At 67.2% G+C, this 56890-nt stretch carries 47 protein-coding genes, 1 tRNA gene, 3 pseudogenes and 1 riboswitch (1 of these 52 cut by a window edge); of the genes and pseudogenes, 20 read left to right on the forward strand and 31 right to left on the reverse strand.

Annotated elements, in window-relative coordinates:
- Nucleotides 1–210: 210 nt before the first annotated feature.
- Together glmU and ACK4SG_RS12095 are read left to right on the forward strand one after the other, a co-directional pair.
- Nucleotides 211–1593 carry a bifunctional UDP-N-acetylglucosamine diphosphorylase/glucosamine-1-phosphate N-acetyltransferase GlmU gene (glmU, locus tag ACK4SG_RS12090; RefSeq protein WP_409602087.1) on the forward strand — a complete coding sequence of 461 codons (1383 nt, stop codon included), beginning with the start codon at nucleotides 211–213 and terminating at the stop codon, nucleotides 1591–1593.
- A complete protein-coding gene (locus tag ACK4SG_RS12095; protein ID WP_409602089.1) occupies nucleotides 1590–1880 on the forward strand; it encodes a helix-hairpin-helix domain-containing protein in 291 nt (96 codons plus the stop codon). Before glmU ends, ACK4SG_RS12095 begins: the two co-directional genes overlap by 4 nt.
- An 18-nt stretch (nucleotides 1881–1898) precedes the next feature.
- Here the strand turns inward: ACK4SG_RS12095 and ACK4SG_RS12100 are convergent, their stop codons facing one another.
- The 8 genes from ACK4SG_RS12100 to ACK4SG_RS12135 are packed head-to-tail and all read right to left on the reverse strand — an operon-like array spanning nucleotide 1899 to nucleotide 9952.
- Nucleotides 1899–3209, reverse strand: coding sequence for a sensor histidine kinase (locus tag ACK4SG_RS12100; protein ID WP_409602091.1), 1311 nt, complete (start codon nucleotides 3207–3209; stop codon nucleotides 1899–1901).
- Nucleotides 3209–4546, reverse strand: a complete 1338-nt coding sequence (locus ACK4SG_RS12105; protein WP_409602093.1) for a sigma-54-dependent transcriptional regulator — start codon at nucleotides 4544–4546, stop codon at nucleotides 3209–3211. The genes ACK4SG_RS12100 and ACK4SG_RS12105 overlap by 1 nt, the downstream gene beginning before the upstream one ends.
- A gap of 30 nt (nucleotides 4547–4576) precedes the next feature.
- A complete protein-coding gene (locus ACK4SG_RS12110; RefSeq protein WP_409602095.1) occupies nucleotides 4577–5062 on the reverse strand; it encodes a nuclear transport factor 2 family protein in 486 nt (161 codons plus the stop codon).
- 26 nt (nucleotides 5063–5088) lie between these two features.
- Nucleotides 5089–6312 (reverse strand): ABC transporter permease, encoded by a 1224-nt coding sequence (locus tag ACK4SG_RS12115; protein ID WP_409602097.1) that lies wholly within the window; start codon nucleotides 6310–6312, stop codon nucleotides 5089–5091.
- A gap of 44 nt (nucleotides 6313–6356) precedes the next feature.
- The gene (locus ACK4SG_RS12120) at nucleotides 6357–7661 is read right to left on the reverse strand and encodes an ABC transporter permease (protein WP_409602099.1); all 1305 of its coding nucleotides are present in this window, start codon (nucleotides 7659–7661) and stop codon (nucleotides 6357–6359) included.
- A gap of 10 nt (nucleotides 7662–7671) precedes the next feature.
- The gene (locus ACK4SG_RS12125; RefSeq protein ID WP_409602101.1) at nucleotides 7672–8379 is read right to left on the reverse strand and encodes an ABC transporter ATP-binding protein; all 708 of its coding nucleotides are present in this window, start codon (nucleotides 8377–8379) and stop codon (nucleotides 7672–7674) included.
- Nucleotides 8380–8405: 26 nt separating this feature from the next.
- Complete coding sequence (locus ACK4SG_RS12130; RefSeq protein WP_409602103.1) at nucleotides 8406–8615, reverse strand: hypothetical protein; 210 nt, start codon at nucleotides 8613–8615, stop codon at nucleotides 8406–8408.
- 17 nt (nucleotides 8616–8632) lie between these two features.
- Nucleotides 8633–9952 carry an efflux RND transporter periplasmic adaptor subunit gene (locus ACK4SG_RS12135; RefSeq protein WP_409602105.1) on the reverse strand — a complete coding sequence of 440 codons (1320 nt, stop codon included), beginning with the start codon at nucleotides 9950–9952 and terminating at the stop codon, nucleotides 8633–8635.
- A gap of 158 nt (nucleotides 9953–10110) precedes the next feature.
- Here ACK4SG_RS12135 and glmS point away from each other — a divergent pair, with 158 nt between their 5' ends.
- Nucleotides 10111–11943 carry a glutamine--fructose-6-phosphate transaminase (isomerizing) gene (gene glmS, locus ACK4SG_RS12140; protein ID WP_409602107.1) on the forward strand — a complete coding sequence of 611 codons (1833 nt, stop codon included), beginning with the start codon at nucleotides 10111–10113 and terminating at the stop codon, nucleotides 11941–11943.
- 156 nt (nucleotides 11944–12099) lie between these two features.
- On the opposite strand, the gene ACK4SG_RS12145 is transcribed toward glmS, so the two are convergent.
- The 7 genes from ACK4SG_RS12145 to ACK4SG_RS12175 all read right to left on the reverse strand — a co-directional run bounded on the left by ACK4SG_RS12145 (nucleotide 12100) and on the right by ACK4SG_RS12175 (nucleotide 19090).
- Nucleotides 12100–12810 carry an ABC transporter ATP-binding protein gene (locus tag ACK4SG_RS12145; RefSeq protein ID WP_409602109.1) on the reverse strand — a complete coding sequence of 237 codons (711 nt, stop codon included), beginning with the start codon at nucleotides 12808–12810 and terminating at the stop codon, nucleotides 12100–12102.
- Between the two features lie 2 nt (nucleotides 12811–12812).
- Nucleotides 12813–14015 (reverse strand): ABC transporter permease, encoded by a 1203-nt coding sequence (locus ACK4SG_RS12150; RefSeq protein WP_409602111.1) that lies wholly within the window; start codon nucleotides 14013–14015, stop codon nucleotides 12813–12815.
- Nucleotides 14012–15163, reverse strand: coding sequence for an efflux RND transporter periplasmic adaptor subunit (locus tag ACK4SG_RS12155; RefSeq protein ID WP_409602113.1), 1152 nt, complete (start codon nucleotides 15161–15163; stop codon nucleotides 14012–14014). Before ACK4SG_RS12155 ends, ACK4SG_RS12150 begins: the two co-directional genes overlap by 4 nt.
- Nucleotides 15160–15768 carry a TetR/AcrR family transcriptional regulator gene (locus ACK4SG_RS12160; protein WP_409602115.1) on the reverse strand — a complete coding sequence of 203 codons (609 nt, stop codon included), beginning with the start codon at nucleotides 15766–15768 and terminating at the stop codon, nucleotides 15160–15162. Before ACK4SG_RS12160 ends, ACK4SG_RS12155 begins: the two co-directional genes overlap by 4 nt.
- A gap of 169 nt (nucleotides 15769–15937) precedes the next feature.
- A complete protein-coding gene (locus ACK4SG_RS12165) occupies nucleotides 15938–17821 on the reverse strand; it encodes a TonB-dependent receptor domain-containing protein (protein ID WP_409602117.1) in 1884 nt (627 codons plus the stop codon).
- A gap of 128 nt (nucleotides 17822–17949) precedes the next feature.
- Nucleotides 17950–18176, reverse strand: a riboswitch (cobalamin riboswitch).
- 57 nt (nucleotides 18177–18233) lie between these two features.
- Complete coding sequence (locus tag ACK4SG_RS12170; RefSeq protein ID WP_409602120.1) at nucleotides 18234–18608, reverse strand: TfoX/Sxy family protein; 375 nt, start codon at nucleotides 18606–18608, stop codon at nucleotides 18234–18236.
- On the reverse strand, nucleotides 18605–19090 hold the full coding sequence (locus ACK4SG_RS12175) for a GAF domain-containing protein (RefSeq protein WP_409602122.1): 486 nt from the start codon (nucleotides 19088–19090) through the stop codon (nucleotides 18605–18607). The genes ACK4SG_RS12170 and ACK4SG_RS12175 overlap by 4 nt, the downstream gene beginning before the upstream one ends.
- Nucleotides 19091–19271: 181 nt before the next feature.
- Here ACK4SG_RS12175 and bioD point away from each other — a divergent pair, with 181 nt between their 5' ends.
- Nucleotides 19272–19949, forward strand: a complete 678-nt coding sequence (bioD, locus tag ACK4SG_RS12180) for a dethiobiotin synthase (RefSeq protein WP_409602124.1) — start codon at nucleotides 19272–19274, stop codon at nucleotides 19947–19949.
- A gap of 91 nt (nucleotides 19950–20040) precedes the next feature.
- On the opposite strand, the gene ACK4SG_RS12185 is transcribed toward bioD, so the two are convergent.
- Entirely contained in the window at nucleotides 20041–23214 is a 3174-nt protein-coding gene (locus ACK4SG_RS12185; protein ID WP_409602126.1) for an efflux RND transporter permease subunit, read from the reverse strand.
- Nucleotides 23215–23256: 42 nt separating this feature from the next.
- Nucleotides 23257–24450, reverse strand: coding sequence for an efflux RND transporter periplasmic adaptor subunit (locus ACK4SG_RS12190; protein WP_409602128.1), 1194 nt, complete (start codon nucleotides 24448–24450; stop codon nucleotides 23257–23259).
- Between the two features lie 258 nt (nucleotides 24451–24708).
- Between ACK4SG_RS12190 and ACK4SG_RS12195 the strand changes: the two genes are divergently transcribed.
- Nucleotides 24709–26925: a patatin-like phospholipase family protein gene (locus ACK4SG_RS12195; protein ID WP_409602130.1), complete on the forward strand. Its 2217-nt coding sequence runs from the start codon at nucleotides 24709–24711 to the stop codon at nucleotides 26923–26925.
- A 102-nt stretch (nucleotides 26926–27027) separates the two neighbouring features.
- On the opposite strand, the gene ACK4SG_RS12200 is transcribed toward ACK4SG_RS12195, so the two are convergent.
- Together ACK4SG_RS12200 and ACK4SG_RS12205 are read right to left on the reverse strand one after the other, a co-directional pair.
- Nucleotides 27028–27423, reverse strand: a complete 396-nt coding sequence (locus tag ACK4SG_RS12200) for a phasin family protein (protein WP_409602132.1) — start codon at nucleotides 27421–27423, stop codon at nucleotides 27028–27030.
- A gap of 150 nt (nucleotides 27424–27573) precedes the next feature.
- Nucleotides 27574–28116: an RNA pyrophosphohydrolase gene (locus ACK4SG_RS12205; RefSeq protein ID WP_409602134.1), complete on the reverse strand. Its 543-nt coding sequence runs from the start codon at nucleotides 28114–28116 to the stop codon at nucleotides 27574–27576.
- A 191-nt stretch (nucleotides 28117–28307) separates the two neighbouring features.
- On the opposite strand from ACK4SG_RS12205, the gene ACK4SG_RS12210 reads away from it, so the two are divergent.
- Together ACK4SG_RS12210 and ACK4SG_RS12215 are read left to right on the forward strand one after the other, a co-directional pair.
- A tRNA-Met gene (locus ACK4SG_RS12210) sits at nucleotides 28308–28384 on the forward strand.
- A gap of 331 nt (nucleotides 28385–28715) precedes the next feature.
- On the forward strand, nucleotides 28716–31844 hold the full coding sequence (locus tag ACK4SG_RS12215; protein ID WP_409602136.1) for a type I restriction endonuclease subunit R: 3129 nt from the start codon (nucleotides 28716–28718) through the stop codon (nucleotides 31842–31844).
- 352 nt (nucleotides 31845–32196) lie between these two features.
- On the opposite strand, the gene ACK4SG_RS12220 is transcribed toward ACK4SG_RS12215, so the two are convergent.
- The gene (locus tag ACK4SG_RS12220) at nucleotides 32197–32811 is read right to left on the reverse strand and encodes a cation transporter (protein ID WP_409602138.1); all 615 of its coding nucleotides are present in this window, start codon (nucleotides 32809–32811) and stop codon (nucleotides 32197–32199) included.
- A 59-nt stretch (nucleotides 32812–32870) separates the two neighbouring features.
- On the opposite strand from ACK4SG_RS12220, the gene ACK4SG_RS12225 reads away from it, so the two are divergent.
- The gene (locus ACK4SG_RS12225) at nucleotides 32871–33272 is read left to right on the forward strand and encodes a MerR family transcriptional regulator (protein WP_112927834.1); all 402 of its coding nucleotides are present in this window, start codon (nucleotides 32871–32873) and stop codon (nucleotides 33270–33272) included.
- Between the two features lie 152 nt (nucleotides 33273–33424).
- Here the strand turns inward: ACK4SG_RS12225 and ACK4SG_RS12230 are convergent, their stop codons facing one another.
- Nucleotides 33425–33856, reverse strand: coding sequence for a MerR family transcriptional regulator (locus tag ACK4SG_RS12230; RefSeq protein WP_024867893.1), 432 nt, complete (start codon nucleotides 33854–33856; stop codon nucleotides 33425–33427).
- Nucleotides 33857–33946: 90 nt separating this feature from the next.
- Between ACK4SG_RS12230 and ACK4SG_RS12235 the strand changes: the two genes are divergently transcribed.
- The 8 genes and pseudogenes from ACK4SG_RS12235 to ACK4SG_RS12270 form a co-directional block, all read left to right on the forward strand.
- Nucleotides 33947–34564 (forward strand): cation transporter, encoded by a 618-nt coding sequence (locus ACK4SG_RS12235; RefSeq protein WP_024867892.1) that lies wholly within the window; start codon nucleotides 33947–33949, stop codon nucleotides 34562–34564.
- Nucleotides 34561–34920, forward strand: a complete 360-nt coding sequence (locus ACK4SG_RS12240) for a DUF2946 family protein (RefSeq protein ID WP_028917135.1) — start codon at nucleotides 34561–34563, stop codon at nucleotides 34918–34920. Before ACK4SG_RS12235 ends, ACK4SG_RS12240 begins: the two co-directional genes overlap by 4 nt.
- Before the next feature lie 40 nt (nucleotides 34921–34960).
- Complete coding sequence (locus ACK4SG_RS12245; protein ID WP_043689475.1) at nucleotides 34961–36238, forward strand: TolC family protein; 1278 nt, start codon at nucleotides 34961–34963, stop codon at nucleotides 36236–36238.
- Nucleotides 36235–37200 carry an efflux RND transporter periplasmic adaptor subunit gene (locus tag ACK4SG_RS12250; protein ID WP_081770103.1) on the forward strand — a complete coding sequence of 322 codons (966 nt, stop codon included), beginning with the start codon at nucleotides 36235–36237 and terminating at the stop codon, nucleotides 37198–37200. Before ACK4SG_RS12245 ends, ACK4SG_RS12250 begins: the two co-directional genes overlap by 4 nt.
- Before the next feature lie 10 nt (nucleotides 37201–37210).
- Nucleotides 37211–40393: an efflux RND transporter permease subunit gene (locus ACK4SG_RS12255; protein WP_141482367.1), complete on the forward strand. Its 3183-nt coding sequence runs from the start codon at nucleotides 37211–37213 to the stop codon at nucleotides 40391–40393.
- Between the two features lie 42 nt (nucleotides 40394–40435).
- Nucleotides 40436–40654 (forward strand): annotated as a pseudogene (locus ACK4SG_RS12260) (cation transporter); the annotation flags it as partial.
- Nucleotides 40655–40658: 4 nt separating this feature from the next.
- A pseudogene (locus tag ACK4SG_RS12265) lies at nucleotides 40659–41814 on the forward strand (IS3 family transposase).
- Between the two features lie 15 nt (nucleotides 41815–41829).
- Nucleotides 41830–42104, forward strand: a pseudogene (locus ACK4SG_RS12270) (transposase); the annotation flags it as partial.
- Nucleotides 42105–42144: 40 nt separating this feature from the next.
- Here ACK4SG_RS12270 and ACK4SG_RS12275 read toward each other — a convergent pair.
- Complete coding sequence (locus tag ACK4SG_RS12275) at nucleotides 42145–42570, reverse strand: MerR family transcriptional regulator (protein ID WP_043766636.1); 426 nt, start codon at nucleotides 42568–42570, stop codon at nucleotides 42145–42147.
- Between the two features lie 41 nt (nucleotides 42571–42611).
- Here ACK4SG_RS12275 and ACK4SG_RS12280 point away from each other — a divergent pair, with 41 nt between their 5' ends.
- The 4 genes from ACK4SG_RS12280 to ACK4SG_RS12295 all read left to right on the forward strand — a co-directional run bounded on the left by ACK4SG_RS12280 (nucleotide 42612) and on the right by ACK4SG_RS12295 (nucleotide 44763).
- On the forward strand, nucleotides 42612–42968 hold the full coding sequence (locus ACK4SG_RS12280; protein WP_017355168.1) for a mercuric transporter MerT family protein: 357 nt from the start codon (nucleotides 42612–42614) through the stop codon (nucleotides 42966–42968).
- Between the two features lie 8 nt (nucleotides 42969–42976).
- Nucleotides 42977–43264, forward strand: coding sequence for a heavy-metal-associated domain-containing protein (locus ACK4SG_RS12285; RefSeq protein WP_017355169.1), 288 nt, complete (start codon nucleotides 42977–42979; stop codon nucleotides 43262–43264).
- Complete coding sequence (locus ACK4SG_RS12290) at nucleotides 43257–43469, forward strand: GDCCVxC domain-containing (seleno)protein (RefSeq protein ID WP_080354540.1); 213 nt, start codon at nucleotides 43257–43259, stop codon at nucleotides 43467–43469. The genes ACK4SG_RS12285 and ACK4SG_RS12290 overlap by 8 nt, the downstream gene beginning before the upstream one ends.
- Nucleotides 43470–43563: 94 nt before the next feature.
- On the forward strand, nucleotides 43564–44763 hold the full coding sequence (locus ACK4SG_RS12295) for a hypothetical protein (protein ID WP_036196073.1): 1200 nt from the start codon (nucleotides 43564–43566) through the stop codon (nucleotides 44761–44763).
- 36 nt (nucleotides 44764–44799) lie between these two features.
- Here the strand turns inward: ACK4SG_RS12295 and ACK4SG_RS12300 are convergent, their stop codons facing one another.
- The 9 genes from ACK4SG_RS12300 to ACK4SG_RS12340 all read right to left on the reverse strand — a co-directional run.
- Complete coding sequence (locus ACK4SG_RS12300; RefSeq protein WP_038053347.1) at nucleotides 44800–45903, reverse strand: hypothetical protein; 1104 nt, start codon at nucleotides 45901–45903, stop codon at nucleotides 44800–44802.
- Nucleotides 45904–45922: 19 nt separating this feature from the next.
- On the reverse strand, nucleotides 45923–47998 hold the full coding sequence (locus tag ACK4SG_RS12305) for a heavy metal translocating P-type ATPase (RefSeq protein ID WP_409602147.1): 2076 nt from the start codon (nucleotides 47996–47998) through the stop codon (nucleotides 45923–45925).
- 115 nt (nucleotides 47999–48113) lie between these two features.
- Nucleotides 48114–49787 carry an ABC1 kinase family protein gene (locus ACK4SG_RS12310; RefSeq protein WP_259303852.1) on the reverse strand — a complete coding sequence of 558 codons (1674 nt, stop codon included), beginning with the start codon at nucleotides 49785–49787 and terminating at the stop codon, nucleotides 48114–48116.
- Entirely contained in the window at nucleotides 49732–52197 is a 2466-nt protein-coding gene (locus tag ACK4SG_RS12315; RefSeq protein WP_223809478.1) for a xylulose 5-phosphate 3-epimerase, read from the reverse strand. Before ACK4SG_RS12315 ends, ACK4SG_RS12310 begins: the two co-directional genes overlap by 56 nt.
- Entirely contained in the window at nucleotides 52194–53585 is a 1392-nt protein-coding gene (locus tag ACK4SG_RS12320) for an MBL fold metallo-hydrolase RNA specificity domain-containing protein (protein WP_114958835.1), read from the reverse strand. The genes ACK4SG_RS12315 and ACK4SG_RS12320 overlap by 4 nt, the downstream gene beginning before the upstream one ends.
- 79 nt (nucleotides 53586–53664) lie before the next feature.
- On the reverse strand, nucleotides 53665–54213 hold the full coding sequence (locus ACK4SG_RS12325; protein ID WP_190280997.1) for a hypothetical protein: 549 nt from the start codon (nucleotides 54211–54213) through the stop codon (nucleotides 53665–53667).
- Entirely contained in the window at nucleotides 54210–54875 is a 666-nt protein-coding gene (locus tag ACK4SG_RS12330; protein ID WP_190280998.1) for a methyltransferase family protein, read from the reverse strand. The genes ACK4SG_RS12325 and ACK4SG_RS12330 overlap by 4 nt, the downstream gene beginning before the upstream one ends.
- Nucleotide 54876: 1 nt before the next feature.
- Complete coding sequence (locus ACK4SG_RS12335; protein WP_114958838.1) at nucleotides 54877–55185, reverse strand: DUF2933 domain-containing protein; 309 nt, start codon at nucleotides 55183–55185, stop codon at nucleotides 54877–54879.
- A gap of 118 nt (nucleotides 55186–55303) precedes the next feature.
- Nucleotides 55304–56890 carry the 3' portion of an efflux RND transporter permease subunit gene (locus ACK4SG_RS12340; RefSeq protein WP_409602151.1) on the reverse strand. It continues 1566 nt past the right edge of the window, so the window shows 1587 of its 3153 coding nt (coding positions 1567–3153); its start codon lies beyond the right edge, outside the window; it ends in the stop codon at nucleotides 55304–55306.

The following is a 56890-nucleotide window of genomic DNA, read 5'->3' on the forward strand; positions in this document are numbered from 1 at the left end:
CGAACTCGGAAGTGAAACACAGCTGCGCCGATGGTAGTGTGGCCCAGCCATGCAAGAGTAGGTCATCGCCAGGGTCTTTATCCAAAACCCCTCCCAGTCCCCTGGGAGGGGTTTTTCTTTGCCGGTATGCAGCGCGTCTGGCCGGGAATTACCTAACCCCATGCCGCTGATGACCGCTAAAATCCTGCCAGCCATCGAAGGAAACCGCACATGTCGATTCCGCCACCTGCGCCGCTGCACGTCATCATCCTTGCCGCGGGCGAGGGCAAGCGGATGCGCTCCGCGATTCCGAAGGTGCTGCAAGCGATCGCCGGACGGCCGATGCTGGCCCATGTCATTGCTGCGGCGCGCGAGTTGTCACCCGCCGGTCTCCACGTGGTGTACGGGCACGGAGGCGAGCTGGTGCGTGCGGCCTTCAGCGCACAAGCAGATCTGCATTGGGCGGAGCAGCGCGAACAGCTCGGGACCGGCCACGCCGTGCAGCAGGCGATGCCGGGCATCCCCGAGGATGCCCGCGTGGTGGTGCTGTATGGGGATGTTCCCCTGATCACGGCTGCCACGCTGCGTCGTCTGCTGGAGGCCCCGCGTGCGCTGGCAGTGCTTGCGGCAGAGCTTCGGGATCCCACGGGCTATGGCCGTATCGTCCGGGATGCCGAGGGGCACGTCGCTGCGATCGTGGAGCACAAGGACGCCGACGAGGCCCAGCGCCGCATCCATCTCGTCAACACCGGCGTGATCGCCGCGCATGCCGGTGCCCTGCGCCGCTGGCTGGATGGCCTGCGCAATGACAATGCGCAGGGCGAGTACTACCTGACCGACGTGTTTGCCGCTGCGGCGCACGAATACGCCGCGGCGGAGATCGTGCTGGTCGATGACCCGATGGAAACCGAAGGTGCCAATGATCCCTGGCAGCTGGCCCAGCTCGAGCGCGCGTTCCAGTTGCGGCAGGTGCGTGCGCTTTGTCTGCAGGGCGCACGGGTGGCCGATCCTGCCCGCATCGACATCCGTGGCACCGTGACGGTCGGTCGTGACGTGGAGATCGATGCCAACGTGGTGTTCGAGGGTGACGTGGTGCTGGGCGACGGAGTGCGCATCGGGCCGTTCTGCCGGATCAAGGACGCGCGGATCGGCGCAGGTACCGCGATTGCCGCGCACTGCGACATCGACGGCGCGGTCTGCGAAGGTGCCGCGCACATCGGGCCCTATGCGCGCCTGCGCCCGGGCACGGTGCTGGCCGACGGCGTGCACGTGGGCAACTTTGTCGAAACGAAGAAGGCCACGCTCGGTCGCGGCAGCAAGGCCAACCACCTGACCTATCTCGGCGATGCGGTCATCGGGGCCGGCGTCAACATCGGGGCAGGCACCATCACCTGCAACTACGACGGGGTGAACAAGTCCACCACCACGATCGGCGACGGCGCCTTCATCGGCTCCAACAGCGCGCTGGTGGCGCCGGTGAGCATCGGCGCGGGCGCCACCATTGGCGCCGGTTCGGTAATCAGCAAAGACGCCCCGGCCGGCAAGCTCACCGTGGCCCGCGCCCGCCAGCAGACCGTGGACGGCTGGCAACGGCCGGTGAAGAAGGCGCCGTGAATCCCGCGCGGGTGCGGCGCAACGCCGTACGGACGTTGGCCGACCTGCCCAATGTCGGGCCGGCCACCGCGGCCGACCTGCGCCTGCTCGGGGTCGAGCATCCCGGGCAGCTGGTGGGGCGTGATCCCGTCCAGCTGTATGACGACCTGTGCTGGGTCACCGGGGTGCGCCACGATCCCTGCGTGATCGATGTGTTTGTTTCGATCACCGCGTTCCTCGCGGGCGACGAGCCGAAGCCGTGGTGGGCCTACACCGCGCAGCGCAAGACCGTGCAGCGGAAGCGCTAGCCGACACTCGCGGCGCCGTCAGGCCGGCAGCACCATCGAGACACACAGGCCGCCGCCATCACGGTTGAGCAGGGCGATGCGTCCGCCGTGGGCCTCGGCGATTTCACGTGCCAGCGCCAGGCCCAGACCCGTCCCGTGGCGCTTGGTGGAGTAGAACGGCAGCAGGGCATTCGCCAGCACCGCCTCGCTCATGCCGCTGCCGCGATCCAGTACGTCGATACGCCAGCCGTCCCCGACGCGGCGCACCGACAGACGCACCTCGCTCGGTTCGGTACCGGATTCATGCGCGTTCTTGAGCAGGTTGATCAGCGCCTGCTCCAACTGCGCCGCATCCACGCGGGCGATGCCATCGGCCGGATGCAGCTCGGCGACGAAGTCCACCTGCGTGTGCAGCTGGGCGATGAAGCGCTGCCATTCCACGGGTTCCAGCCGCGGTGCGGGCAGCTTGGCGAAGCGCGCATAGTCGCGGATGAAGCCTTCCAGGTGGCGCGCGCGTTCCTCGATGGTGGCCAAGGCCGACGGCAGGCGCTCGTATTGGCCGCGGCGCAGCAGCTCCGCACCGGAATGGGCGAGCGAGGCGATTGGCGCCAGCGAGTTGTTCAACTCGTGGCTGATGACGCGGATCACCTTCTTCCATGTCTGGACTTCCTGCCGGCGCAGTTCCGCGGTGAGCTGGCGCAGCAGCACCAGTTCATGGATGCGGCCGTTGAGGCGGAAGTTGCGCCGCGAGAGGTGGTAGATGTCCTCGTCGTCATCGCTGCCGACGGTGAACATGCCGTCGCCCCCGCGGGCAAAGGCCTCGCGCACCGCCGGGTCGGCGTCCCCGACCAGGTCGTCAAAGGCGCGGCCTTCCAGGCGCTTGCCATCGCCCAGCATGCGGCGCGCGGCGAGATTACCCAGCACCACGCGGCGCGACGGGTCCACCAGCACCATCGCGACCGGCGTGTTCTGCACCATGGTGTCCAGCAGCAGTTCGCGCTGTACCAGCGCCAAGCGCTGCTCGCGCAGGGTGGTGCCCAGCGCGTTGTGGGCCTCGACCAGTTCTCTCAGGTCGCTGGCCTTGTCCCAACGGATGCCGAAGCTGAAATCGCCATCGCGGTAGCTGGCCACGGTGCCGGCCAGTGCGCGGAACAGGGCGCGCATGGGCACCAGCGCGCGCCAGATGATGGCGGCGACCAGCACGCCCACCGAGGTGCTCGCGATCAGCGCGGCGGCCCATGGCTGCAGCCAACGGTCCAGCAGCACGGTGATGATGGCCGTCAGCACGATGCCCGCCACCGCGAAGGCGATCATGCGGGCCGCGATAGGCAGGACGCGGAGGATCCGCATCACGTCCTCGGGATGCCAAGCCGGTCCAGCCGGCGGTACAGAGCCTGCCGCGACAGGCCAAGCTCGGCGGCGGCCTGCGCCAGCACCCCGCCGCTGCGGGCGAGCGCGGCTTCGATCGCCGCCCGGTCGGGTTCGTCGCCGGGCACCGGTGTTCCGGCAGGAGGCGGTGGTAGGCCAAGATCCGCCGCAGTCACGATCTCGCCACGTGCAAGAAGCCCCGCCCGCTGCATGACGTTGCGCAGCTCGCGCACGTTGCCGGGCCAGGCGTGCCGCTGCAGGGCGCGTTCGGCATCGTCGCCCAGGTGCTTGCCCGGCGCGAGGAAATGCCGGGCCAGCGGCAGGATGTCGCGCGGCCGCGCCGCCAGCGGCGGGATGCGTAACTCGATGCCGTTGAGGCGGTAGAACAGGTCCTCGCGGAACTTGCCCTCCGCGATCAGGCTTTGCAGGTCGGCATTGGTGGCGCTGACGATGCGCACCTGCACGTGGCGCTCGCGGTTGCTGCCCAAGCGGGCGAAGCAGCCGGTTTCCAGCACGCGCAGCAATTTCACCTGCCCAGCCAGCGGCAGCGTCCCGATCTCGTCGAGGAACAGCGTGCCGCCGTCGGCGGCTTCGAACTTGCCTTCGCGCGGCTTGTTGGCGCCGGTGTATGCGCCGGCCTCCGCGCCGAACAGTTCGGCTTCGATCAGGTCCGCTGGCAGCGCGCCGCAGTTGAGCGCCACGAACGGCCCGGCGGCGACGCGGGAGTTGGCGTGGATGATCTCCGCGTAGCGCTCCTTGCCGGCGCCGTTCGGGCCGGTGACCAGCACCGGGATGTCGGCGCGCGCAACCTGGCAGGCCAGCGTCAGCGCGGCTTCGCTGGCCGGGTCGGCATAGACGATGCCGCGCAGGTCGAAATCGCGTTCCAGTGCGCTGCGGCGCTGGCGCTCGCCGGCGCGGGCCTGGTCCAGCTGGCGGCGGTTGTCGGCCAGCTCCAGCAGGTTGTTGACCGTTGCGACCAGCTTGCGGTCGTCCCACGGCTTGGCGAGGTAGTCGGCCGCCCCGGCCTTGATCAGCTCCACCGCGGCCTCGAGGTGCGTCCAAGCGGTCAGCAGGATGATCGGCAGGTCGGGATGCGCCGCCCGGATGCGATGGAACAGCGCCACGCCTTCGTCGCCGGAGGTGGTGTCGGCGACGAAGTTCATGTCCTGGATCACCAGGTCCACAGGCTCCCGCGCCAGCACGGCCAGGCCTTCCTCCGGCGACTGCGCGCACAGCGTGCGGATGTCGTGCAGGGAGAACAGCAGGTCCAGCGCGGTGCCGACCGAGGGGTTGTCGTCGATGACCAGGATGACGGGCATGGGGTGATGGCTCGGGACGACGGCTGGGACTCAGGACGGGTCGGGATTCGGTCGGTGGCCGTAGCTCAGCACGCGGGTGACAGTCCATTGCCCGTCGCGCTGGCGCCACACCATCGTGAAGTCGGCCTCGCCTTCGCAGCGGCCGGTGTCCGTCTGGCAGAACCGGTGCGTGCCTTGCGAGATCGCCCCGAACCCCTGGATCGGATAGGCCCGAAGACTACCGGGGACCAGTGCCCGCGTGTAGTGCCCGCAGGCATGCTTGCGGGTGCTGTCGATCATGGCGTCGCGTGTCCAGGTGACGCCGCCGGTGTCGTGATAGAACTCGACGTCCTCTGCGAAATAGCCGGCGTGCCGGGCAAGCTGCGCCGGATCGGTGCAGCGGTTGAACGCATCGAACACGGCAGTGTCGAGGGCGGCGATTGTCGTGGACAGGGCGTGGTCCTCCACCGGCCGCAATGAGGCAGTCGCGGTCACGGACAGCATCAGCAGCGTCGCGGCGAAGGAGAAGGCGTGCATGCGTGGGTCCTTGGGCACGGGTGGGGTCAGATCGAGCGGGTGGCCACCGCCGGCGGCACCGCTGCCGCCCGCCGGGCGGGCCCCAGCACCGCCAGCTGGCCCAGCAGCCACAGCGCCAAGGCGCCCGCTGGCAGGTAGTACAGCGGCAGGCGCGGCAGCTCGTACTTGCTGATCAGCATCTGGTTGATGCCGAACGCCATCACCATGCCCAGCACGATGCCCACCGTCGCCAGCAGGAAGTTCTCGGTCTGGAAGTAGCGCAGGATCTGCCCGCGGGTGGCGCCCAGGGCGCGGCGGATGCCGATCTGCTTGGTGCGCTGCTGCACCCAGAAGCTGGCCAGGCCCACGATGCCCAGCGCGGTGACGAGCAGCAGCAACCCGCAGACGATCAGCAGCAGACCGATCATGTCGCGGTCGTCGGCGAAGTAGTCGCGGCGGCTGTCTTCATAGGTGGTCGCCGGGCGGATCAGCCGGTTGGGGTCGACCTTTTCCAGCGCTGCGTCCACGGCCTTCAGGATCTCGGCACGGCGCGCCGGGTCGGCCACGCGCACCAGGTAGAAGCCGCCGTTTGCGAAGTTGAGCCGGGTCGGGAAGATCAGCGAGTTCTGACGGTCGCCCGCCATCGGCGCCGGTCGTGCCAGCGTTTCCACCACGCCCACCACGGTGAGCGGGATATTGGCCATGTAGATCGTCTTGCCCAGCGGTGTGCCGTCGGGGAACAGTTTGCGGGCAGCGGGCGCAGTGAGGATGACGGACGACGTCAGGGTGGCGGGATCCTCGGTTTTTTCCAGATCCGTGACGTTCTTGAACTCGTCCGGCTGGAAGTCGCGGCCGGCGACCAGCTTCAGGCCCATCGCCTTCAGCGTGCCTTCGCTGGTCATGTACTGGGCCGCGAGCAGGCTGGGATGCTCCTGGTTGGGCCGGGTGCCCAGCGCGGTATTCCAGGAGCCGTTGCGGAACGGCACCTGGTTGACGATCACCGCATCGGTCACGCCGGGGATGGCGCGCAGCGCGGCCAGATCCTCGCGGCTGCGGGCATCGGCATCGACCTGCTCGCCGATGCCGTCGGCACGGGCCATGATCAGGTGCTCGTCGTCCATGCCGCTGGGCAGGTTGAGGGTTTCCAGGCGCTGCGTGACCAGGAACAGCGCGTTGCAGAGGATCGCGCAGGTCAGCGCGATCTCCAGAACGATCAGCGCCGCGGCGGTCTTGTGCCGCGAGAGGGTGGACAGGATCGGACGGATTTCCATGGGACGTCTCCGGGGAGTCGGTGGCCGCGCAGGCGCGGCGCGGGTCATTGCGACTTGAGTTGCAGGGCCGGCGGCACGCGCATCGCGCGCCAGGCGGGGAGCAGGCCGGCCAGCAGGCTGGCGCCGATGGCCAGCGCGAAGGTCAGCAGCAGCATGCCGCCGTCGAGGTGGGCCAGCTGGGCGTATTCCGCCGGGCGCTGGCGCACGCCCCACAGCCCCAGCAGGGCCAGTCCCAGTCCCAGCGCACCACCGGCAAGCCCGACCGTGCCGGCCTCCACCAGGCACTGCGTGAAGATGGCGCGGCGCGAGGCACCCAGCGCGCGACGCACGCCGAACTCGCTGCTGCGGCGGAGGAACTTGGCCAGCAGCAGGCCAACGGTGTTCAGCAGGCACACCAGCAGGAAGCCGAATGCCAGCCACAGCTGCAGGCGCACATCGCCCGGCACCACCTGGCGGAACTCCAGCCACTCCATCACGTTGCGCAGGCGGGTGTTGGCGGGACGCTCGAAGCGGCCGGCGCTGCGCTGCTGTTCGGAGTAGTTGTCGAGATAGCGCTTGTAGGCCGCGGCGTCACCGGCCGAGGCCAGCTCCACCCAGTACTGCATCCAGGTGCAGGGCACGTTCTCGGCGGTCGGATCGCTGGTCACCGTGCGGCCGTAGCAGTTCATGCTGCCGTTGCGGCCCAGCTTGAGGTCCAGCGCCGTGCTGATCGGCACGTACACCTCCTCGTCGTTGTCGTAGCGGCCGGTGTTGAGGTCGTAGAAGTGCGGGGTCGGCTTCCAGGTGTCCAGCACGCCCACGATGCGCAGCGCGTTGCCTTCGATGCGCAGCTCCCGGCCCACCGGATCGCCGCTGCCGAACAGTTTTTCACCCAGTTCGCGGGTGATCACCGCGACCCGCGCGCGCGCCTCGTCGTCTGCGCCGGTCCAAGGCCGGCCACGCTGGAAGGGCACCTCGAACATCGGGAAGAAGTCCGCCGAGGTGTAGCGCATGCTCAGCACGAACGGCTTGAGCTTGGTGCCTTCCGGCTCCAGCACGCCGCCGCCGCCGGTCATCATCGCCTGCCGCTTGGCCTTCTTCTGGCGCAGCAGCTCCTGGGCATCGAAGCGGGTCAGCTGATCCTGCGGCTCCTCGCCGGGCTTGTAGCCATCGCGGGGCTCCGGGTCCAGCTGCACGTAGAACAGGCGGTCGCTCTTCTGCGGGATCGGGTCACCGGAGAGCACGTGGAACACGGTCAGCGTGGTCATGCTGGCGCCGATGCCGAGGGCGATCGCCAGCACCATCAGCGCGGTCAGCACGCGGTTGCGGCGGAAACTGCGCAAGGCGAGGTTGAGGTAGTAGCCGAACATGGCGGTGTCCTCAGGCGGTGGCGGCGCGGGCGTGCGGGAGCGCGGCGGCCACGGTCAGGTCGGTGGCCATGCCGTCCACGATGTGGACGTTGCGCTGCGCGCGCGCGGCCAGTTCCGGGTCGTGGGTCACCATCACGATGGTGGTGCCCTGCTGGTTGATGTCCTCCAGCAGCTCCATCACGCTGCGCGCCATCTGCGAGTCCAGGTTGCCGGTCGGCTCGTCCGCCAGCAGCAGGCGCGGGCTGCCGGCCAGGGCGCGGGCGATCGCGGCGCGCTGCTGCTGGCCACCGGACAGTTCGGCAGGGTAGTGCTTCATGCGCGAGCCCAGCCCCACCAGGCCCAGCGCATCCTCGATGCGCAGCTTGCGCTCGGCCGCGGACATGCCGCGGTAGCGCAGCGGCACGTCGCAGTTGTCGAACAGGTTGAGATCGGGGATCAGGTTGAAGCCCTGGAAGATGAAGCCGATCTTCTCGTTGCGCAGGCGCGAACGGGCGTTGTCGTCCAGCCCCTTCACATTGACGCCGTCCAGGACGTAGTCACCGCCGGTGAATTCCTCCAGCAGGCCGGCGATGTTGAGGAAGGTGGTCTTGCCCGAGCCCGACGGCCCGGTGACGGCGACGAATTCGCCCTCGGCGACCTGCAGGTCGAGCGAGCGCAATGCGTGCGTCTCGACGAGTTCGGTGCGGTAGACCTTGGTGATCTGGCGCATGTCCAACATGGCGGGAAATCCTTGTGCGTGATGGGTCAGGAAACGCGGAAGCGTGGGGCCAGCGCCTCGGCCGGCAGGTAGCCCGGCGCGGGGCGGGCATGGCGGCGCGGCGCGTTGGCGGGGGTGCACGCAGCGTCGCGGGCGAGGGTGTAGGCGAACAGCGTGCTCAGCCGCAACGGCACCGCGTCGGCAAGCTGCGCGGGCGTCCAGCGGAAAGTGGGGGCGGTGTGGTCGATGGCGTGCATGGCGGGTTCCTCAAAGCTCACTGGCCGGAGATGCGGACGCGGTCCGCGGTGCCGAACTGGTCCGTGCCCGAGACGACGATGCGGTCGCCAACCTTCAGGCCCGAGACGATTTCAACGGAAGACAGGCTGGACGCGCCGGTGCGGATCGGGCGGCGGCTGGCACTGCTGCCGTCCACGACCCAGGCGACGTTGCCGCCGTCCTGTTCCAGGAACGGGCCGCGCTCGACCATCAGCACGTCGTGGCGGGTATCCATCACGATCCGTACCGACAGCCGCTGGTTCTGGCGCAGGCCCGGCGGCTGCTTGCCGTCGGCGAAGCGCACGCGCGCGGTGACTTCACCGTTCACCACCTCGGGCGATACCGCGGCGATCTCGCCGGCGAAGCGGCCGTTGTTGGCGGCGATCTGCGCCGGCATGCCGATGCCTAGGTCGCGAGCGAAGCTCTCCGGCACCTTGATCTCCACCTCGAAGCGGCTGAGGTCCACCACGCTGAGCACGGGGCCGTTGGCGGCGACCTGGGTGCCCTGCGGTACCTGTACCTGGCCCACCTGGCCGTCGAACGGCGCGCGCAGGGTCAGCCCATCCACCTGCCGGCGCGCTTCCTCCACCACTGCCCGCTGACGCTGCGCCTGCAGCTGCTTGTTGCGCGCGTCCAGGTCGGCGCCGGCGCTCTGCAGCTCGAAGTCCTTGCGGGCGGCAGCCAGGCCGATGTCGGCTTTCTTCATCAGGTCCTGCGCGCGCGCCAGATCGTTCTGCGGCACCGCGCCACCATCAAAGGCGCGCTGGTAGCGCTCCAGGTCGCGCATCGCCGCAGTACGCTCCACCGTGGCCTGGTCCAGCGCGCGCTGGGCGTTGGCGCGGGCGATCCGGGCATCCAGCACCGCGCGGCTCGCTTCGGCCTCCAGGCTGGCAAGGGTCGACTCTTCCTGCACCAGCCTGCTGCGCAGCTCGGGGCTGTCGATCACGGCCAGCGCCTGCCCCTTGCTAACCTTGTCACCGGCCACGATCTTCAGCGAGACGGTGCCCGCGGCGATCGCGTACAGGGTGGGGCTGTTGGCGGCGATCAGCCGGCCCTCGGCGCTGAGGTCGCGCACCAGGTCGCCGCGGGTGACCTCGGCAATCCGCAGGCGCGAGGCGTCGAACGAGCGGGCGCCCGACAGCCAGCCGGACGCCACCCAGCCGCCCAGCACGACCACCACGGCGGCGCTGGTGGCGGCGATGGCGATGCGTTTGCGGCCGGCGGGGCGGGATGGCGTGGCCATGACCTGGTCCTGGCCGGCGGTGTCGCGGATGCGGGGGCGGTTGTCCATGTGGGCGTTCGCGGGAGGGGTGTCCATGCCCTTCTTCAGCAATCCGCGTGCCAATCGCAAGCTATTGATTTGATTGATGTGATTCCGGGTGTCCGGTGTCCGTTCGGACGGACGCGGCGTCCGCGCGGACACGCCCCGGCCGGCAGCGACTACACTTTCCGCAACCCTTAAGGAGCAGTACCCGCATGTGTGGAATCGTCGGCGCCATTGCCAACCGTGACGTGGTGCCTGTGCTGGTGGATGGCCTGAAGCGGCTGGAATACCGCGGCTACGATTCGGCCGGCATCGCGGTGGTGGTGGGGGATACGGTGCGCCGCGTGCGCCGCACCGGCCGGGTGTCCGAGATGGAAGCGGCGGCGGCGGCGGAAGGCCTGGACGCCCACCTGGGCATCGGCCACACCCGCTGGGCCACCCACGGCGGCGTCACCGAGTCCAACGCGCACCCGCACATCAGCCACGGCGAGCTGGCATTGGTGCACAACGGCATCATCGAGAACCACGAGCAGCAGCGCGAGCGCCTGCGCGCGCTGGGCTATGAATTCGAGTCGCAGACCGACACCGAGGTGATCGCCCACCTGATCCACCACTACCGCGTGCAGGGCGCCAGCCTGCTCGGCGCGCTGCAACGGGCGGTCAAGGAACTGCACGGCGCCTACGCGCTGGCGGTGGTCGACAAGCGCGACCCGGGCAGGCTGGTGGCCGCGCGCATGGGCTGCCCGCTGCTGGTGGGCTTGGGCGAGGGCGAGAACTTCGTGGCCTCGGACGTGTCGGCGATCGTGTCGGCCACGCGCCGGGTGATCTTCCTCGAGGAAGGCGATACCGCCGAGCTGACCCGCGAGGGCGTGCGCGTGTTCGACGCCGCCGACGCGCCGGTGGCGCGCGAGGTGCACGTTTCCGACGTGTCGCTGGCCTCGCTGGAGCTCGGCCCGTACCGCCACTTCATGCAAAAGGAAATCCACGAGCAGCCGCGCGCCATCGGCGACACCGTGGAAGGCATCCTCGATGCCGGCGGCTTCGACCCGGCGCTGTTTGGCCCGAACGCGGCAGAGGTGCTGCGCGACGTGGAGTCGGTGCAGATCCTCGCCTGCGGCACCAGCTATTACGCCGGCCTGACCGCGCGCTACTGGATCGAAGACATCGCGGGGATCCCGTGCGCGGTCGACATCGCCAGCGAGTACCGCTACCGCAAGGTCGTGGGCAACCCGAGGCAGTTGATCGTCACCATCTCCCAGTCCGGTGAAACGCTGGACACCATGGAGGCGCTGAAGTACGCCAAGGCGCAGGGACAGGACAGGACGCTGTCGATCTGCAACGTGCCGGAGTCGGCCATCCCGCGCGCCAGCAGGCTGGTGTTCCTGACCCGCGCCGGCGCCGAGATCGGCGTGGCGTCCACCAAGGCGTTCACCACCCAGCTGGTCGCGCTGTTCGCGCTGGCGGTGGCGCTGGGCAAGCAGCGCGGGCAGGTGGACGCCGTGCGCGAGGCCGCGCTGTTGGAGGACCTGCGCCACCTGCCGGGCAGCGTGCAGCACGCGCTGAACCTGGAGCCGCAGATCGCGTCGTGGGCGGCGGCATTCGCCCCGCGCCAGCATGCGCTGTTCCTCGGCCGCGGCACGCACTATCCGATCGCGCTGGAAGGCGCGCTCAAGCTGAAGGAAATCTCGTACATCCACGCCGAGGGCTACCCGGCCGGCGAGCTCAAGCACGGCCCGCTGGCGCTGGTGGACACGCAGATGCCGGTGGTGGTGATCGCGCCGAACGACGCGCTGCTGGAGAAGGTGAAGTCCAACATCCAGGAGGTGCGCGCGCGCGGCGGCGAGATGTTCGTGTTCGCCGACGCCGACAGCAGCTTCAGCGAGTCCGAGGGCGTCCACGTGATCCGCACCCCGCGCCACATCGGCGTACTGTCGCCGATCGTGCACGCCATCCCCGTGCAGCTGCTGGCCTACCACGCCGCGCTGGCGCGCGGCACCGACGTGGACAAGCCGCGCAACCTGGCCAAATCGGTGACGGTGGAATAAGCCCAGACCCGGCGTCAAACTTGCCGTGGAGTAGCACTGGCGCCCTCGCCAAGGAGTGCCGGTAGATGGAGACGCGGACGTAGGCTTATCGGGAGGGCCGGGCTTGGGGGAACCTGGATCATGGTTGGCATTGGAGCCAGCCGGGTTGCTGCACGGTTACGCGAAGTCGCGGCCTTCGCCCGCTTCCTCGAAGGTCACCCCGTCTCGGATGTGGTAGATGCGCTTGAAAGTGGGGATGATCTTCTCGTCGTGGGTCACCACGATGACCGCGGTCTGGAAGCGATGCGCCATGTCGTTGAGCAGCCGGATGACTGCCAGCGCGCGCTGCGAATCCAGCGGCGCGGTGGGTTCGTCGGCCAGGATCACCGGTGGCCGGTTGACCAGCCCGCGCGCGATCGCCACCCGTTGCTGCTCGCCGCCGGACAGCTGCGCCGGCATCGCCCGCGCGCGGTGTTGGACATCCAGCGCGGCCAGCAGTCCCAGCGCCCGTGAGCGTGCCTCGGCGTTCGGCACGCCGGCCAGCATCGGTAACAAGGCAACATTGTCGATGACGTCTAGGAACGGGATCAGATACGGCGCCTGGAACACGAAGCCAATCTTGTCGCGGCGCAGTGCGCGCAGGTCGCGCACCTTCCAGCCGTCGTCGAAGATTACTTCGTCGCCCAGCTGCATGCGCCCGGCGGTGGGGTCGATCACCGCTCCCAGGCTTTTCAGTAGCGTGCTCTTGCCCGAGCCAGAGGGGCCTATCAGGCCCACGACTTCGCCGGGCGCGACCTGCATGTTGACGTCCTTCAGCGCCAGCACCGCGGTGTCGCCGCTGCCGTAGCGCTTGCGCAGGCCTTCGATGCGGATGCCGGTGGCGGCCATGCTCAACCCCCGATCGCTTCGGCCGGATCGACCTTCAGCGCCATGCGGATGGCAATCACGCTGGACGCCACGCACAGCAGCTGCACCGCGAAGAAGCCCAGGACCGAATCGCCGGGGACCAATAGCACGTACTTGGGGAACAGCGGCGCGGCGAAGGTGGCGGTGATCTTGCCCACCACGAAGCCGATCACGCCCAGCATCAGCGCCTGCTGCAGGATCATCCAAGCGATCGTCCGGTTGCGGGTGCCGATCAATTTGAGTACGGCGATCTCGCGGATCTTGTCCATGGTCAGGGTGTAGATGATGAAGGCGACGATGGCGGCGCTGACGGCTGCCAGGATGACCAGGAACATCCCGATCTGGCGAGACGAGGTGGCGATCAGCTTGCCCACCAGGATTGCTTCCATCTGCGGACGGTCGTACACGGTCAGTCGCTTCCACCGCCGGATCGGGTTGGCCACTTCGCTGGCGGCGTGGCCGGGCGCCAGCCGCACCAGCACCGCGTTGACCGTGCTGTTGCTGGCCTGCGACGCGTTCACCGCGTCCAGCAGGCCGGGCACGCTAGGACGGTTGAAGACGGGATTTTCCGCGGTTCGTCGGCGCTGCATCCGGATCGCGTCGTTGTCCTTTAGGAACTGAGCCTGCTGCGCATCCTTCAGTGGGATAAACACCATCGGATCGCCGCTGGACGACACCAGGCGGCGGGTCAGCCCGACTACCGTGTAGCGATGTCGGCGGATGCCGAGCGTGTCTCCGAGGTGAAATCCGCTGGCGATATCGGCAACCGCTTCGTAATGGCCGCGGGTGATTTGCCGGCCCGCCACCAGGTGCGGCGGCCAGCCGGGCGTGCCGGGCCCACCGGCGGCGATGCCGACAACCATTGCGCGCACGTCGCGTTCGCCCTGCCGCACCTGCATGGTCAGGTAGGTCACGTTGGCAGCCTGGGCCACCCCGGGCAGGACATGGATGTCGCGCCACAGGTCATCCGGCAGGCTGGAGGATTCCGCGTAAGGGCCCAGGGTGTCGCGCTGCACCACCCATAGATCGGCGCCGCTGTTGTCCAGCAGCGCCTTGCCGTCGTCCACCATCCCGCGGTACACGCCGGCCATGATCAGGGTGACCCCAATCAGCAGGCCCAGGCCCATGCCAGTGAACAGGAACTTGCCCCAGGCATGCAGGATGTCGCGGCCAGCCAGGCTGATCACGGCGCGATGCCCCGGATTCGCTCGACAACATGGATGCGGCTGTGGGCGTTCAGCGTCTTCTCGCTGTACAGCACCACCTGTTCACCCCCGGTCAAGCCCTTGAGCACTTGAACGTTGCCATCGAGGTCGCTGCGGCCAAGCGTCAGCGGCGCGAACGCAAGGTGCCCATCGACCAGTTTCCACGCGCCGCGCTGGCCGCCCACGGTGCGGAGGGCGGCATTGGGGATGACGGGCATGGAGGCCTGCGTCGGCAGGCTGACTGTCACTTCTGCCAATTCCCCGAGTGGCGGCAGCGGCGATGGCAGGCGGGTGAACACGATCTTGGCGCGGGTTTCCTCGGTTACGGCGTCGGCCATCGGTTCGGTACGCAGCACGTGGCCGTCGTGTGCATGGTTTTGGTCGGAGCGCAGGGTGATCCGAGCCGGTAGGCCTGCGGCAAGGCCGCCGGCGGCGATCTGGTCGAAGCGGGCATCGATCCACAGGCTGCCCGGGTCGATGACCTCCACGACTGCTTGCCCAGCTACCAGAGTGGTGCCAGGGTCGGCGTTGCGCGCCACCACGAGACCGTCCACCGGCGCCACCAGCGCCAGATTGGCCCGCTGTGCCTGCACCGCATCGCGTTCGGACTGCAAGCGTCGGACGTCGTCACGCGCGGCATTCAAGGCGGCAATGGCCACGTCCAGCTCCTGCTTGCGTGCCGACGCCGTTTCCACACTGACCAATTGTTGCTGCGCCAGTTGCATGTAGCGCTCCGCCTGCGCCTGCGCATAACGCTGACGTGCTTGTGCCTGCTGCAAGGCGGATTGCGCGCTGGCGATGGCGGCCTGCTGCGCGTCCAACCGGTTGTCCAGATCCACTGGAGCCATCATGCCCAGTACTTGTCCGGCCTTGACCGCATCACCCACCTGCACGTCCAGCCGCTGTAGCCGTCCGGTATACGTTGGCCCAATCTCATGGCTGTAGCGCGCCTGCACGGCACCGATGCCGTACAGCGCCGGGGTGATGTTGCGCGAGGCTACGTTGACGGTGGTGACTTCTATTGGCGTCAGCGGGCCGGAGCGCACTGCGACATAGGCGAACAGCAACACCAGTGGGACCATCGCTGCCAGCAGCATCACTGTGCGTCTGGAAATGGCGGGCAGACTCATGGCTGGCTCCGGATACCGCGGTGATAGATGGCAAAGACCCCCGGCGCGTCGTGATGCATGCGCATCACGTCGCCGGCGATTAACGACTGCATCACCAGCCCCTGCACGGAGCCGATGAACAGGGTGGCGGCGGCGTCCACGTCCAGCGAAGGGTCGAGTTCTTGCCGTGCGATGCCGGCTGCCAGATACCCGCGCAGGCGCTGTGCGTAGCCCTGGATCAGGGCCTGCGCAATGCGCTTGGGAAGGGTGGCATCGGGGCGCTGCAGCTCGCCAAACAGCATCCGTGGCACGCCCGGGTGGCGGGCAACGAAGCCGACATGGGCCATGAACATTGCCTCCAGCGCGGCCAGCGGAGTGGTAGCCGACGCCGCGGCTTGGTCCAGCTGCGCGAGCAGACGCTCGCTAACCCAGCCCAGCACGGCCTCGAGGATCGCGTCCTTGTTGGGGAAGTGCCGGAACAGCGCGCTCTGGGTTAGGCCCATGCGCTGGGCGATGGCGGCAGTGGTGATGTCGCCGGGGTTCTGCTCGGCGGCCAGTTCGATCACGGCTTCCACTGTGGCGGCGCGACGCTCGTCGGCGGGCAGTGGGCGGGTGCGCGAGCTCATCGGGAGTTCCGAATAGTGAGTAATTAATCACTCACTATTTTGGACATCTTCTTTCCTCTGCGCAAGGGGCCCACCCAACAGTGAATCCCGACCGCCAACACAAAAGGCCCGGCAGTGCAGCCGGGCCTGGTGCATCCCTGCACGCGCCTTGCGGTGTCGCGTCGTTACCTCAGTCTGGCTGCCAGCGCAGGCTGAGGGTGTACTCGCGGCCGGGCTGGTTGTACCAGGCGCTGGTTTCGTAGCGCTTGTCCAGGGCGTTGACCATATTCGCCTGCAGCGTCCAGCCGGGCGAGAACCGCCACGACACGCGCGCGTCCAGCGTGCCGTAACCGCCCACCCGCAGGGTATTGGCGACGTCGTCCCAGCGGGCGGCCTCGGCAATGCCGGTGACGCCAACGGTGACATCGCCGAGGCGACGTTCGAGCGTCAGCCGGGCGCTGCGCCCGGGGCGACGCGGCAGGGCCTTGCCGTGGTGGGCGCCGGCGCTCTCGTTGCGGGTCTGCAGCCAGCCCAGCTGACCGCGCGCGGTCCAGTCGTCCAGCTGCCACTCGCCGGTCAACTCCAGGCCGCGGATGCGCGCGCTGTCCAGGTTGCCGGGCTTGCCCAGCGCGGCATCGTAGGCGATCAGGTCACGCACGCGGGTCTGGTAGGCATTGGCCTGCACCTGCCAGCCGGCGCCGCTGCGCGCCAGTTCAAGCTCGCTGCTGCGCGCGACTTCCGGGCGCAGCAGCGGGTTGCTGAAGCCGGGGTAATACAGCTCGTTGAAGGTCGGCGCCTTGAACGCGGTGCCGTGGCTGGCGCTCACCCGCCAGCCGGCGGGCAGCATCATGCCCCAGGCCAGCGTGCCGGTGGTGTGGCTGCCGAACTGGTCGTTGTCGTCGCGGCGCAGGCTCAGTTGGAGGTCGTGCGCTCCGAAATCCCCTTGATACTGCGCGAACAGCGCGCGGTTGCCGCGGGTGCGCGCGAATGGCGACCAAGGATCGACCACGTTGGCGGCGTCGCGCAGCCAGTCGAAACCGACGCTCAGCAGTTGGCCTTTCGCCACGCCGATGTCGCCCTGCAGGCTCGCGCTGTCGCGTGTGGTCGTGTAGCGGTTGGCGAAGGTATTGCCGATGTAGTTGTCGGAATCGTCGGTGTTGCGGCCGGCGGCCAGCTTCAGTTGCACGGTGTCGGATGGCGACCAGCGCACGCTACCGCCCACGGTTTGCTGGACGATGTCGGAGTTGTCCACGTAATCGCCGTCGTAGTCGTTGTGGCCTTCGGCGCGGAAGGCATGGGCGTCCAGCTGCCAGCCGTCGGCCGGGGCGAAATCGGCGCGCAGGCTGGCGCTGCGGTTGCGGTAGCCGTCGCGGTCGAGGTGGGTGCCCGGCACGATGAAGCAGCCGGCGCCCTGCCAGGTGAGCGGGTCGTAGAACCCGGAGCAGGCATTGATGCCGTCGGTGCGCTGGTAGGCCATGTCCACGCCCACCCCGCCGCGTGCACCGCGCAGGTCAACGCCGGCAGAGGCTTCGCGCAGGCCGTGGCTGCCGGCGGCGATGCGGGCACGAGCCTGTTCGCCCTGGCCTTCGCCGCGACGGGTGAAGATCTGGATCACGCCGCCGATGGCGTCGGCGCCATACAGCGAGGAGCGCGGCCCGCGCACGATCTCGATGTGGTCGATCAGTGCCAGCGGGATGTCCTGCAGCGACGCCAGCCCGGAGGTGGGCGAGCCGATCCGCACGCCGTCCACCAGCACCAGGGTGTGGTCGGACTCGGTGCCGCGCATGAACAGGGTGCTCAGCTTGCCCAGCCCGCCCTGGTTGACGAGGGTGATGCCGGCGCGGCCGCGCAGCAGTTCCGGCAGCGAGTGGGCGCCGCTGGCGTCGATCTGGGCACGATCGATCACCTCCACGGCGGCCAGCGCGTCGTCCACGCTGATCGGGGTGCGGGTGGCGGTAACGATGAGGCGATCCAGCGTCTTGGCGTCGTCGGCACGGGCCGACAGCGGCAGCGCCGCAGCCAGCGCGAGCGCAAGAGGGGCAACAGACAGCGGATGCAGGACAGCAGGTTTCATGAAGTTGAACTCCGGCGCGCACGCCCGCGCGCCCTGGGGTGGTGGGCGATGGCAGTGCGGAGGAGACAGGCACGGACGGACGCGGGCGGCATGGCGCGCACGCGAGACCGCGCGATGCCCTCCGCATCGCCACCAGACGTGCCTGGGGCCGGTCTCCGGGCTTGCGCGCGGAACATCACGGGGATGTTCCCCGCCAGCGCCTTCCCATGCGGATGCACAGTGGCCGATGCTGGCGTCGTCACGCTTACCGTTGCGGGGGCAGCGCCGGACTGGGGGCGCATGTGCGCCTCGTCACCGGCTTCCCGTTTCAACCCGGCGGCGTTGCCACCGGGTCACCTCAAGCGCGCTTAGTGTAGCGGGTTGGCCGCTGGGTTCGCTTGCCCTGGATCAAGCGTTTCTGTCGCCACTGCGCTCAATCATCCGGGCCGCCGCTGCCGCGGTCGTCGTCGAACAGCGCGAAAGTCGGCGCGGCGGGCTCGTCGTGGTGGGTGGTGGTGACCGGTGCCGCGGTGGGCCGCCCACGTGGCGGCGGGAGCAGGGCGATTGCCGCTTCGGCCGCCTGCACCAGCTCGGTGCGCCGCGATTCCGGGACCTCCTGCCAGTGGCAGTCGGTGAGCGCGCCTTCCAGCGCGTACAACAGGTTCAGGCTGGGCTTGAAGCCGGCCCGGCGGACCTTCATGTAGGCGCCGACCGCACCGGCACTGGCCAGGTCGTCCAGCGTGCGCAACCCGACCTGGCGCAACCAGGCGGCGGACTTCGGTCCGATGTTGCGCAGCTTTGTGCTCATCCCAGCGCGGCCAGAAACGCGCCGGCGATGGCTTCGAGGCCCTGCTGGTCGTCCGCGTCGAAGCGCGCCGGCAGTGGGCTGTCGAGGTCGAACACGCCGATCAGCGTGTCGCCCTGGTACAGCGGCACCACCAGCTCCGAACGGCTGGCCGAATCGCAGGCGATGTGGCCAGGGAAGGCGTGCACGTCGTCCACCCGTTGGGTCTGCCGAGTGCGCGCGGCGGCGCCGCAGACGCCTTTGTCCAGCGGGATGCGCACGCAGGCCGGCAGCCCCTGGAAGGGCCCGACCACCAGCTCAGTGCCGTCGAAGAAGTAGAAGCCCACCCAATTGAGGTCAGGCAGGGCGTGATACACCAGCGCCGACAGGTTGGCGGCGTTGGCGATGCGGTCGCGCTCGTCGTGGAGCAGGGCGCGCGTCTGCTCCAGCAGTTGCGCGTAGCGTTCCGGCTTGGTGCCGGTCAGGGGCGTGGCGGAAAAACTCATGGCCCCAGTGTAGCAATGCCGGCGCGGCCATTGCCGCGCCCGGCAGATGGCCGGGCGCGATCCACGCGCATCCAGCGTTTGTGTGATCGATGCGTGGCCGGCCATCCGTGGCCGACGTGAATTTCCGAATGGTTCCAAGATTCCTTAACATCGCGCTCCTCCCCAGCGCCTGGAACGTCCCATGCCATCGTTCTATGTCACCGGCACCGACACCGGCATCGGCAAGACCTTTTCCAGCTGCGCGCTGCTGCACACGCTGCGCGGCCGGGGGCTGCGCGCGGCCGGGATGAAGCCGGTGGCAAGCGGCTGTACGCGCATCGGCGGCGCCTGGCGCAACGAGGACGCGCTGGCGCTGCAGGCGGCCGGCGAACCCGGGATCGCCTACGCGGACATCAATCCGTTCGCGCTGGAGCATCCGCTGGCCCCCGAACTGGCCGCCCGCGATGCCGGTATCGAGGTGACGCTGCCGCCGATTCTCAACGCGCATGCCCGCCTATCGACGCAGGCCGATGCGCTGGTGGTGGAAGGCGTGGGCGGCTGGGCGGCGCCGCTGTCGGCCACGCTGATGCAAGCGGATCTGGTGCGCGCCCTGCAGCTGCCGGTGGTGCTGGTGGTCGGGTTGCGGCTGGGCTGCATCAACCACGCGCTGCTGAGCGCGCGGGCGATCGCCGCCGACGGGTTGACCCTGGCCGGCTGGATCGGCTCGCATATCGACCCCGTGATGGCGCGCGTCGAGGACAACATCGCGATGCTGCGCGAACGCCTCGTGGCGCCGTGCTGGGGCGTGCTGCCGCATGTGCCGGGCGGCGATCCGGCCGCGCTGGCGGCCCATCTGCAGGTGCCGGCATCACTGGAATAACGCACCGTCCGCGACGGCATCCGTCGCGTCGGTCATCGCAAAGAAAACGCCCGGGTTGCCCCGGGCGTTTTCGCGTTGCAGCGGCAGGCGGTCAGCCGTGCTGCGGTTCCGGCGTCGCGGGGTCCGCATCCGACGGGCGCTGGCCGGCATCGTGCGCATGGTCGCGGGCCAGGTACAGGTAAAACGCCGGCAGCACGAACAGGGTGAACAGCGTGCCGATGGTCATGCCGGCGGCGATGACCACGCCCATCGAGAAGCGCGAAGCGGCGCCCGGGCCCTTGGCCAGCAGCAGCGGGATCATCGCGAACACCAGCGCGGCGGTAGTCATCAGCACCGGACGCAGGCGGATGCCGGTGGCTTCCTCGATCGCCTCGCGTTTGGACAGGCCCTGCTCCATCTGCAGCTTGTTGGCGAACTCCACGATCAGGATGCCGTGCTTGGAGATCACGCCGACCAGCGTCACCAGGCCCACCTGCGTGTAGATGTTGATGCTCATCCCCGGGAAGGCCTCGATGCCGGCGAACTGCAGCACGTTGGCCGCCAGCGCCAGCACGTTCAACGCCAGCAGCGCGCCGCAGATCGCCATCGGCACGGTCAGCAGCATGATCAACGCGTCGCGGAAACTTTCGAACTGCGCCGACAGCACCAGGAAGATCATCACCAGCGCCAGCGCCAGCGTCAGCAGCATCGCCGAGCCCTCCTGCTTGAACTGCCGCGACTCGCCGGCGTAGTCCACGCTGTAGCCCTGCGGCAGGACCTCCTTGGCGGCCTGGTCCAGGATCGCCAGCGCCTCGCCCTTGCTCACGCCGGGGCGCGGGGCGAAGGTGATCGCCACCGCGTTGAGCTGCTGGAAGCGCTTGAGCGATTGCGGCTGCGCGCTTTCCTTCAGGGTCACGAGGGTGGACAGCGGGATCAGCTGGCCGTCGCGGGTGCGGGTGTAGTAGTTCTCCAGGTCTTGGGCATTGAGGCGGTCGCTGCGCTGCACCTGCGGGATCACCCGGTAGGAACGGTTCTGCATCGCGAACAGGTTGGTGTAGCCACCCGCCAGCATCGCCGACATGTCGGCCGCCAGCGTTCGCATGTCGATGCCCAGCGTGGCCGCCTTGTCGCGGTCGATCTCCACCTCGATGCGCGGCTTGTCGATCTTCAGGTCCTTGTCCAGGAAGATGAAGCGCTTGCTGGCCCTGGCCTTCTGCAGCACCTGGTCGGCCAGCTCGGCCAGCTGCGACAGCTCGCCCACGCCGCCGATGATGAACTCGCCGCCACCGGCGCCACCGCCCGCGCTGGGCAGCGATGGCGGCACCAAGGCAAACACGTTGAGGCCGCTTACCTGCGCCATCTTCGGCTGCAGCGCCTGCTGCAGCACCGCGTTGGTGGAACGGCTGCGCTGGCTCCACGGCTTCAGCACGAAGCCGGCCATCGCCATTGGGCTGGCGCCGCCGCCGCTGCCACGGAAGCCGCCGTTGAACAGGAAGTAGTCCTGCACCTCGGGCACGGTCTTGGAGATATTGGTGATCTCTGCGGTGTAGCGCTCGACGTAGTCCAAGGTTGCCACCGGGTCCGCAGTGGCCACCGAGAAGATGAAGCCCTCGTCTTCCAGCGGCGCCGGTTCCTTCGGTGCGGTCATGTACAGGAACGCGCAGCTCACCAGCACGATCAGGCCGAAGGCGGCGATCACAGACTTCGTTTCCAGCAGGCCGTGTAGGCGCCGCCGATAGGCCTGATGCAGCCTGTCGAACTTCGCGTCCAGCCAGGCTTCGAAGCCGCGCTTGGCGTGGCCGGGATCGTGCGGCTGCAGGATCTTGGCGCTCATCATCGGCGTCAGCGTCAGCGCGATCACGCCGGACAGCAGCACCGCGCCCGCCAGGGTGAAGGCGAACTCGGTGAACAGCACGCCGGTGAGGCCGCCCTGGAAGCCGATCGGCAGGTACACCGCGATCAGCGTGGTGGTCATCGCCACCACCGGCCAGGCCAGCTCGCGGGCGCCGCGGATGGCGGCGTCGAACGGCGACATGCCTTCTTCGATGTGGCGGTGGATGTTCTCCAGCACGATGATCGCGTCGTCCACCACGATGCCGATCGCCAGCACCATCGCCAGCAGGGTCAGCAGGTTGATGGTGAAGCCCATCAGCAGCATCAGGAACAGGCCGCCGATCAGCGACAGCGGAATGGTCACCGCCGGAATCACCACGCTGCGCAGCGAGCCCAGGAACAGGTAGATCACCACGATCACGATCACCAGCGCCTCGATGAGGGTGCGGATCACCTCGTTGATGGCGTCCTGGATCGCCTCGGTGCTGTCATACGGAATGGTGGCGGTGATGCCTTGCGGAAGCTGCGGCACGATCTGGCCGTCCCAGAGCTTGCGCACGGCTTTGATCACGTCCAGCGAGTTGGCGTCCGGGGCGACATAGATGCCCATGAACGTGGCGGCCTCGCCGTTGATGCGCACCGAGGTGCCGTAGCTTTCCGAGCCCAGCGCCACGTCGGCGATGTCGCCCAGCCGCACGATGGCGCCATCCTGTTCGCGCACCACCAGCTTGCGGAACTCGTCCGGGTTGCGCAGGTCGGTGCGCGCGGTCATGTCGATGGCGACCATCTGGCCCTTGGTGGAGCCCACCGCGGCCAGCACATTGTTGGACTGCAGCGCGCTGGACACATCGCTGGCGGTCACCTTCAGCGCCGCCATCTTTTCCGGCTTCAGCCAGATGCGCATGGCGAAGGTGCCGGCCCCCAGGATTTCCGCGCGCTGCACGCCGTCCACCGTCACCAGCTTCGGCTGGATGACGCGGGTCAGATAGTCGGTGATCTGGTTGTTGTCCAGCGTGTTGCTGGCGAACGAGACGTACATCGCCGCGATCTGCTCGCCCTGCTGCAGGTCGATCACCGGGTCTTCCGACTGCGGCGGCAGCTGGCCGCGCAGCTTGTTGACCTTGGCGCTGATCTGGGTGAGCGCCTCGCTGGGGTCCTTGTCCAGCCGGATGTAGGCCTGGATGGTGCTGATACCCGCCGAGCTGGTCGAGGCGATGTAGTCGATGCCCTCGGCGCTGGCGATCTCGCGTTCCAGCGGGGTGGTGATGAAGCCCTGGATCAGGTCCGCATCAGCGCCGAAGTAGGTGGTGCTGACGTTCACCACCGCGTTGCGCATTTCCGGGTACTTGCGCACGTTCAACTCGGTGAACGCGCGCAGGCCGAACAGCAGGATGAACAGGCTGACGACCATCGCCAGCACCGGCTTCCTGATGAAGATGTCGGTGAATTTCATGGGAGTCCCGCAAGTCAGGATGGGAGCGACGCACGGCCGCTCTTAGCGGTTTTCGACCTGCGGCTGGGCGTCGGCGGCAGGCTGCACGCTGTTGTTGATCGTCACCTCGGCACCGTTGCGCAGCTTCAGCAGGCCGGAAGTCGCCACCTGCTCGCCGGGCTTGAGGCCCTCGGTGACCGCGATCAGATCGCCACGGGTGGCGCCGGTCTTGATGAAACGCTGGGTCGCCACCAGCTTGTCGCCGGTCAACGGCTTGCCCTGCATGTCGGTTTCGCCGGGTTTGCGCTTGACCTTGCTGATCACGAACACCGCGTTGCCGTAGGGGTTGAAGCTGACGGCGGTCTGCGGAATGACCACCACGTCACGCGCGTTGCCAAGGTCGAAGCCGACCTTGGCGAAGACGCCCGGGCGCAGGGCCCCGTCGGGGTTGCGCAGGGTGGCCTGGGCCTTGAAGTTGCGGGTGCTGGCGTCAACCTGCGGCTCCACCGCGCTGATCCTGCCTTCGAAGGTCCGGCCGGGCAGGGCGTCGATGCGGGCCTGCACCGGCATGCCTTCGGCCAGCTTGCCGATCAGCTGCTCGGGCAGGGTGAAATCCAGATAGATCGGGTCGAGCTGCTGCAGCGAGACGATGGCCATGCCGGGCGCCACGTACTGGCCCAGGTTGACTTTGCGCAGGCCCAGCACGCCGGCAAACGGCGCGCGGATGGTTTTCTGTGCGATCAGTGCACGCTGTGCTTCCACCTGGGCACGTGCGCTGGCGGCGGCGGCCGTGCGCTGCTGCACTTCGTCCAGCGAGACCAGCTTGTCCTGGCCCAGCTGCTGCCAGCGGTGGGCCTGGGTTTCGGCCAGCGTGGCCGAGGTTTCCAGCGCCTTCAGCGTGGCGTCCTCGTTGGCGCTGTTCAGGCGCACCAGCGCGGCACCCGCGGCGACAGGCTGGCCGGCCTCGAACTCGATGCTGCGGACGACGCCGCCCGCTTCGGTAGTCACGTCGGTGCCGTTGACGGCCACCAAGGTGCCGACGGCTTCTCCACCCTCCGCCCAGCGCTGTTGCCTGGCGGGCGCGGCGGAGACCGTCGCGGCCGGCTGCGGCATGTTGTCGAAGAAATTGTTGGTCTGCTTGGCGAAGAACGCCTTGATGGCGAACACGCCGCCGAACACGACAAGCACGCCCGCCAGCATCAGAATCCAGCGCAGGGCCGGGCGGGGCGGACGTTGGGGGGAGTGGTTGGCCGTCATGATGAGATCCGGGCAGGAGGAGGCTGGGGGCGGGCTACGGGGCCTGTGCAAGGTCCGGTACGCAGGCGCGCAGGGCAGGGATGCAGTGATCCTACACCGCGCAGTATAAAAATAGGAATGACAGTCATTCCCTGTGGCAAACGTCACGATCGTGCCGGAACATGCCGGCCACATGATGACAGTGGATCAGCGCGAGGTGTGGGCATGCGGCAACCACAAGCTGTGAAGGGCCCGGGAAACCGCCGTCAGCGCAGGTCGATGCTTGCGTGGCCTGTTGTGCTGGCGGCGCTGATTGCGGCGTTTGACGTGCAGGCCGCGCCGACCGGAGCGGATCCCCCCTGCGTCGGGCTGGTGCTGGGCGGCGGCGGCGCCCGTGGCATTGCCCACGTCGGCGTGCTCAAGGTCCTGGAGCGCGAGCACGTCCCTGTCTGTGCGGTGGCCGGTACCAGCATGGGCGCGATCGTCGGTGGCCTGTATGCAGCCGGCTACGATGCCGCCGAGCTGGAGCGGGTGGTGGACGGCTTGGACTGGGCCGATGCGCTCAGTGATGGCCCCGCGCGGCAGGACCTGCCGATGGAGCGCAAGGACGAGGACTTCCGCCATCTGCTGGATCTGGAGATTGGCTATCGCGACGGCCGCCTGGGCGTCCCCGCCGGGCTGGTGCGCGGGCAGAAGCTGATGCTGCTGCTGCGCCGCCTCACGCTGTCAACCTGGCGCACGGAGCGTTTCGACGACCTGCCGATCCCGTTCCGCGCGGTGGCCACCGACATCGTCAGTGGCCGCAAGCAGGTGTTTGCAGACGGTGATCTGGCGGTGGCGATGCGCGCCAGCATGTCGGTGCCGGGGGCGTTCGCGCCGGTGAAGGTGGGCGATCGCCTGCTGGTGGATGGCGGGCTGGCCGAGAACGTGCCCGTGTCCGAAGTGCGCGCGATGGGGGCGCAGCGGCTGGTGGTGGTGGATGTCAGCTCACCGTTGCTGGAGCAGGCGGCGCTGCGCAACCCGGCCACCATCCTCGACCAGGTGGTCACCGCGCTGATGGCGGAGAAGACCGCACGCGAGCTGGCCACGCTGGGGCCGGGCGATGTCCTGCTGAAACCCGAGCTGGGCGACCTGACCGCCGGCCAGTTCAACCGGGCCGCCGAGGCGGTGGCGGCGGGCGAACGTGCGGCCGAAGCCCTGCTGCCGCAGTTGCGGGCGCTGGCGCTGCCGCCTGATCGCTATGCCGCGCTGCGCGTACGCCAGCGCCATCGCGACTTCGATCCGGGGCTGCTGGCTTTCCTTGAGGTCGAGCCGGGCCTGTCGCCCTCGGCGACGCGCCGCGCGGCGTGGGCCACCGAGGCACTGGTCGGTCGCCCCTTCGACGTCGATGCGGTCGAACGCGGCATCGGCCGTGCTTACGGCGATGGCCGCTTCGAGACCATCGACTACCGGTTGATCCGGCGCGACGGCCAGACCGGCCTCGAGCTGCTACCGCGGCAGAAGCCATGGACCGCCTTCGGCAAGGTGGGCCTGCAGCTGGACGACGATTTCAACGGCCGCAGCAATTACCTGCTCTCCGCCGAGCTGGTGTTCAACGACGTCAACCGCAGCGGCGGGCAGTGGCGCAACCTGCTGCAGCTGGGGCGGACCACCGGCCTGCGCAGCCAGTTTCGCCAGCCGTTCGGCGACGGTGGTGCCTTCTACGTGGAGCCGGCCATTGCCCTGGGCAGCGAGTCGCTGCCGCTATGGCGGGACGGCGAGGTGCAGCTGGCCGAATACCGCCTGCTGCGGCGCGAGGCCAGCCTGGAGGCGGGCTATTCGCCATCGCCCGCCTGGCGGGTGGGCATTGCGCTGGTGGGTGGCAAGGACGCCGCGCGGCTCGGCATCGGCGATCCTGCGCTGTTGCGGAACGCGTCGGAAAGTTTCGCCGGCCTGCGCCTGATCGCCACCCGCGACACGCTGGACAGCATCAGCTTTCCCACCCGTGGCGCCCGTGCCGATCTGGAGTGGCTGTCGCTGCATCCATGGGCGGGTGCGGACGCAGAGGGCGAGGTGGTTCGCGTCGCCTATGACCACGCGCTGTCATGGCGGCGCTACCACGTCCTGCTCGGGGCGCGGTTGGCCAGCGCGGTCGATGATCCTGCCGCTTTCCGCGCGCAGACGTTCCTTGGTGGCTTCCTCAACCTGTCTGGATTCTCCGAGCGCTCGCTGGTGGGTACGCAAGCTGCGCTGGCACGGGCGGTGTTCTACCGGCGCAGTGGCGATACCAGCCGGTTGTTCTCGCTGCCGCTGTACGTGGGCGCCAGTCTGGAAGCCGGCAACGTCTGGCAATCGCAGGGCGCATTCGGAACCGGTGCCCCGGTAGTGGCCGGCAGTCTGTTTGGCGGCCTGGACACCCCGCTGGGGCCGGTCTTCCTGGGCTTCGGCCGCAACAGCCGCGGCGCCGACGCCTGGTACCTCAGCTTCGGCTCGATGTTGCGGCAAGCACCTCGCTGAGTGCCGCGGCGCGGCGTTGGCACAAAAAAACCCGGCAGCCGCAGCTGCCGGGCCATGGATGCGCCCGTCGGAGGGGGAAGGCGGGCGCGATCCGGTGGACGGTTACTTGGCGGCCTTGGCGCCGGCCTTGGCGGCCTTTTCGACTTCGGCCTTGACCTGCGCGCCGGCCTGCTCGAACTGGCTCTTGGCCAGAGCGCTGATGGCTTCATTGGTCTTGATGGTGCCGGCGAAGGCTTCCTGCACGGCGCCGAAGCTGCGCTCGGCGTTGGTGCGGGCCACCTGCAGACCTTTCGGCCACACGCTCTTCAGGCCCTCGGGGTCGCGCACGTCCAGCAGCTCGCCGGCAAAGGCGAAGGTGGCGTTCATGTTGTCCTCGAGGGCGGCCATGTGCAGACCGAACACCTTGCTGGCGTTCTCCAGCGCAAGGTGATGGATGCTGGCGGCGGCGTCGGCGAACTGGCGGGCGGTGTTGTTGAACTGGTCGTTGAACTGGTACATGGCGTTCTCCTGCGGTGCCTGTGTGAGGGCCGGCGAAGGGATATGCCGGTTGTGCAGTGCAACATATGCGCGGCTTTGTTGCGATGCAACATGTTTCCGACGAGCGGTCGCCGCCCGTTCAGGTTTGTGCCGGGCAAGCGGGTGGCTGGATCAGCGCTGGCGGAGATAGCCGGGACGCGGCCGCGGCCAGGTCGTCTCCGGCACGGCTTCGCACCCGGCCACGGCGCGCGCCAGGGGCGCCAGGTGGGCCAGCGCGCGGGCATACACGCTGCGCTTGAAGGGCACCACGTGCTGCAGCGGGTACCAGAAGTCCACCCAGCGCCAGCCGTCGAATTCCGGCGTCTCGGTCAGGTCCAGCCGCAGGTCGGCGTCGGAGCCGCGGAAGCGCAGCAGGTACCAGACCTGCTTCTGGCCGATGCAGACCAGGCGGTCACGGTGGCGGATGGCGTGCGGCGGCAAGCGGTAGCGCAGCCAGCCGGGCGTGGCGCCCAGCACCTCCACATGCGCGGGCAGCAGCCCGGTTTCTTCCCGCAGCTCGCGGTACATGGCCTCCAGAGGCGTTTCGTCGCTGTTGATCCCGCCCTGCGGGAACTGCCAGCCGTCCCGGCGCACACGTCGCGCCCAGAACACCCGCCCGTCCTCGTGCATCAGCACGATGCCCACGTTGGGCCTGAAACCGTCCGGATCGATCACGATGCGGACTCCACGATATCCACTGCCCCCGACTCTGCCAGCCGCGCCGGCATGCTGCAAGCCAGCCGCGCACTGATTGACGACGCACCGCAAAGCCGGAATAATTCCCGGCCCACGTAGGCTATGTAGCTCAGCCGGTTAGAGCACAGCACTCATAATGTCGGGGTCAACGCAAACAATTTGGGAAATCTGGCTATGTAGCTCAGCCGGTTAGAGCACAGCACTCATAATGCTGGGGTCGGTGGTTCGAGTCCACCCATAGCCACCAGAGTTTCCCTAAAAAATCAATGCGTTAGATGACCAAAGCCCGCCTCGAAAGCGGGCTTTTTTGTGCCAGTTCGACTGTCACAGCCAACTTGCAGGCCACTTCTGAAGGATCGCCACTGGTCATCCCCGGAACCCACCGGAATGGCTTGTGACAAGTTCTGTGACAGTTCCATGTGTCACAGCAACAGCCAGACCCGCGAAAGCGACCCCAACACTGGAATCCGGCACACCTGTACGACAGTGCCATCGCCGGGCTCGAGCTCCACGGCCCCCAATTCCATGAGCCATTCGGCGGCATACTGCCCTGGGGGACATCGGGACTGCGCAAGGTAATGAAGGAACATCACCTCGAAGACGCCTGCCTGGAGTGGCTGGCCAACACGGGCTGGGCCATCGCCGAGGGCGAGGCAGTTGCGCCAGGTGGCGAGCTGGGCGTGCGCGATCGCTGGTCAGACGTGGTGCTGGCGCCGCGGCTCCGCGAAGCCACCATCCGCCTCAATCCCAAACTCCCGGCATCCGATGTGGACGCTGTGGTTATGAAGATCGCCGGCTATGGGCACCAGTCCCTGGTCGACGGCAACCGAGAGCTCTACGATTGGCTGCGTAACGGCGTGCCCCTTGAGTGCAATGCCAGCGACGGCCGACGCGAGGTGCTGCGCGTCCCGGTGATCGACCCTGATGACCACAACGACCTGCTAGCCGTGCGCCAGTTCACAGTGCAGGGCGCGAAGCTGCGACGGCCGGACATCGTGCTGTTCGTCAACGGCTTGCCGCTCGTGGTGGTCGAGCTGAAGAACCCGGCCGATCTCAACGCGGACTTTGAGTCCGCCTGGAACCAGATCCAGAACTACAAGTCCGAGATTCCGCAGCTGTTCTGGTTCAACCTGCTCAATGTCGTTTCCGACGGCACGGTGGCGCGCTACGGTTCGCTCAGTGCCGATCTGTCGCGCTACTCGCGCTGGCGGCTGTTGGGCGGTAAGAAGGTCCGCGACGGGCAGCTGGAGCTGGAAGTACTCATGCGCGGCCTGCTCAACCCGGCGACGCTGCTGGACTTCTTCCGAGGCTTCGTTGCTTATGCCGGGGCCGACGGTGGCGCCAGCTTCAAGATCATCGCCCAGTGGCACCAGTATCACGGGGTGAAGAAGTCAGTCGAGCGCGCGGTCGAAGCGCTAACCCAGCGCAAGGACGGCAAGGGCGGCGTGATCTGGTTCACCCAGGGCTCGGGCAAGTCGCTGCTGGCCCTGTTCTATGTTATGGCACTTCGCGATCGGCAGGAGTTCCGCAATCCCACGGTGGTGCTGGTTACCGACCGCAACGACTTGGACGGCCAGCTCTACGAAACATTCTCCGATAGCGCCTGGTCGCTGCGCGCCACGCCCACCCAGGCCGACAGTCGCGAGGATCTGCGCCGGATGCTGTCGGAGGTGCAGGCCGGCGGAGTGTTCTTCACCACCATCAACAAGTTTGCGCCCGAGCCAGGCCTGACCTCGGTGCCGGTACTGTGCGAGCGCGACAACGTGGTGGTGATCGCCGACGAAGCACAGCGCACCCAGTATGGCTTTCGCGCCGACCTGGACACAAGGACTGGCAAAACCAAGTACGGCTTGGCCAAGTACATGCGCGATGCCCTGCCGAATGCAATCTACCTGGGCATGACCGGCACGCCTGTGAGCTTGGACGACCGCGACACCGAGGCCGTCTTCGGCAGCTACGTCGACGTCTACGACATGATCGCCGCACAGGAAGACGAGGCGGTGGTGCCGGTCAGCTACGAGTCTCGGATCATCGAGCTGCGCTTCAACGAGGCCGAGAAGCAGGCGCTGATGCACGAGTTCCTCGACGCTACCGGCGACGAGGACGAGGCCGAACAGAATCGCACTGCCAGCCGCTACACCCGACTGGAGGCATTGGCCATGGCCGACGGGCGGATGGCGACCCTGGCCGAAGACCTTGTGGCTCACTGGGAAGCACGCAAGGAGTCGGTGGCCGGCAAGGCGATGATCGTGGCCGTTTCGCGCGAGGCCGCGGTTCGGCTGTATGACGAGATCGTGAAGTTGCGCCCGGACTGGCATGCGGACGACATCAACTCCGGTCGGATCAAGGTCGTCATGACCGGCAGCTCCGCCGATCCTCCGCACTTCCACCCGCACCGCACCGACAAGGCCGATCGCAAGCTGCTGGAGAAGCGCTTCAAACAGTCACCCGACGAGCTGAAGCCGCACGAGACGCCGCTGGAGGTGGTGATCGTGCGCGACATGTGGCTGACTGGCTTCGATGCCCCGCCCGTGCACACCCTGTACGTGGACAAGCCCATGCAGGGCCACGGCCTGATGCAGGCCATTGCCCGCACCAACCGCATCTGGATGGATAAGCCTGGCGGCCTGGTTGTCGACTACATCGGAATTGGCGAGGAACTGAAGAAGGCCATCCGCCAATACACACGCGACAGCGGTGCAGAGCGCGAGCCGGTGGACACCTCCGGCGCGGCGCTATGCATCTTGCTCGATACCCTGGACGTGGTTCGCAAGGAGTTCTTCCCAAGCTTCGACTGCAGCGGATTCGAAGATCCGAAGCGCGCCCTCGCGCTGCTGGCGCCAGCGATGGAGCACATCCTCAAGCTGGACCCAGAACCCGACGATAAGGGTCGCAACCGTGGCGTGCGCTCGTACCTCGACCAGGTCGCAAAGCTGACCAAGGCGCAGGCACTGGCCGGCACCCGGCCCGAGGCGATGGCGGTGCGCGAAGAGATCGCCTTCTTCCAGGCGGTCCGCGTGAGCCTCATCAAGCTAACCCGTTCGGCCGGCGGCCTGTCGCGACTGGAAAAGGAGGCCGCGCTGCGCCAGCTCGTGGCTCGGGGCGTGCTGGTGGAAGGCGTCAACGACCTCTACGGCACGCTCGGCCTGGACAAGCCGGACATCAGTCTGCTGGACGAACGCTTCCTAGCCCAGATCCGCGAGATGCCGACGAAGAACCTAGCGGCCGAACTGCTGGAACGCCTGTTAGCCGACCAGATCCGGTCGCGCGGGCAAAGGAACGCACTGCAGGGCAAGGAATTCGCCACCCGGCTGGAGGAAGCGATCAACCGCTACCAGAACCGAGGCCTGACCACGGTCGAAGTGATCGAAGAGCTGATCCGGCTGGCTCGGGAGATCAACGAGGCTCGCCCGCCGGACGGCATGAGCGAGGAAGAGTTCGCCTTCTACCAGGCATTGGCAGAGAACGAATCTGCCGTGCGTGAGCTCGGCCATCCCGTGTTGCGCGCGCTGGCGCAGGAGTTGACCGACAAGCTACGTAAGTCGGCGACGATCAACTGGCAGAACCGTAAGGACTCGCGCGCGAAGATGGTTGCGATGGTGAAGGTGCTGCTGGCCACACACCGGTATCCACCGGACAAGCAGCCGGAGGCGATTGAGAAGGTCATAGCGCAAGCGGAGCTGTTGGCGGATGTATGGGCGGTGTAGTGCCAATGCAGGAGCGGCTGCTTTCGACCCAAAGCGGACTCTCACCGGACTTTATTAGCTCTTTCTCAACGGACCGCGAGGCTCCGATGCATGGCCCGTTGATGGGCCAGGATCCTCGATAATCAGTTCGACGTTGCATACACCAACCTGCTCCAGCAGGACATGGGCAAGCGTGGATCGCACCACGTGACCGCTCCATGATCCTCGGTAGCGATGTGAGTTTGGTCCAGACCGTGGCCCAACTCATGCAGCTCACCGATAGCCGCCAGAGTCGGTTGCAACACGAGCGCCAACATCAGGCTGACGATGGTCAGCCAGTGCAGAAGCTTGCGGCGGTGGCGGGCGGCTGGCGTCATTTGCTGGACTTGGACTCTGAACGCGCATTGCGCGCGTCCGACAGGATCTCAAGAGCTTCCTTAATTACGTACAGGCCGATAAGGGTACCAATCACGTAATCGGGATACGGTGAGGCCAGCACGAGGACCAGGATGCCGGCCACGATGACGCCGACGTTCGCGACCACGTCGGCGCGGGTGAAGATCCAGGTGGCACGCAGGTGGACTTCGCCGGACTTCAAGGGTGCCAGCAGCCGCAGGACGGTCAGATTGACAACCAGCGACAGGCACGCAGTGCCGATCATCCAGCCGCTGAGCGGCTCGGCGCCCTGGAATACGCGGCGGCCGACTTCCAGCAGCAGCCCCAGACCTAGCATCAGCAGCACGCTGCCGCTGAGCCATGCGGCATTCGCTTTGAAACGGGCACCGCGCCCAATGGCCACGAGACCAATTGCGTAGGCCGTTGCATCCGACAACATGTCCAGCGCATCGGCGAGGAGGCCGGTCGACTGGCCCATCCAGCCCGCCACGCCGCCGATCACCGCCATGGCTGCGTTGAGCACCAGCGCGATGGTTAGGATCCGGCGTTCTTGCGCACTCTTCGCTTCGTGGTGGCAGCCGCAGTCGCTCATCGTTGTCCGGGGTTGGCTCGGACTACATACTAAAGTCCGTAGCCACTACAGGGTCAACCATGAAGATCGGGGAAGTGTCCGCCTCCAGCGGCTGCCACATCGAAACAATCCGCTACTACGAGCGGATCGGCCTGATGACCGCACCCGACCGAACGGCGAGCGGGTATCGGCAATATCGCGACGCCGACATTGATCGCCTCCGCTTCATAACGCGCGGCCGTGCGCTCGGCTTCAGCCTCGAAGAGTTGAAGAGCCTGCTGCGGCTAGCGGAGGAATCCCAGCTTTCATGCAGCGATGTGGATCGCTTGGCACGGATCCATCTCGTGGATATCCAACGGCGTCTCGCCGATTTGCAGCGCATGGAACGCGAGCTTCAGCGCACGATCGAAAGCTGCAGCGGGCGGGAGCGTGCAAGCTGCAGCATTCTTGGTGCTTTGAAGGCCGACACATCCAGTATGTAACGCAATGTGCGATGTCCGCTTCTGGCCGCATGCGGACGTTGCCCGGGGAGGGCAGGGCGGCGGATAAGGGGCCGTTATCGTGGCTAGCAGCCGACAAGTTCGCCTGCGCTGCGTGTTTTTGCGTCCGGCGGCCTCCAGATACCGTTCGAGGCTCATGAGCGGCACCCCGGTTCCGGACATGAAACCTGGGCGCTGCCCGGCCGGCGCAGTGCCCCCAGGATGGTGCACGTTCCGCGCTCGCCGCCGGCGCAGTCGGCAATGACCCGTTCCAGTTCCGACGCCATACGCTGCAACTCTGCGATGCGCCCCTGGATATCGGCCAGATGGGTGCGGGCCATGGCGTCGACGTCGCGGCACGACATGGTGGGGTCGTCGTCCAGGCGCAGCAGGCTGCGGATCTCCTCCAGGCTGAAGCCCAGCTCGCGCCCTCGGCTGATGAAGCGCAGCCGGTCGACATCGGCGGGGGTGTAGGAGCGATAGCCGCTGTGCGTGCGCTTGGGCGGCGACACCAGGCCCGAGCGCTCGTAGTAGCGGATGGTCTCCAGGTGGCAGCCACTGGCGGCGGCCGCTTCGCTGATCTTCACGTGCTTGACTCCGTAGCTACTACAGACTTTATCCTTCGCCGCATTCCGCCGCCACCCTGGCCGGGTGGCATCTGTTCGACGAGGACCCCGATGAGCGATTGCGGCTGCCACCATGAGGCAAAGAACGCACAGGAGCGGCGCGTACTGCGCATCGCCCTGGTGCTCAACGCCGCCATGGCGGTGATCGGCGGCCTTGCCGGCTGGATCGCCCAGTCGACCGGCCTGCTGGCCGACGCCCTGGACATGCTGTCCGACGCCACCGCCTACGCGATCGGCCTGGTGGCCATTGGGCGCACCGCCCGCTTCAAGGCGAACGCGGCTTGGCTCAGTGGCAGCGTGCTGCTCGTGCTCGGTATCGGCGTGCTGGTGGAGGTGGGCCGGCGCGTCGTCTATGGCGCCGAGCCGCTCAGCGGCTGGATGATCGGCACCGCGCTGCTGTCGCTTGCGGTCAACGTCACCGTCCTGCGCCTGCTTGCCCCGCTGAAGGCGGGCGAGGTCCACCTGCGTGCCACCTGGCTGTTCACCCGCGCCGACGTGGTGGCCAACATCGGCGTCATCCTGGCCGGTGTATTGGTACTCTGGCTCGCCACCCCGTACCCGGATTACGTCATCGGCACCCTGATCGGCCTGTACGTGATCAAGGAAGCCATCGAGATCCTCGGCGATGCCCGCCGTGCCCGCGCCGAATCGAAATCGCCCTCTGCATGACCTCGCGCCGTCCCCCGCTGTCCCTCTGTCGCTGGCTGATGCTGGCGGCATTGGCGTTGAGCGTGGTCCTGCAGCCGGTGCTGGGCTCGGTGAGCGAATTGCACGAGCTGTCGCACGGCGCCGCGAGCGTGCACGACATCAGCGAAACCGGAGCGCCCGATGAAGAGGGCAATGCCGCCGGCACGCTGCACGTCATGCACCACTTGGCTCACTGCTGCGGGCATGTGGTGCCTACACCCGCTGCACCGCTGGTGCTGCCCCGGATCAGTCACAGCGAACCCACGAACCTGACGGACTCGCGCCTTGTGCCTAGCGGGCGATGGCTCGCCCCCTTCCGACCTCCGATCTCGGCCTGACGCCCCACCGGCGCTGGCCCTTTCCGATTGGAGTGTTTCCATGTCTGTGCGACTTGCGGCGTTCGCCGCACTGGTCGCCGTGTCCGCCATTGCATGGCCGGCGAACGCGGCTGATCGACTCTCCCTGGACGACGCATTTGCGCGCGTCGCCGAATCCCATCCCGATCTGCGCCTGCTCGGGGCGCGACACAACGTGCTCGCCGCCGAACTGGGCCGCGCAACCCTGCGCCCCCCACTGGTCGCCGGCGCCAGCGTCGAGAACGCTTTCGGCACCGGCGAGGCGAGTGGCCTGAGCGGCGCGGAGCTGACCCTGACCCTGGCGTCGGTGCTGGAGCGTGGCGGCAAGCTCGATGCGCGTCGCACGCTGGCGCAAAGTCGCATCGATGCCCTGGCGGTCGAGCGCGAGGCCCGGCGCCTCGACCTGCTGGCGGAAGTCGCGCGTCGCTACTTGGCGATGGTCGCCGCGCAACGCCAGCGCGAGATCGCCGAGCTCGACATTGCCCAGCGGCAACGTACCGTCGCCGGAGCGCGGCAACGGCTGCAGGCCGGCGCTTCGCCCGAGTCGGTCGTGCTGACCGCGCAGGCGGCCCTGGCCCGAGCGGAGTTGGATCGTGCCCGTGCCGAGCAACGCCATGCGGCGGCGCGGCAGCACCTGGCCGCCCTGTGGGGCGAGCGATCACCCACCTTCGACGCGGTGGCTGGCGACCCGACGGTCCTGCCCGAGGTGCCTGCGTTTGCCACCCTGGCGAGCTTGCTGGAACAGACGCCCGAGCTTGCGCAGTTCGTCGGTGAGCGCCGTATCCGTGAGGCGCGCCTGCAACTCGCGCGTGCCGATGCCAAGGCGGATCTGGATTGGGAAGTCGGCATCCGCAGGTTGCAGTCAACAGACGACTTGGCCCTCGTGGGCAGTGTGTCGATGCCGCTGGGCGCGAGTCGCCGCGCGCAGCCGGAGATCCGCGTGGCCGAGGCCGAACTCACCGCGCTGGAGATCGAACGCGAGTCCAAGGGGCTGTCGCTGTATTCGACACTGGCCGAAGCGCACGGGCGCTACCTCACGGCGCAGGTGGAGCTGGATCGGCTGCGCACCGACGTGATGCCCAAGCTCGCCAGGGCCGAAGCGGCGGCCGAGCGCGCCTACCGCGCCGGGGCCATCAGCTACCTGGAATGGGCGCAGTTGCAGTCCGAACGCACCGCCGCGCGCAAACAACAACTCGACGCCGCGTTTGAAGCCCAGCGCGCCCTTATCGAAATCCAACGCCTGACCGGAGCGCCTTTCGTGGCGGCACCGACACGGGCGACGCAAGGAGACACCCCATGAAGTGGATGCACCGGATCAGCGCGCTGACGCTGGCTGTCCTGTTGGGCGCTTGTGGCGGCGCCAAGCCCGCGGGTGAGCCCGGCCATGAAGACGAATCGCAGGCCGAAGCGGGCGGCCACGAAGAGGAAGGTCACGAAGAGGCGATGGATCGCACCACCATCGCCGCGAAGGTGGCGCAGGACGCCGGCATTCGCGTTGCACCGGCTGCCGCCGGGGTGATCGCCGACGAGCACGAAGTCCAGGGATTGCTCACGCCCGTCGAAGGCCGCGTCGCCAAGGTCATGGCGCGCTTTCCCGGCCCGATCCGTACGCTGCGCGCCAACGTGGGCGACCGCGTGCGGGCCGGGCAGCCGCTGGCCACGATCGAGAGCAACCTGAGCCTCACCACCTACACCGTGCCTGCGCCGATTTCCGGCGTGGTCCTCGCGCGCAACGCGTCGATCGGAACGGTCGCCGGCGAGGGCGCGGCGCTGTACGAGATCGCGGACCTGTCGGAGCTGTGGGTGGACCTGCACATCTTCGGCGCGGACGCACAGCACATCACCGCCGGCGTACCGGTGTTGGTTACCCGCATGAGCGATGGCGTCACCGCCGAAACCACGCTCGAACGCGTGCTGCCGGGAACCGCCACCGCGAGCCAGAGCACCGTGGCGCGTGCCACGATCCGCAACCTCGACGGCCTGTGGCGGCCGGGTTCCGCGGTAAAGGCGCGGGTGACGGTCGATCACCAGCCCGTTAACCTCGTGGTCCCGCTCGGCGCGCTGCAGACCGCCGGCGAGGACGATGTGGTGTACGTGCGCCGGGGCGACACCTACGTCACGCGCCCGGTGCGGGGCGGGCGCCGCGACGCACAGCGCGTCGAGATCGTGTCCGGCCTGAAGGCCGGCGAGCAGGTCGTGGTCGAGCAGAGCTTCCTCGTCAAGGCGGACATCGAGAAATCGACCGCCGAGCACGAGCACTGAGGTCGCCGCCATGCTCGAAAAAATCATCCGATTCGCCATCGCGCATCGGTGGCTGATGTTGCTGCTCACGCTCGCCCTGGTCGGGCTGGGCGTGTGGAGCTTCACGAAGCTGCCGATCGATGCCACGCCGGACATCACCAATGTCCAGGTGCAGATCAATACCGAGACGCCGGGCTACTCGCCGCTGGAGGCCGAGCAGCGCGTCACTTTCCCCATCGAGACGGCGCTGGCCGGCCTGCCGCGCCTGGACTACACCCGATCGCTGTCCCGCTATGGCCTGTCGCAGGTTACCGTCATCTTCGAGGACGGCACCGACATCTACTTCGCCCGCCAACAGGTATCCGAACGCCTGCAGCAGGTGAAGTCGCAGCTGCCGGAAGGATTGGACCCGGACATGGGGCCCATCGCCACCGGCATGGGCGAGATCTTCATGTACACCGTCGACGCCGATCCGACGGCGCGCAAGCGGGACGGCACACCGTATACGGCCACCGACCTGCGCACCCTGCAGGATTGGGTGGTGCGTCCGCAGATGCGCAATACGCCGGGCGTTACCGAGGTCAACACCATCGGTGGCTTCGAACGGCAGATCCACATCACGCCGGATCCGGCCAAACTGGTGGCGCTGGGCTTCACCCTGCATGACGTGGTCACGGCGATCGCGGCCAACAACCAGAACGTCGGCGCCGGCTACATCGAGCGCAACGGCCAGCAGTTCCTCGTTCGCGTACCGGGCCAGGTTGCCGATCTCGATGCCATCCGTGAGATCGTGCTGGACCGGCGCGAAGGCGTGCCGATCCGGGTACGCGACGTGGCGCTCGTGGGCGAAGGACCGGAACTGCGTACGGGTGCCGCTACACAGAACGGCCGCGAGGTGGTCATCGGCACCGTTGTGATGCTGGTGGGCGCCAACAGCCGGGAGGTATCGCAGGCCTCCGCGGCGAAGCTCGAAACGGCAAACGCGAGCCTGCCTGAGGGCGTCACGGCCCGTCCAGTCTACGACCGCACCGCACTGGTCGACCGCACGATCCACACCGTCGCCAAGAACCTCATCGAGGGCGCGATCCTCGTCGTCGTCGTGCTGTTCCTGCTGCTGGGGAACGTCCGCGCTTCATTGGTCACGGCGGCGGTGATTCCGCTGGCGATGCTGTTCACCGTTATCGGCATGGTGCGCGGCGGCGTGTCGGGCAACCTGATGAGCCTGGGCGCGCTCGATTTCGGACTCATCGTCGACGGCGCCGTGATCATCATCGAGAACTGCCTGCGCCGCTTCGGCGAGGCGCAGCACGCCCTCGGCCGCACCATGACGCGGGAGGAACGCTTCGACCTGACCGCGGTCGCGACGGCCGAAGTCATCCGTCCCAGCCTGTTCGGCGTCGGCATCATCACCGCCGTGTACCTGCCCATCTTTGCGCTGAGCGGCATCGAAGGAAAGATGTTCCACCCGATGGCGATCACCGTGGTGCTTGCGCTGACCGGTGCGATGCTGCTCTCGCTCACCTTCGTGCCGGCGGCCGTCGCCACCTTCCTGGGCGGCCGCGTCGAGGAGAAGGAAAACCGTCTGATGGCATGGACCAAACGCCGCTATGCACCGATGCTGGCCTGGTCGTTGAAGCGTCGGGGCTGGGTGCTAACTGGCGCTGCCGCCTTGGTAGTGCTGTGCAGCTTGCTTGCTACCCGTCTGGGCACCGAGTTCATTCCGAACCTGGACGAAGGCGACATCACGGTGCAGGCGCTGCGCATTCCCGGCACCAGCCTGACCCAGTCGGTAGCCATGCAGGAAACACTGGAGAAGACGCTGGCAGGCTTCCCGGAAGTGGAACGCGTGTTCGCCAAGATCGGCACTGCCGAAGTGGCCAGCGACCCCATGCCGCCGTCGATTTCAGACACCTTCGTGATGCTCAAGCCGCGTGAGGACTGGCCCGACCCACGCAAGCCGAAGGACGAGTTGCTGGAGGAGATGGAAGCGGCGATCACCAGGCTGCCCGGCAACAACTACGAGCTGACCCAGCCCATCCAGATGCGCACCAACGAGCTGATTTCCGGCGTGCGTGCGGACGTGGCGGTCAAGATCTATGGCGACGACCTCGACCAGCTGGTCCGCACGGCGGCGCAGGTGCAGCGAGTGATGGCGGCCGTGCCCGGTGCGGCCGACGTCAAGACCGAACAAGTCGCCGGCTTGCCGCTGCTGACCGTGGTGCCGGATCGCCAGGCGCTCGTGCGTTACGGGCTCAACCCAGGCGACGTGCAGGACACGGTGGCCACGGCCGTAGGCGGCGAGGTGGCCGGCCAGTTGTTCGACGGCGATCGGCGCTTCGATCTGGTCGTACGCCTGCCCGAAGGTGTGCGCCAGGACCCGGCCGCACTCGCCGATCTGCCGATCCCGCTGGGCAGCAACGGCGAGGCCGACGAATCGAGCCGGCCGGCAAGCTGGGTGGGCGGTGCGCCACGCACGGTGCCGTTGCGGGAAGTGGCGCGCATCGAGTCCACGCTTGGCCCCAACCAGATCAACCGCGAGAACGGCAAGCGCCGCGTGGTCGTCACGGCCAATGTGCGCGACCGCGACCTCGGCGGCTTCGTCAACGAACTGCAATCGGCGATCGAAGCGAAGGTCCGGGTACCCACTGGCTACTGGATCGAATACGGCGGCACGTTCGAGCAACTGATCTCCGCGAGCCGGCGCCTGGCGATCGTGGTCCCGGTGACGCTGGTGATCATCTTCGGCCTGTTGTTCATGGCCTTCGGTTCGGCGAAGGATGCGGCCATCGTGTTCAGTGGCGTGCCGCTGGCGTTGACCGGCGGCGTAATCGCACTGGCATTGCGCGGCATTCCGCTGTCGATCTCCGCTGGCGTCGGCTTCATCGCGTTGTCGGGCGTTGCCGTGCTGAACGGCCTGGTGATGATCGCGTTCATCCGAAAGCTCCGTGAGCAAGGCGATTTTCTCGACAATGCGATCGTGGATGGGGCGCTGGGTCGCTTGCGCCCGGTGCTGATGACGGCGCTGGTGGCCTCGCTCGGTTTCCTGCCGATGGCGCTCAACGTAGGCGCAGGTTCGGAAGTGCAGCGCCCGCTGGCGACGGTCGTGATCGGCGGCATCGTGTCCTCGACATTGCTGACGCTGCTCGTGCTGCCGGCGTTGTATCGCTGGCTGCATCGGCAGGCGGAGGGTTCACCGCGGGCTGCGAACGCTTGATCGAAACTTCATGCAGGCTGCGGCCACTTAGGAGCACAAGACATGGGTGCAGGACACGATCACGGGCTGGGCGAAGTCCAGCATGAGAAACCGTTGTGGTGGGCCTTCGGACTCACCGCCGCCTTCCTGGTCGCCGAGGTGGTGGGTGGCCTCGTCACCAACAGCTTGGCGCTGCTGTCCGACGCGGCTCACATGGCCACCGAGGGTTCACCCCCGTTTTCACGGACACTTACGAGAAGGCCGATCGAGGCCATGAGGAGTGTTCATGTCGAAGCGAAGGAAGTTCAGTGCAGAGTTCAAGCGTGGCGCGGTTGAGCAGGCGAGCCAGCCGGGCGTCAGCTGCGCTCAGGTGGCACGGGAGCTGGGGATCCGGGACACGCTGCTGACCCGCTGGAAGCGAGAGGCCCAGAGCCAAGGCAAGGTGGCCTTCGGCGGCACCGGCTCGCCCCGGGATGAGGAACTCGCCCGCCTGAAGCGCGAGCTGGCCCGGGTGAAGAAGGAGCGGGATTTTTTAAGAGAAGCGGCGACGTTCTTTGCCAAGGGATCGTCCTGAGGTATCAGGCGATCGAACGTTGCCGCGATGAGTTCCCGGTTCGGCTGATGTGCCGCTGCCTGCGGGTCTCGGCCAGTGGTTACTACGACTGGAGCAAGCGCCTGCCAAGCACCCGCCAGCTCGACAACGAGCGCTTGCTCGACCGCATCCGTGAGCTGCATGAAGACAGCCGGGGCACGCTGGGCGCCGGTCGGATGCAGGAAGATCTGGCCGATGCCGGCGAACCCGTCAGCCTGAACCGGGTGGCGCGCCTGATGGCTGAAGATGGCCTGGAGGGCTGGCCGCGGCCGAAGCGGCGTGGGCAGCGTGGCCGGCCCGCGCTGACGCCGCCGGGCGTGCGCAACCTGCTGGAACGGGACTTCACTGCGCTGGAGCCGGAGACCAAGTGGGTCACCGACATCACCGAACTCAAGACCGGCAGGGCAAGCTGTGCCTGTGCATCGTGCTGGACCTGTTCGACCAGCGCGTGGTGGGCTGGTCGATGCACCATCGGCAGGATCGGCAGATGGTGATCCGGGCCGTGCAGATGGCGGTCTGGCAGCGTCAGGGCAGCGACCCGGTGATCCTGCATTCCGATCGCGGCAGCCAGTTCCGGAGCGGCGACTACCAGCGTTACCTGGCGGCCAACGAACTGGTGTGCTCGATGAGCGCGGTGGGCCATTGCGGTGACAACGCGGCGTGCGAAGGCTTCTTCGGCCTGCTCGAGCGCGAGCGGGTCCACCGCATGACGTATCCGACACCCGATGCCGCCAGGGCTGATGTGTTCGAATACATCGAGCGGTTCCACAACCCGAGGATGCGGCGCAGGGTGGCCAGGAAAGACCGGAAGCTGTCAGCTCTTTTACAACCGTCCGTGATTTCGGGGTAGAACCCCGCGGTACGGATGGTGCTGGAGCATCAGGGCGAGCACGGATCGCAGTGGGCGGCGATTGTCTCGATCGCAGGCAAGGTAGGGTGCACGCCCGAGTCGCTGCGTCGCTGGGTCCGTCAGGCCGAGCGTGACCGCGGCTTGCGCAGCGGGCCGACTACCGACGAGCAGGCGCGGATAAAGGCGTTGGAGCGGGAAGTACGCGAGCTGCGCCAGGCCAACGAGATCCTGCGCAAGGCGTCAGCGTATTTTGCCCAGGCGGAGCTCGACCGCCGGTTCAAGCCATGAGAGGGTCGGCAGGGATTCGTGTAAAAACGGGCCGAAAGTGAGCTAACTGCCTGTCGCAGCTGGCTTTCTTGGCCGCTCCAGAAAATCGAGGGTTGGGCAGCACTCTCCCGCCGGCACTTGGGCGCACCGCGCTATTTTCTGTTCGAGATCCCTCTCCAGCTGTCGCAGCTCGCGGATTCGTAGACGGACATCGACGAGCTTTCGCTCGGTCAGCTGACGGGTCTGCTCGCAAGAACGTTCGCCTGTGATCTCTAGCAGGCCAGCGATCTCGTCGAGGCTGAATCCCATCATCTGAGCGCGCCGGATGAACTGAAGCCGATTGACATCGTTTTCGTCGTAACGACGCACGCCTCCTATGGGTCGCTCGGGTTGACGCAGCAGCCTACGTCGCTGGTAGTAGCGCACGGTTTCGACGTGCACATCGGCCGCCGCCGCCAGCCGGCTGATCGTAAACGTGTTCGGACGCACGGCTTGACTCCGTACCTAGGTACAGAGGCTAGTATGCTCTGATGCAAACAACCCCGGCCAAATCGTCTGTTCCAGCCATCGTTGGCGCGAGCATCGCCGCCATTGGCGCATCGGTCTGCTGCGTCGTGCCGCTGGTGCTGGTCCTGCTGGGCATCAGTGGCGCCTGGATCGGCACCCTGACAGCTCTCGATCCCTTGAGGCCCTGGTTCAGCGCCGCCGCCGTACTGTCCTTGGCCGTGGCGTTTTGGATGCTGTATCGACCGGCGGCACGGTGCGGTGTGGATGGCAGTTGCATCGCCCCGGACGCTCTGCGACGCAGGCGACGTTGGCTCTGGTTGGCGACAGCCCTCATCGTCCTGTTGCTGCTGTTTCCCTATTACATCGTCTGGATTCTGTAGGAGGCGCGATGCACAAGTGGATACTGGCCCTGGTGGCTGCTCTGTCGGTCGGTGCCGCTCTTGCGACGCCCGCAACCGTAGTGATGCTCGATGCTGAGAACATGACCTGTCCCGCCTGCGGCATCACCATCAGGAAGGCGCTGGAGAAGGTGCCGGGCGTGGCCGATGTGAAGGTGGACACCCGGGCTGAAACAGTCACGGTGACGTTCGAATCGAGCCAGACGGATGCAGCCGGAATCGCGCGTGCAGTCACGGAAGCAGGCTTCCCGGCCAAGGTGCGGACTGGCGGTGAGTGACGTCAAGCTGGAAAGCATCTTGACCTGCCCGGAGTGCGGCCATCGGGCGACCGAGACAATGCCCATCACAGCGTGTCAATTCTTCTATGAGTGCACGGGCTGTGGAGCGGTTTTGCGTCCGCATCAAGGCGACTGCTGTGTGTTCTGCTCGTTCGGAACAGTGCCATGTCCACCGATCCAACAGAACAATCCCTGTTGTGGTTGAACCGCGGACTCCGATAATAGTTGGACAGACAGGCTGCGAGATCGACTGTGCCACCCTGGAAAGCGCGCCGCTCAACCAGCGGTGTGCATGCGAAGTGGTCGACATCCTCCGTCTGCACGAGTCGATCCGGGGTGCCTTTCCGGAGTTCACGACTGATCCCGCCGTACACGCGCACTTATTTTCACCCTATGCCTTGTTCGTTGATCGGCCCGCGTTGGAGGCCATGGGACGAGTCGCGGCGGCGGTCTTCGACGTCGCAGGAAACCCGGGATATAGCCAACGGGTCCTGCAATGGGCCCCTGACATTGCAACCCATGATCCGGGTTCGGCGGGGGGCGTCCTGGGTCTGGACTTTCACCTGACGGTCGATGGGCCGCGGCTGATCGAGGTCAACACCAATCCAGGCGGTCTGCTCCTCAATGCCTTGTTGCTCGATGCCGTGCGGTCTTGCGCGCCGCCAGCATGGGCCACCTGGACCAACGCGGCCCAAGCGCGTGATGCGGCCGTCACGGCCTGGATGGAGGATGCTCGGCAGCAATCCGGGCGCACGCCGTCGCGCCTGGCCATCGTGGACAGCACTCCGCGAGCGCAGTTCCTTTACCCCGAGTTTGAGCTGTACGCGAACGCGTTTCGGGACCATGGCGTGGACTGCGTGATCAGCGCTCCCGAGGATTTGTCGTTTGGTTCGGACGGGCTTGAGGATGCCCACGGTCGAATCGACACTGTCTACAACCGGTTGACCGATTTCGCGCTCGAGGATGCCTCGCATGCAGACATTCGTGAGGCTTACCTGGCAGGGGACGTCGCGCTGATGCCGCATCCCCGAGCACACGCGCTGTTTGCCGACAAGCGCAACCTTGCGGTGCTCGGGGACCCGGCTCTGCTCGGCGGGTTCGGGGTCGATGCGGGTTCGACGGCACTGCTGGGCCAGGTGATCCCGCCCACGGTCGAACTCGTGCCCGCGAACCGGGATGCGTTGTGGGCAGTGCGCAACGGATATTTCTTCAAGCCTGCAGCAGGGTTTGGCAGCCGTGGGAGTTATCGGGGCGACAAGTTGACCCGGCGGACTTGGGCGTCTATGGCGTCGGCGACCTACATCGCACAGGCCTTCGCGCCACCGAGCATGCGGATCGTGCATGGGGGCCAGTCCCTCAAGGCGGATGTGCGCTGCTTCGCGTCCGAGGCGGGTGTCCTGTTGTTCGCGGCCAGGCTGTACCAGGGCCAGACCACGAACATGCGCACCCCCGGTGGTGGATTCGCAGCGGTGCTCACGTCGTCACGGATCGAGGAGTGATTCCCCACCGGAGCCGACCCTTGGGGCGTGTCGTGGCTACAGCCAGGCGAGTGCCGATTCAGCCAGTTCGCGTTCCTCATCGATCGCGACGTTCCATATGCTCGGCCCGCCGCCGCGGTCGATCCGCGTGGCTCCAGCATCGTTGACGTCAGGTGCCAGCGCCAGGCCGAGCCAGGCCAGTCGCGCGACGATGCGAGCCCGCAAAACCGGCGCGCGATGGCCGATGCCGCCGGAAAAGACGACATGGTCGAGACCGCCAATTGCCGTGGCCATGGCCGCGATGGACTGCGCAATCCGGACTGCAAAGAGCTCCACGGCAAGCTGGGCCTGCGGGCCGGGATCCGTCAGCAACACGCGCATGTCGCCATGGCCGGCGATTCCGGCAAGGCCTGCACTGCGGTACAGGCCGTTTTCAAGCGCCTGCGCATCCAGGCGTTCATGCCTCAGCAGATACAGCAACGCGCCGGGATCGAGATCTCCGGAGCGGGTAGGGCTCGGGATTCCACCCAGCGGAGTGAGCGCCATGGTGGTGTCGCGGCTGCGGCCGCCCTCGACGGCGCAGACGCTGCAGCCACCCCCCAGATGCGCGAAGACAGCGCGGCCCTTCAGGATTCCAGCGTCGTGGCTGGCCAATATGCGGAGCGCGGAGGCAAAGGCGAGTCCATGGAAACCGTAGCGGCGGATGCCCAGCGCATCCCATGCTTCAGGGACAGGCAAGCGCCGGCTCCAGGGCGCGAGCGACGCGTGGAAGTCGGTGTCGAAGGCCACGCCTTGGCGCGCGTGCGGCCAACGCATGCGCGCGGCACGCGCGAAAGCGAGGGCTACCGGCTGGTGCAAGGGTGCGAACGGCACCAATGCATCCAGTTTCGCGAGCACGGTTTCGTCGAGCTCGCGGGCGTCGTGCAGGTCACCGCCATGTACGATTCGGTGCACCACCACGTCGGGGCTGGGCCACGGCTCCGACAATGCCTCGAGCAGGGTGGCAAGGCGCTCCTGCGCATCCACGCCGACTGGAATTTCGGCCCGGGAGCGCTCGAGCAGACGAGACTGCGCGCCGTGTCCCTCAGTGTTGAACAGATAGGACGCGCCCTTGAGGGTGGACGAGCCAACGTTGAGTGCAAGAAGCCGGCGCGTGGTCACAGGTGTCCCCGAATCATGTTCATGGGGACCGCACCGCCCGGCGCAACAACTGCGCATTGATTGCCACAACGACGGTGCTCAGCGACATGAGCACTGCCCCAAGCGCAGGTTGCAGCAGGATCCCCCATGCGGCGAGAACGCCAGCGGCGAGAGGGATGGCGACGATGTTGTAGCCGGCGGCCCACCACAGGTTCTGGATCATCTTGCGATAGGTGGCCTTGCTCAATTCGATGATCGCTGGCACGTCGCGCGGGTCGCTGCGCACGAGTACGACGTCGCCGGCCTCGACCGCGACGTCCGTCCCTGTGCCGATGGCGATGCCGACGTCGGACGTGAGCAGCGCCGGAGCGTCATTGACACCGTCACCCACCATCGCGACGCGCTTGCCCTGGGCCTGCAGCTCCTCGATCTTTGCCACCTTGTCCTCGGGCAATACCTCGGCGAAGACGGTGTCGATGTTGAGTTCCTTCGCGACCGCGTTTGCGACCGCCGTGGAATCACCCGTCAGCAGGACAACCTCCAGTCCTTCGTCGTGCAGCCGCTTGACCGCGTCGAACGATTCGGGACGGATGGCATCCGCGATCGCAAATACGGCGAGCACCCGGTCGCCTTCCACCAGGTAGGTTGCAGATTGACCATCGGCTGCCGCTGATTCGGCAGCCCGCCGAAGCGTCTCCGGCGGTTCGACCGCGAGCATTCTCAACAGACCCGGCCCGCCAACGTGAAGCGAGCGCTCCTCGACGACTGCGCGCACGCCGCGTCCCGGCATGGACTCGAAGTCCTGCGACATCGGAACGTCGATGCCATGTTCCTTGGCGCTGGTCATCAGCGCCTGCGCGATCGGATGTTCAGCGTCGCGCTGGACCGACGCGGCCACGCGAAGCACCTCGTCGTCGGTGAGTCCATCGGCGGCAGTGGTCTTTACGACGCGGTGCGAACCGAGCGTGAGCGTGCCTGTCTTGTCGAACACGACCGTGTTCAGCAAACGGGCCTCTTCCAGGCCGCGTCGATCGCGCACGAGCAGGCCGTTCCGTGCACCAATCGTGGTCGAGATGGCGGTCACCAGCGGGATGGCCAAACCCAGCGCATGGGGACAGGCGATCACGAGCACGGTCACTACGCGCTCGATCGTGAAGCTCCACGGTCGACCGAGGAGTGGCCAGACAATGGCGGTAACCGCGGCGGAGACGATGGCGATGATCGTGAGGTAGAACGCCGCCCGGTCCGCCAGGGCCTGGGCGCGCGAGCGCGACGTCTGGGCCTGCTCGACGAGCCGCATGATACCCGCGAGCGCGGTCTCGTCGCCGGTTCCCGTCACCTCGACACGCAACGAGCCCTGTCCGTTGACGGTGCCGGCGATCACCCGGTCGCCCGTCGACTTGTCCATCGGCTTGGACTCGCCGGTGATCATCGCTTCGTTGACGGCGCTGGTCCCTTCCTTCACGACGCCGTCGGCGGGAATGCTCGCGCCGGGCCTGATGAGCAGCAGGTCGCCGCGCTTCAGTTCCGCGACGGGGACTTCCTTCGCGGTACCGGCCTCATCCAACCGCACCGCCATGTCAGGCAGCAGCTTCGCGAGTTCCTTGAGAGCGCCCTGTGCCTGGTTGATCGAACGCATCTCGATCCAGTGGCCGAGCAACATGATCGCCACCAGCGTCGCCAGCTCCCACCACAGATCCAGTCCCTCGACAAGGCCGAGCGTGACCACGGCGCTGTAAACAAAGGCGACGGTGATCGCAAGCGAGATCAGCGTCATCATCCCCGGCAAACGACTGCGCAGTTCCTGGTATCCGCCGCGGAGGAACGGCGAGCCGCCGTAGAAGTACACGACCGTGCCGAACATCGCGGGGATGTACGCCGCGCCCGGGAACTGCGGTGCGGTGTAGTCGAACCAATGCTGGATCATCCCGCTCCAGATCAACGTGGGGATGGTCAGCAGCAGCGTGAGCCAGAACTTGTCGCGGAAGCCCGCCGCGCTGTGGCCGGCATGCTTGTCGTGCCCGGCATGGGCGTCGCCATCGCCACGCTTGCGGGAAACAGGCGATTGTTCGCTATGTGCCTGGTGATCTTGATGATGGTGGTTGTGTTGCGTCATGGGTCTGCCTTCCTGGATGCACTGATGCACTGGGCGTCAGCGGGGAGATAGATCAGGGGTTTTGTTACAGACTGTCGGGAAATCGGCCATTCCCGATGTTCGTTGCTCCGGCTGGTCACAGGTGCCCCGATCTGGCGATGGCCATTACCAGCCGCAGGGATAGCAGGCCCGCTGCAGTGAAGGCCAGCACCGCCATGACAGGCAGGTGACCGAACACTTGCGGGCCGTCGGAATGCAGGCTCAACAGCGCACCGCTTACGTACAGGCCCAAGGTGACCAGGGCCAACGCCAGCCGGTTGCCCGTGCGCGCGATTGCCTCCTGCGTGGAACTCAGGCCATGGTGGTGTACGGAGAAGGCGGGTCGTCCGTCGCTCAGTTGCGCCTGCCGCAACAGGTCGGTGGCGATCTGTGGCAGTTGGCGCGCAGTGCGGGCCAGCCGCATGGCAAGCGGCCTGTTGCCGCTGGGGCGGCTGGCTTCGGCAATGTCGGCGATCGCGGCCGCCTGCGCGGACAGCGTCCCCAGCAGGTCCAGATCCGGATCCAGCGCCCGCAGCGTGTTCTCGACCAGGAACAGCGTCCGGATCAGGGACAGCAGGTGGGCCGGAAGCCGGAAGCCAGCGCCCTGCCCAATGCGTGCCACGCGCCAGATTGCCTCGGCAATGGACCACTGCGCCAGCGGACGGCTGGCCATCTCGGCCAGGATCAGGTGGATCTCGCGCACATGCGAGCGGCGGTCGACCTGCGGCGGGAAGAAGCCCATGGCGATCGCTGCATCCAGCACGCCCTCGGCGTCGTCGGCCGCAATGGCCTCGACCATGCCGCCGAGCGCGAGCCGGGATGCAGGGTCGAGCACGCCGATCGAGCCAAAGTCATGCAGGCACAGGCGACCGTCGTCAAAGAAGAACAGATTCCCCGGGTGCGGGTCGGCATGGAAGACGCCGGCGCCGAAGAGCTGATGCACGTAGGCACCGAGCAGCGCCCTTGCCAGTGCGGGAGCGGCCGCTGTGCCGTACGCGGCCTCCAGACGGGTCCCGTGGCTTCGATCCTGCACAAGCACGTTGCGGGTGGCATACGGCTCGACGACGTGCGGCTGGGTGATGCCGGGCAGGGCATCCAGCACCTTGGCCATGCGCCGCATGTTCTGCGCCTCGTGACGCATGTCGATCTCGTCACGCAGGAATGCGCCTAGTTCGTCCACCAGTTCGAGCGGCCGGTGGCGTTTCAGTGGCGGCCAGATCCACTGGGCGACGCGCATCGTGCGCCGCAGGAGCAGCAGATCCGCCTGCACCTGGGCATGGATCCCGGGGCGGGTGATCTTGACGACCACATCGCGACCATCATGCATGCGCGCTGGATGGATCTGGGCCACTGAAGCCGCGGCCAGGGGCTTGTCATCGAAGCTGGCGAAAAGTTCGCCGACCGGCGCGCCAAACGCCTGTTCGACGATACGCATGGCCTCCTCCGCCGGGAAGGGGGGCACATCGCTGTGCAATCGCGACAACGCCTCGCGGTAGGGTGCCGGCAGCAGGTCCCAGCGCAGACTCAAGCCTTGGCCCAGCTTGACGAAGGTGGTGCCCAACCCCACCAGGGTGGTGCTGACGTATGCGGGGAGCAGGTCGGGTGCGCGCCGGCGCAGGCGCAGCACGGCGACTCCGAGCTTCAGTCCGGCCCAGGCAATCTGACCTCCGCGCCGCACTGTACCCGCCATCAGCGCGAGGTCCTGGCCGGGCGACTCACGACGCTGGCCCCGTGGCAGGGCGCAGGATCGTGGCCGGATCGCCGCGGCCATCCACTGCCGCCAGCTCCGCTTCGGACAGCAGGCTGCCACGGGACTGGCCGAGGACGTGCGCAGCCGCGTCGACCACGTGTGCCCAGGTGCTGCGGTTGGCGAACAGCAGGCCCGGCACGTCCAGCGTGCCGCCGCGGTTGACGAAGCCCAGCGCCGCGGTGGTGGCCGGGCCGGTGTCGAGCCGGCGGAGCGCGCCGAGGAAGGGCTCCGGACGGGTGTGGGTGACGAATACGCGCGGCCTGCTCACCGGGAACAGCGCCTGAACCGCGGTGTCGGAGTGCACGTACCGTGCCTCCTCCGGATCGCGCGGCGCGCGGAACCGGCCGGGCTCGGCGAGATAGACGATCGCGGCCGACACACCGCGTTCGACCAGACGCGCCTGCGCGCGGCGCACTTCCTGCAGCTGGTACGCGCCGGTGGCTACGAGCAGGATCGCCGCCGTCGCCGGATCGCCGGCCAGGCACGTCGCTCCGATCTCGGCCAGCGCCTTGGCCTGCTGTGGCGTCAACTCATGGGGCACCGGCCGCTTGGGGACGACCAGGGTGGTGACCGTGCCGCGTTGCGCGTAGGCGTGGGTGAGGGCTGCGGCGGCGCCGTTGGCATCGGGCGGAAACACCACGCGCGAGATGTCGGCCATCTCGCCCATGAGCGCCTCGGCCATGGTCGGATCCTGGTGCGACTGCTCGTTCTTCGAGTTTTCCCACGTGTGCGAAGTCAGCACCAGAGGCACGCCCAGCCAGCCGGGCGGGCGTCCGGCCTGCTTCTGATGGCGGGCAAAGATCAGTTCCTGGCGCACGGCGCCGAGCATCTTCGGCGCGAACGCCTCGTAGGTGACCACCAGGTTCAGCCCGCCCTTGTTGCCGAGCGCCGCGCAGACCACGGCCTCCTCGTTGAGCGCGGTGATGACCGCGCCGGTGGTCGATTCGGCGACACCGGGTTCGGGCTCGTGCACCCGGTGCTTCATCGCGTCCAGGGTGCGGTCGAGCTTGTTGCTGCGCAGCTCGTCGGGATTGCCCACGCGCACGCGCAGGCCCGGGTTCGCTTCGGCGATCGCGACAAACTGCTCGTCCAGCGCGGTCATCGGCGAGCTCTCGCCGCCGGCGCCGCGGTCGGCGATCGCCGGCACGCGGGGCGGTTCCACCTGGCGATCGGCCAGCGCATGGTCGCGCTCGCGCACCCGCTGCTGGTCATCGTGGCTGTTGAGTGCGGCGACGGCTTCCTCGAGTTCGGGGAAGGTCACGAACAGAGCTGCAGCGCCCTCATTGAAGAGCGTGCGCGCCTCTGCATCCACCGCCGGATTTCCGGGCAGGGGAAGATTGTGCGAGGCGTTGGTCCCGGCGCCGGGGAAGCCGAAGCCCTTCACGGTTTCGGCGATGCCATAGGGCAGCCGCACGTCGGTATCGGGGACGGCGGCGCCCGCTTGCAGGCGCGATTCCATCACGTGGATGCCCCACGCGATGCTGGCCGGATCGCGCCCGTCCAGCGCGATCGGATCAAAGCCGTTCAAGCGCAGGTGCCGGTCCAACCAGCGCTCGCCGCCTTGCTGGGTGATCTGGCTGCGCTGTTCGATACGCCGCCCGTTGAGGATGATGATCGGGCTGACCAGCCCGCTGTCTTCGGCACGCCACCAGCGCGGCGCCCAGTCGCTGCCGCGCTGTTCTTCGAACGCACCGTCGCTGAGGAACGCCACCAGGCGTTCATCCTTGAGCGGCGCATGCACGTACTGAAGCTCGGCAAAGCCGAGATAGCCACCTTCCATCACGCCCCCGGCGGTATGCGCATTGACGTGGGAGCCCAGCGGCGACGCCGGCGTCCCGTCCGGATTGAGCGTGTAGGCGTAGAAGTCGCCGACGAACCGGCTCAGTCCGGCGTCGGAGCGGTCATAGCGTTCGGCGTGCCTGTCGGTCATGTTGCCAACCAACACGTTCAGCGCGTCGATCGCGGCCACGCAGTGCCCTTGGCCCATCATCCAAGCGCGGGTGACACCATCCAGGGCGTCCATCAGGAGGTAGCCGGCGTAGGCGGGCACCATGTTGAGGGACCCGCCGGTGTGGCCTTCAGGCGTGAGCTTGAAATCGTCGGCCTCAAGGACCGTGCCGTCGGTACGGACCCGCTGGCTGTAGGTCATGTGCGCCACCAGCCACATGCCGGCACTGGCGACGCGATCGGCCGCGGCGAGCCGCTGCCAAGCAGTGCCGGTATTGGGCGTGCGGCCCAGGGCCACCAGTTCGTCCACCATCTGGCGGACCCGCAGCTGGGTGAGCGGGTCATGCCGGATCACGCCGTAGCCGGCTGCCCAATGTGCGAACGCGCGATCAGCCTGCCGGTGGGCATCGGCCAGTTCAAGGATCCGCTGGCGCTCGGCGGCTGACAGCTGGTCGGCGGTGCAGCAGTTGGGGTGCAGGTTCATGGGGTCTCCGGGGAATCCAGTGCAACGCGGTCCAGGTGCTCCGGCACGCGCGCGCGCCAGCCCAGTTCGCGTTGCACGCGCCCGCGCAACGTGTCGGCTGCATCGGGCTCGCCGTGGGTGAGGTAAACGACGCGCGGCGCAGACGGTGCGGTGCGCATCCAGTCCAGCAGCTCGCCCGCATCGGCGTGGCCGGAGAAGCCTTCCAGCTGCACTACCTCGGCGCGAATGGAAACCTCGCGGCCGAACATGCGCAATGTTCGCTTTCCCGCCGCCAGCGCGGCACCGCGTGTTCCACCGGCTTGGTAGCCCGCCAGCAAGATCGCGTTGCGGTCATCCTGGCCGAACGCCTCGACGTGGTGCAGCACGCGCCCGCCGGTGATCATGCCACTGGCCGAGATGATGATCATCGGCCCGCGCTGGCGGTTGAGCGCCTTGGACTCATCCACAGTGTTGACGAAGGTGGCGACCTCAAACATCCGCTGGCAGTCCTCTTGAGACACGCGATGCTCGGAATGGTGAGCGTGGTAGAGGCCGGTGGCGTTGGCCGCCATCGGACTGTTGAGGTAGACCGGTATCCGAGGGATCTCTCCGCGCTCGCGCAGCCGGGCGATATGCAACATAAGTGTCTGGGCGCGACCGACAGCGAACGCCGGGATGACGATCACACCGCCACGGGCAGCCACGCGGCGGATGATCGGCGCGAGTTCCGCCTCTTGGTCGATCGCAACGTGTTCGCGATTGCCATAGGTGGATTCGCAGACCAGCACGTCACAGGCGGGCAGGGGGGTCGGCGGATTCATCAGCGACTCCTGCTGCCGCCCGAGGTCGCCACTGAAATGCAGGCGCTGGCCCTGCGCGTCCACGCTGACGTGGGCAGCGCCCAGGATGTGGCCGGCGGGATGGAAGCGGACTGTGATGCCCGGTGCGACCTCGACATCGCGCTCGTAGTCATGCCCCTTGAGCTGCTTCAGGCTGCGGTGAGCATCGTCTTCGGTGTACAGCGGCCGTGGTTCCTTGTGCTTGGAATAGCCCTTGCGCGCGGCGTATTTCGCCTCTTCTTCGAGCAGGTGCCCGCTGTCGGGCAGCAGCAGACCGCACAGGGCCACGCTGCCGTAGGTGCAGTGGATCCGGCCGCGGAACCCCTGCTTGACCAGCGCCGGCAGATAGCCCGAATGGTCAAGGTGGGCGTGGGTCAGGACGACCGCGTCGATGGTCGAAGGGTCGACCGGAAACGGCGCCCAGTTGCGCTCGCGCAATTGCTTGTAGCCCTGGAACAGGCCGCAGTCGACCAGCACGCGCTGGCCGTTGGCCTCGACTAGATAGCGCGAGCCGGTGACGGTGCCGGCGGCGCCGAGGAACTGCAGGGTGGGGCTGGAATACGTTGCCATGACGTGACTCCTGTTCGCGAAGGAAGTGATTGCAAATGACATGACGGACCGCCGCGGATCCTCGTCACTGCGCGCCCGGTCAGGGGCGAACCAGCTCCACCGTGTCGTTGACCTTGGGGCTGCCGGCGATCACCTCAGCCTCCGCGTAGTGACCGTCGAACAGCCCGGTGATGCGCACCTGACCGACGGATTCCCGGCGATAACGTGGCCCGACATCCCGTGGACCGCGATTACGGCGCTTGTGCCGGATCACTTCCAACACCTGTCCGACCTGGGCGCCGTCGGCCTGTCCGACGCAGACGACAAGCGTTTGGTCCTCTTTCTCCAGCACTTGGCCGCGCATCAAGACGTTGTGGCGGAAGCCGCCCTCGTTCGCGGACGCGACACCCGGCGCTGCGAACGAGAAGGCGAGTGCGCCAGCCATCGCCAGCGCGGCGAACCAGCGGTAGGGATTCGTACGTGGGGCTGCGGAACAGGCAACGGGTGTGACCGTATTCATTGAGCGGACTCCTTGGATGGGGCTTGAATGGAAACGACGATCGGGGACAAGAGCCAGAACGGAAGAGACATGCAGGTCGATAACTGGAACGGCCAAACGCTTTTCAGGCAGTTCCTCAACCTGGGTCACCGGGTTCCTCCCGCCGATGGGGCGGGGGCGCGCCGACGTCGCGGAATGAAGGCGGGGATCTCCTGCATGTAGCTGACGTAATCATTGCCGAAACGGCTCAGGCAGTCTTTTTCCTCACGGCGCGCGAGGCGGGCATAGGCCCACACGAGCACCGGATAGCTGGCGAGTGTGAGCAGCGTGGGCCACTGCAGCAGGAAGCCAGTCAACACCAGCACGAAGGCGACGTACTGCGGGTGGCGCATGCGGGCATACACGCCCTCTCGAGTTATCCGGCCCTCGCGCTGTGCCCGATACAGCACGGGCCAGGAAGCCGACAGCAGCCAGAAGCCACCGCCGATCAGGAAGAGGCTCGCGACGTGGAATGGACCAAAATGCGGGTTGGCGCGCCAGCCGAACCACATCTCGAACAGGTGGCCCGCGTCGTGACTGAGCCAATTGACCTGCGGATAGTTGGCGCTGAGCCAGCCGCCCAGAACGTAGAGCGTCAGCGGGAAGCCATACATTTCCGCAAACAGCGCCACGATGAAGGCGGAGAACATTCCGAACCCCCGCCAGTCCCACCGGGTCAACGGCTTGTAGAAGCTCCAGGCGAAGAAGATGAAGAACGCGGCGTTGACGGCCGCAAGGAGCCAGAGGCCATAGCCATCTTCAGATGCATGCATGTCAGTGTCCTCTGTGTGAGGTGTCGGACCTTTCATCGGTCATTGCAGGCTTGCCACGGGTGTCGGGGCTGCCATTGGGTGTGTCGTCGGCATTGCCGCCGCGCCCGTGACCTCCATGCCCGCCATGTCCTTTGTGCATGAACATGTGCATGAACGGGCACAGCAGCAGGATGGCCAGCGGCAACCAGCGGAGCGTTCCCGCAAGGTGGGCGCGGTGCTCGAAGCCGAGATAGAACAAGGCCAGCACCAAGAACATCCAGAAGACCCAACGTCGGGACCCGGTCGCGTTTTGTGTAGGTTTGGCAGTCATGACGATCCCCTCGGGAAGCGGCGATGGATCACATTCCTCCGGCCGCGCCGCAGACGACCGGAAGAACGGCTCCGCGCGTGCGCGGACCGCCCTGGATCAGGTGCGTGGAAAGTGGGCATCACGGCCCGTCCACGGGCAGTGCGGCAGGTGCCGGCGGCTTCCTGGCCAGTTGCCGCTGCTTGATCAGCGAGTACAGCGCCGGAATCACCGCCAACGTCAGGATGGTCGACGAGACCATCCCGCCCACCATCGGTGCGGCGATGCGGCGCATGACCTCGGAGCCGGTGCCGCTGCTCCACATGATCGGCAGCAGGCCGGCCATGATCGCGACCACGGTCATCATCTTCGGGCGCACGCGGTCGACCGCGCCTTCAATGATCGCTTCGCGCAGGTCCCGTGCATCCAGCGGGCGGCCTTCGGCCTGCCGCTGCGCGGCGCGCACCTCCAGTGCGTGGTCGAGGTAGATCAGCATCACCACGCCGGTTTCCGCGGCGACGCCGGCCAATGCAATGAAGCCCACGATAACCGCGACGCTGGTGTTGTAGTCGAGCAGCCACATCAGCCAGATACCGCCGACCAGGGCGAACGGCACCGACAGCATCACGATCAGCGACTCGGTGACGCGGCGGAAGTTGAGGTACAGCAGCAGGAAAATCAGCGCCAGCGTCACCGGAATGACGACCCGCATTTTTTCGGCGGCGCGCTGCATGTACTCGTATTGACCGCTCCAGGTCACGTAGTAGCCCGATGGGAACTGCACCTGTCGAGTGACCGCTTCCTGCGCCGCCTTCACGTAGCGGCCGAGGTCGCTTTCGCGGGTATCGACATAGATGTATGCGGCCAGCATGGCGTTCTCGGTGCGGATGCTGGGCGCCCCTTTCCTAACCTCGATCTTCGCCAACTCGCCGAGCGGCACCTGCGCACCGCCGGGCACCGGCACCAGCACCTGGGTCCCGATGCGCTGCGGGTCGTCGCGCAGTTCGCGCGGATAGCGCACGATCGCGCTGAAACGCTCGCGGCCCTGCAGGATGGTGGTGACCATCTCGCCACCCAGCGCGGCCGCCACCACGTCCTGCACCTCGCCCAGGGTCACTCCGTATTGAGCCAGGCTGGCCAGGTCTGGGGTGATGTCGAGGTAGTAGGCACCGGTCAGGCGTTCGGCGAAGGCGCTGGTCGTCCCCGGCACCTGCCGCACCACGGCTTCGATCTCGGTGGCCAGGGCTTCCAGCTGGTCCAGGTTGTTGCCGAAGATCTTGATGCCCACGGGCGTTCGGATGCCCGTGGCCAGCATGTCGGTGCGGGCTTTGATCGGCATCGTCCAGGAGTTGGCGACACCCGGGAACTTCAGCGCCGCGTCCATCTCGGCAATGAGCTTGTCGGTGGTCATGCCGTCGCGCCACTGGTCCTCGGGCTTGAGGTTGATGACGGTTTCGAACATTTCCAGCGGCGCCGGATCGGTGGCGGTCAGGGCGCGCCCCGCCTTGCCGAACACCGATTCCACTTCCGGGAAACCCTTGATGACCCGGTCCTGCTGCTGCAGCAGCTCGGAGGCCTTGGTCACCGACATGCCCGGCAGCGACGCAGGCATGTACAGCAGCGTGCCCTCGTTGAGCGTGGGCATGAACTCGCTGCCTACGCGCGATGCCGGCCACAGGCTGGCGAACAGGGCGACCAGCGCGAGCACGATCGTGGCCATGCGGTGCCG

Source organism: Thermomonas sp. (assembly GCF_046293095.1).
Classification (GTDB): Bacteria; Pseudomonadota; Gammaproteobacteria; order Xanthomonadales; family Xanthomonadaceae; genus Thermomonas.

Excerpts from the sequence above, each read along its gene's own strand:
- ACK4SG_RS12135 (WP_409602105.1), bottom strand. The coding sequence starts at position 9,952 with ATGGACACCCCTCCCGCGAACGCCCACATGGACAACCGCCCCCGCATC.
- ACK4SG_RS12250 (WP_081770103.1), top strand. The coding sequence starts at position 36,235 with ATGAAGTGGATGCACCGGATCAGCGCGCTGACGCTGGCTGTCCTGTTG.
- ACK4SG_RS12175 (WP_409602122.1), bottom strand. The coding sequence starts at position 19,090 with ATGAGTTTTTCCGCCACGCCCCTGACCGGCACCAAGCCGGAACGCTAC.
- ACK4SG_RS12335 (WP_114958838.1), bottom strand. The coding sequence starts at position 55,185 with ATGACTGCCAAACCTACACAAAACGCGACCGGGTCCCGACGTTGGGTC.
- ACK4SG_RS12195 (WP_409602130.1), top strand. The coding sequence starts at position 24,709 with ATGCTTGCGTGGCCTGTTGTGCTGGCGGCGCTGATTGCGGCGTTTGAC.
- ACK4SG_RS12315 (WP_223809478.1), bottom strand. The coding sequence starts at position 52,197 with ATGAACCTGCACCCCAACTGCTGCACCGCCGACCAGCTGTCAGCCGCC.
- ACK4SG_RS12215 (WP_409602136.1), top strand. The coding sequence starts at position 28,716 with ATGAAGGAACATCACCTCGAAGACGCCTGCCTGGAGTGGCTGGCCAAC.
- ACK4SG_RS12190 (WP_409602128.1), bottom strand. The coding sequence starts at position 24,450 with ATGACGGCCAACCACTCCCCCCAACGTCCGCCCCGCCCGGCCCTGCGC.
- ACK4SG_RS12105 (WP_409602093.1), bottom strand. The coding sequence starts at position 4,546 with ATGCCCGTCATCCTGGTCATCGACGACAACCCCTCGGTCGGCACCGCG.
- ACK4SG_RS12125 (WP_409602101.1), bottom strand. The coding sequence starts at position 8,379 with ATGTTGGACATGCGCCAGATCACCAAGGTCTACCGCACCGAACTCGTC.
- glmU (WP_409602087.1), top strand. The coding sequence starts at position 211 with ATGTCGATTCCGCCACCTGCGCCGCTGCACGTCATCATCCTTGCCGCG.
- ACK4SG_RS12235 (WP_024867892.1), top strand. The coding sequence starts at position 33,947 with ATGAGCGATTGCGGCTGCCACCATGAGGCAAAGAACGCACAGGAGCGG.
- ACK4SG_RS12310 (WP_259303852.1), bottom strand. The coding sequence starts at position 49,787 with ATGGCCGCGGCGATCCGGCCACGATCCTGCGCCCTGCCACGGGGCCAG.
- ACK4SG_RS12165 (WP_409602117.1), bottom strand. The coding sequence starts at position 17,821 with ATGAAACCTGCTGTCCTGCATCCGCTGTCTGTTGCCCCTCTTGCGCTC.
- ACK4SG_RS12305 (WP_409602147.1), bottom strand. The coding sequence starts at position 47,998 with ATGACGCAACACAACCACCATCATCAAGATCACCAGGCACATAGCGAA.
- ACK4SG_RS12245 (WP_043689475.1), top strand. The coding sequence starts at position 34,961 with ATGTCTGTGCGACTTGCGGCGTTCGCCGCACTGGTCGCCGTGTCCGCC.
- ACK4SG_RS12155 (WP_409602113.1), bottom strand. The coding sequence starts at position 15,163 with ATGAGTCTGCCCGCCATTTCCAGACGCACAGTGATGCTGCTGGCAGCG.
- ACK4SG_RS12100 (WP_409602091.1), bottom strand. The coding sequence starts at position 3,209 with ATGCGGATCCTCCGCGTCCTGCCTATCGCGGCCCGCATGATCGCCTTC.
- ACK4SG_RS12120 (WP_409602099.1), bottom strand. The coding sequence starts at position 7,661 with ATGTTCGGCTACTACCTCAACCTCGCCTTGCGCAGTTTCCGCCGCAAC.
- ACK4SG_RS12240 (WP_028917135.1), top strand. The coding sequence starts at position 34,561 with ATGACCTCGCGCCGTCCCCCGCTGTCCCTCTGTCGCTGGCTGATGCTG.
- glmS (WP_409602107.1), top strand. The coding sequence starts at position 10,111 with ATGTGTGGAATCGTCGGCGCCATTGCCAACCGTGACGTGGTGCCTGTG.
- ACK4SG_RS12160 (WP_409602115.1), bottom strand. The coding sequence starts at position 15,768 with ATGAGCTCGCGCACCCGCCCACTGCCCGCCGACGAGCGTCGCGCCGCC.
- ACK4SG_RS12280 (WP_017355168.1), top strand. The coding sequence starts at position 42,612 with ATGCAAACAACCCCGGCCAAATCGTCTGTTCCAGCCATCGTTGGCGCG.
- ACK4SG_RS12330 (WP_190280998.1), bottom strand. The coding sequence starts at position 54,875 with ATGCATGCATCTGAAGATGGCTATGGCCTCTGGCTCCTTGCGGCCGTC.
- ACK4SG_RS12145 (WP_409602109.1), bottom strand. The coding sequence starts at position 12,810 with ATGGCCGCCACCGGCATCCGCATCGAAGGCCTGCGCAAGCGCTACGGC.
- ACK4SG_RS12220 (WP_409602138.1), bottom strand. The coding sequence starts at position 32,811 with ATGAGCGACTGCGGCTGCCACCACGAAGCGAAGAGTGCGCAAGAACGC.
- ACK4SG_RS12130 (WP_409602103.1), bottom strand. The coding sequence starts at position 8,615 with ATGCACGCCATCGACCACACCGCCCCCACTTTCCGCTGGACGCCCGCG.
- ACK4SG_RS12285 (WP_017355169.1), top strand. The coding sequence starts at position 42,977 with ATGCACAAGTGGATACTGGCCCTGGTGGCTGCTCTGTCGGTCGGTGCC.
- ACK4SG_RS12255 (WP_141482367.1), top strand. The coding sequence starts at position 37,211 with ATGCTCGAAAAAATCATCCGATTCGCCATCGCGCATCGGTGGCTGATG.
- ACK4SG_RS12170 (WP_409602120.1), bottom strand. The coding sequence starts at position 18,608 with ATGAGCACAAAGCTGCGCAACATCGGACCGAAGTCCGCCGCCTGGTTG.
- ACK4SG_RS12115 (WP_409602097.1), bottom strand. The coding sequence starts at position 6,312 with ATGGAAATCCGTCCGATCCTGTCCACCCTCTCGCGGCACAAGACCGCC.
- ACK4SG_RS12320 (WP_114958835.1), bottom strand. The coding sequence starts at position 53,585 with ATGGCAACGTATTCCAGCCCCACCCTGCAGTTCCTCGGCGCCGCCGGC.
- ACK4SG_RS12185 (WP_409602126.1), bottom strand. The coding sequence starts at position 23,214 with ATGAAATTCACCGACATCTTCATCAGGAAGCCGGTGCTGGCGATGGTC.
- ACK4SG_RS12225 (WP_112927834.1), top strand. The coding sequence starts at position 32,871 with ATGAAGATCGGGGAAGTGTCCGCCTCCAGCGGCTGCCACATCGAAACA.
- ACK4SG_RS12200 (WP_409602132.1), bottom strand. The coding sequence starts at position 27,423 with ATGTACCAGTTCAACGACCAGTTCAACAACACCGCCCGCCAGTTCGCC.
- bioD (WP_409602124.1), top strand. The coding sequence starts at position 19,272 with ATGCCATCGTTCTATGTCACCGGCACCGACACCGGCATCGGCAAGACC.
- ACK4SG_RS12110 (WP_409602095.1), bottom strand. The coding sequence starts at position 5,062 with ATGCACGCCTTCTCCTTCGCCGCGACGCTGCTGATGCTGTCCGTGACC.